Annotated in this window: 46 protein-coding genes, 1 tRNA gene and 1 pseudogene; 24 read left to right on the top strand and 24 right to left on the bottom strand. The window is 68.4% G+C overall.

Going from position 1 to position 53,119, the window contains the following annotated elements; all coding sequences use genetic code 11:
• Nucleotides 1-928, bottom strand: a 928-nt coding sequence (locus OXR08_RS10025; RefSeq protein ID WP_267349531.1) for a molybdopterin molybdotransferase MoeA, incomplete at its 3' end; no start/stop codon positions are given.
• 110 nt (nucleotides 929-1,038) lie between these two features.
• Here OXR08_RS10025 and OXR08_RS10020 point away from each other — a divergent pair.
• The gene (locus OXR08_RS10020) at nucleotides 1,039-1,299 is read left to right on the top strand and encodes a DUF6356 family protein (RefSeq protein WP_267349525.1); all 261 of its coding nucleotides are present in this window, start codon (nucleotides 1,039-1,041) and stop codon (nucleotides 1,297-1,299) included.
• On the opposite strand, the gene moaC is transcribed toward OXR08_RS10020, so the two are convergent.
• From moaC to OXR08_RS10000, 4 genes are read right to left on the bottom strand one after another with little or no spacing between them, the layout of a single operon-like run.
• Nucleotides 1,287-1,781, bottom strand: a complete 495-nt coding sequence (gene moaC / locus OXR08_RS10015) for a cyclic pyranopterin monophosphate synthase MoaC (RefSeq protein ID WP_267349524.1) — start codon at nucleotides 1,779-1,781, stop codon at nucleotides 1,287-1,289. The two genes, OXR08_RS10020 and moaC, sit on opposite strands and share 13 nt — an antisense overlap.
• The gene (gene trpC, locus OXR08_RS10010) at nucleotides 1,781-2,560 is read right to left on the bottom strand and encodes an indole-3-glycerol phosphate synthase TrpC (RefSeq protein WP_112382459.1); all 780 of its coding nucleotides are present in this window, start codon (nucleotides 2,558-2,560) and stop codon (nucleotides 1,781-1,783) included. The genes moaC and trpC overlap by 1 nt, the downstream gene beginning before the upstream one ends.
• Complete coding sequence (gene trpD, locus OXR08_RS10005) at nucleotides 2,557-3,552, bottom strand: anthranilate phosphoribosyltransferase (protein ID WP_267349523.1); 996 nt, start codon at nucleotides 3,550-3,552, stop codon at nucleotides 2,557-2,559. Before trpD ends, trpC begins: the two co-directional genes overlap by 4 nt.
• Nucleotides 3,549-4,145 carry an aminodeoxychorismate/anthranilate synthase component II gene (locus OXR08_RS10000; protein ID WP_112382662.1) on the bottom strand — a complete coding sequence of 199 codons (597 nt, stop codon included), beginning with the start codon at nucleotides 4,143-4,145 and terminating at the stop codon, nucleotides 3,549-3,551. Before OXR08_RS10000 ends, trpD begins: the two co-directional genes overlap by 4 nt.
• A gap of 156 nt (nucleotides 4,146-4,301) precedes the next feature.
• Between OXR08_RS10000 and OXR08_RS09995 the strand changes: the two genes are divergently transcribed.
• Nucleotides 4,302-4,742, top strand: coding sequence for a hypothetical protein (locus tag OXR08_RS09995; protein ID WP_112382457.1), 441 nt, complete (start codon nucleotides 4,302-4,304; stop codon nucleotides 4,740-4,742).
• 7 nt (nucleotides 4,743-4,749) lie between these two features.
• On the opposite strand, the gene trpE is transcribed toward OXR08_RS09995, so the two are convergent.
• Together trpE and OXR08_RS09985 are read right to left on the bottom strand one after the other, a co-directional pair.
• The gene (trpE, locus tag OXR08_RS09990; RefSeq protein WP_267349530.1) at nucleotides 4,750-6,243 is read right to left on the bottom strand and encodes an anthranilate synthase component I; all 1,494 of its coding nucleotides are present in this window, start codon (nucleotides 6,241-6,243) and stop codon (nucleotides 4,750-4,752) included.
• Nucleotides 6,236-8,188 carry a peptidylprolyl isomerase gene (locus OXR08_RS09985; protein ID WP_267349522.1) on the bottom strand — a complete coding sequence of 651 codons (1,953 nt, stop codon included), beginning with the start codon at nucleotides 8,186-8,188 and terminating at the stop codon, nucleotides 6,236-6,238. Before OXR08_RS09985 ends, trpE begins: the two co-directional genes overlap by 8 nt.
• A 129-nt stretch (nucleotides 8,189-8,317) precedes the next feature.
• Here OXR08_RS09985 and tpiA point away from each other — a divergent pair, with 129 nt between their 5' ends.
• Entirely contained in the window at nucleotides 8,318-9,064 is a 747-nt protein-coding gene (tpiA, locus tag OXR08_RS09980; protein WP_149681642.1) for a triose-phosphate isomerase, read from the top strand.
• Between the two features lie 115 nt (nucleotides 9,065-9,179).
• On the opposite strand, the gene OXR08_RS09975 is transcribed toward tpiA, so the two are convergent.
• The 3 genes from OXR08_RS09975 to rimO form a co-directional block, all read right to left on the bottom strand.
• On the bottom strand, nucleotides 9,180-10,556 hold the full coding sequence (locus OXR08_RS09975) for a leucyl aminopeptidase family protein (protein WP_267349521.1): 1,377 nt from the start codon (nucleotides 10,554-10,556) through the stop codon (nucleotides 9,180-9,182).
• Nucleotides 10,553-11,950 carry a serine hydrolase domain-containing protein gene (locus OXR08_RS09970; RefSeq protein ID WP_267349520.1) on the bottom strand — a complete coding sequence of 466 codons (1,398 nt, stop codon included), beginning with the start codon at nucleotides 11,948-11,950 and terminating at the stop codon, nucleotides 10,553-10,555. Before OXR08_RS09970 ends, OXR08_RS09975 begins: the two co-directional genes overlap by 4 nt.
• A 65-nt stretch (nucleotides 11,951-12,015) precedes the next feature.
• Nucleotides 12,016-13,356, bottom strand: a complete 1,341-nt coding sequence (gene rimO / locus OXR08_RS09965) for a 30S ribosomal protein S12 methylthiotransferase RimO (RefSeq protein WP_267349519.1) — start codon at nucleotides 13,354-13,356, stop codon at nucleotides 12,016-12,018.
• A gap of 119 nt (nucleotides 13,357-13,475) precedes the next feature.
• On the opposite strand from rimO, the gene OXR08_RS09960 reads away from it, so the two are divergent.
• On the top strand, nucleotides 13,476-14,567 hold the full coding sequence (locus tag OXR08_RS09960; RefSeq protein ID WP_267349518.1) for an anhydro-N-acetylmuramic acid kinase: 1,092 nt from the start codon (nucleotides 13,476-13,478) through the stop codon (nucleotides 14,565-14,567).
• Between the two features lie 18 nt (nucleotides 14,568-14,585).
• On the opposite strand, the gene OXR08_RS09955 is transcribed toward OXR08_RS09960, so the two are convergent.
• The 3 genes from OXR08_RS09955 to OXR08_RS09945 all read right to left on the bottom strand — a co-directional run bounded on the left by OXR08_RS09955 (nucleotide 14,586) and on the right by OXR08_RS09945 (nucleotide 16,215).
• Nucleotides 14,586-14,879, bottom strand: coding sequence for a hypothetical protein (locus OXR08_RS09955; RefSeq protein ID WP_267349517.1), 294 nt, complete (start codon nucleotides 14,877-14,879; stop codon nucleotides 14,586-14,588).
• A gap of 64 nt (nucleotides 14,880-14,943) precedes the next feature.
• Nucleotides 14,944-15,483, bottom strand: a complete 540-nt coding sequence (locus OXR08_RS09950) for a CHAP domain-containing protein (RefSeq protein ID WP_112382449.1) — start codon at nucleotides 15,481-15,483, stop codon at nucleotides 14,944-14,946.
• Between the two features lie 96 nt (nucleotides 15,484-15,579).
• Nucleotides 15,580-16,215 carry a hypothetical protein gene (locus tag OXR08_RS09945; protein WP_267349516.1) on the bottom strand — a complete coding sequence of 212 codons (636 nt, stop codon included), beginning with the start codon at nucleotides 16,213-16,215 and terminating at the stop codon, nucleotides 15,580-15,582.
• Nucleotides 16,216-16,481: 266 nt separating this feature from the next.
• Between OXR08_RS09945 and OXR08_RS09940 the strand changes: the two genes are divergently transcribed.
• Both OXR08_RS09940 and OXR08_RS09935 read left to right on the top strand, forming a co-directional pair.
• Nucleotides 16,482-18,689 (top strand): DPP IV N-terminal domain-containing protein, encoded by a 2,208-nt coding sequence (locus OXR08_RS09940; RefSeq protein ID WP_267349529.1) that lies wholly within the window; start codon nucleotides 16,482-16,484, stop codon nucleotides 18,687-18,689.
• An 85-nt stretch (nucleotides 18,690-18,774) separates the two neighbouring features.
• The gene (locus OXR08_RS09935; protein WP_112382446.1) at nucleotides 18,775-19,803 is read left to right on the top strand and encodes an aspartate-semialdehyde dehydrogenase; all 1,029 of its coding nucleotides are present in this window, start codon (nucleotides 18,775-18,777) and stop codon (nucleotides 19,801-19,803) included.
• A gap of 43 nt (nucleotides 19,804-19,846) precedes the next feature.
• Here the strand turns inward: OXR08_RS09935 and OXR08_RS09930 are convergent, their stop codons facing one another.
• On the bottom strand, nucleotides 19,847-20,476 hold the full coding sequence (locus OXR08_RS09930) for a YitT family protein (RefSeq protein ID WP_267349515.1): 630 nt from the start codon (nucleotides 20,474-20,476) through the stop codon (nucleotides 19,847-19,849).
• A 135-nt stretch (nucleotides 20,477-20,611) separates the two neighbouring features.
• Here OXR08_RS09930 and OXR08_RS09925 point away from each other — a divergent pair, with 135 nt between their 5' ends.
• The 3 genes from OXR08_RS09925 (at nucleotide 20,612) to OXR08_RS09915 (ending at nucleotide 23,872) form a co-directional block, all read left to right on the top strand.
• On the top strand, nucleotides 20,612-21,061 hold the full coding sequence (locus tag OXR08_RS09925) for a GFA family protein (protein WP_267349528.1): 450 nt from the start codon (nucleotides 20,612-20,614) through the stop codon (nucleotides 21,059-21,061).
• Nucleotides 21,042-21,797, top strand: coding sequence for an alpha/beta fold hydrolase (locus OXR08_RS09920; RefSeq protein ID WP_149681633.1), 756 nt, complete (start codon nucleotides 21,042-21,044; stop codon nucleotides 21,795-21,797). The genes OXR08_RS09925 and OXR08_RS09920 overlap by 20 nt, the downstream gene beginning before the upstream one ends.
• 233 nt (nucleotides 21,798-22,030) lie before the next feature.
• Nucleotides 22,031-23,872, top strand: coding sequence for a M2 family metallopeptidase (locus OXR08_RS09915; protein WP_267349514.1), 1,842 nt, complete (start codon nucleotides 22,031-22,033; stop codon nucleotides 23,870-23,872).
• Nucleotides 23,873-23,920: 48 nt separating this feature from the next.
• On the opposite strand, the gene OXR08_RS09910 is transcribed toward OXR08_RS09915, so the two are convergent.
• The 4 genes from OXR08_RS09910 to OXR08_RS09895 all read right to left on the bottom strand — a co-directional run bounded on the left by OXR08_RS09910 (nucleotide 23,921) and on the right by OXR08_RS09895 (nucleotide 26,793).
• On the bottom strand, nucleotides 23,921-24,358 hold the full coding sequence (locus OXR08_RS09910) for a hypothetical protein (RefSeq protein WP_267349513.1): 438 nt from the start codon (nucleotides 24,356-24,358) through the stop codon (nucleotides 23,921-23,923).
• 57 nt (nucleotides 24,359-24,415) lie between these two features.
• Nucleotides 24,416-25,852 carry an AMP nucleosidase gene (locus tag OXR08_RS09905; protein WP_112382440.1) on the bottom strand — a complete coding sequence of 479 codons (1,437 nt, stop codon included), beginning with the start codon at nucleotides 25,850-25,852 and terminating at the stop codon, nucleotides 24,416-24,418.
• A 113-nt stretch (nucleotides 25,853-25,965) separates the two neighbouring features.
• On the bottom strand, nucleotides 25,966-26,214 hold the full coding sequence (locus tag OXR08_RS09900) for a hypothetical protein (protein ID WP_267349512.1): 249 nt from the start codon (nucleotides 26,212-26,214) through the stop codon (nucleotides 25,966-25,968).
• Nucleotides 26,215-26,313: 99 nt separating this feature from the next.
• Nucleotides 26,314-26,793, bottom strand: a complete 480-nt coding sequence (locus OXR08_RS09895) for a peroxiredoxin (protein WP_267349527.1) — start codon at nucleotides 26,791-26,793, stop codon at nucleotides 26,314-26,316.
• Nucleotides 26,794-26,908: 115 nt separating this feature from the next.
• Between OXR08_RS09895 and OXR08_RS09890 the strand changes: the two genes are divergently transcribed.
• The 10 genes from OXR08_RS09890 to trxA all read left to right on the top strand — a co-directional run bounded on the left by OXR08_RS09890 (nucleotide 26,909) and on the right by trxA (nucleotide 43,799).
• Nucleotides 26,909-27,469, top strand: coding sequence for a YqgE/AlgH family protein (locus OXR08_RS09890; RefSeq protein WP_267349511.1), 561 nt, complete (start codon nucleotides 26,909-26,911; stop codon nucleotides 27,467-27,469).
• A gap of 98 nt (nucleotides 27,470-27,567) precedes the next feature.
• Nucleotides 27,568-28,989, top strand: a complete 1,422-nt coding sequence (ahcY, locus tag OXR08_RS09885) for an adenosylhomocysteinase (RefSeq protein ID WP_112382659.1) — start codon at nucleotides 27,568-27,570, stop codon at nucleotides 28,987-28,989.
• A gap of 266 nt (nucleotides 28,990-29,255) precedes the next feature.
• The gene (locus tag OXR08_RS09880) at nucleotides 29,256-32,366 is read left to right on the top strand and encodes a TonB-dependent receptor (RefSeq protein ID WP_267349510.1); all 3,111 of its coding nucleotides are present in this window, start codon (nucleotides 29,256-29,258) and stop codon (nucleotides 32,364-32,366) included.
• Nucleotides 32,367-32,522: 156 nt separating this feature from the next.
• Nucleotides 32,523-34,877: a PAS domain-containing sensor histidine kinase gene (locus OXR08_RS09875; protein WP_267349509.1), complete on the top strand. Its 2,355-nt coding sequence runs from the start codon at nucleotides 32,523-32,525 to the stop codon at nucleotides 34,875-34,877.
• A 31-nt stretch (nucleotides 34,878-34,908) separates the two neighbouring features.
• Complete coding sequence (gene tsaE, locus OXR08_RS09870) at nucleotides 34,909-35,352, top strand: tRNA (adenosine(37)-N6)-threonylcarbamoyltransferase complex ATPase subunit type 1 TsaE (RefSeq protein ID WP_112382657.1); 444 nt, start codon at nucleotides 34,909-34,911, stop codon at nucleotides 35,350-35,352.
• Entirely contained in the window at nucleotides 35,349-36,317 is a 969-nt protein-coding gene (locus OXR08_RS09865; protein ID WP_267349526.1) for a phosphotransferase, read from the top strand. Before tsaE ends, OXR08_RS09865 begins: the two co-directional genes overlap by 4 nt.
• The gene (locus OXR08_RS09860; RefSeq protein ID WP_267349508.1) at nucleotides 36,314-37,069 is read left to right on the top strand and encodes a nucleotidyltransferase family protein; all 756 of its coding nucleotides are present in this window, start codon (nucleotides 36,314-36,316) and stop codon (nucleotides 37,067-37,069) included. Before OXR08_RS09865 ends, OXR08_RS09860 begins: the two co-directional genes overlap by 4 nt.
• Complete coding sequence (locus OXR08_RS09855) at nucleotides 37,062-40,004, top strand: PD-(D/E)XK nuclease family protein (protein ID WP_267349507.1); 2,943 nt, start codon at nucleotides 37,062-37,064, stop codon at nucleotides 40,002-40,004. Before OXR08_RS09860 ends, OXR08_RS09855 begins: the two co-directional genes overlap by 8 nt.
• Nucleotides 40,005-40,008: 4 nt before the next feature.
• Nucleotides 40,009-43,422, top strand: a complete 3,414-nt coding sequence (addA, locus tag OXR08_RS09850) for a double-strand break repair helicase AddA (protein ID WP_267349506.1) — start codon at nucleotides 40,009-40,011, stop codon at nucleotides 43,420-43,422.
• A 56-nt stretch (nucleotides 43,423-43,478) separates the two neighbouring features.
• Nucleotides 43,479-43,799, top strand: coding sequence for a thioredoxin (gene trxA / locus OXR08_RS09845; protein ID WP_112382432.1), 321 nt, complete (start codon nucleotides 43,479-43,481; stop codon nucleotides 43,797-43,799).
• A 40-nt stretch (nucleotides 43,800-43,839) separates the two neighbouring features.
• On the opposite strand, the gene argJ is transcribed toward trxA, so the two are convergent.
• Nucleotides 43,840-45,060: a bifunctional glutamate N-acetyltransferase/amino-acid acetyltransferase ArgJ gene (gene argJ, locus OXR08_RS09840; protein ID WP_267349505.1), complete on the bottom strand. Its 1,221-nt coding sequence runs from the start codon at nucleotides 45,058-45,060 to the stop codon at nucleotides 43,840-43,842.
• A 157-nt stretch (nucleotides 45,061-45,217) separates the two neighbouring features.
• Here argJ and OXR08_RS09835 point away from each other — a divergent pair, with 157 nt between their 5' ends.
• The 3 genes from OXR08_RS09835 to secA all read left to right on the top strand — a co-directional run bounded on the left by OXR08_RS09835 (nucleotide 45,218) and on the right by secA (nucleotide 48,796).
• Nucleotides 45,218-45,358: a hypothetical protein gene (locus OXR08_RS09835; RefSeq protein WP_267349504.1), complete on the top strand. Its 141-nt coding sequence runs from the start codon at nucleotides 45,218-45,220 to the stop codon at nucleotides 45,356-45,358.
• A 332-nt stretch (nucleotides 45,359-45,690) separates the two neighbouring features.
• A complete protein-coding gene (locus OXR08_RS09830) occupies nucleotides 45,691-45,948 on the top strand; it encodes a hypothetical protein (protein WP_267349503.1) in 258 nt (85 codons plus the stop codon).
• 103 nt (nucleotides 45,949-46,051) lie between these two features.
• A complete protein-coding gene (gene secA, locus OXR08_RS09825) occupies nucleotides 46,052-48,796 on the top strand; it encodes a preprotein translocase subunit SecA (RefSeq protein ID WP_267349502.1) in 2,745 nt (914 codons plus the stop codon).
• Between the two features lie 69 nt (nucleotides 48,797-48,865).
• On the opposite strand, the gene OXR08_RS09820 is transcribed toward secA, so the two are convergent.
• Together OXR08_RS09820 and OXR08_RS09815 are read right to left on the bottom strand one after the other, a co-directional pair.
• Nucleotides 48,866-49,453: a hypothetical protein gene (locus OXR08_RS09820; protein WP_112382428.1), complete on the bottom strand. Its 588-nt coding sequence runs from the start codon at nucleotides 49,451-49,453 to the stop codon at nucleotides 48,866-48,868.
• Between the two features lie 110 nt (nucleotides 49,454-49,563).
• Nucleotides 49,564-49,983, bottom strand: coding sequence for a secondary thiamine-phosphate synthase enzyme YjbQ (locus tag OXR08_RS09815; protein ID WP_267349501.1), 420 nt, complete (start codon nucleotides 49,981-49,983; stop codon nucleotides 49,564-49,566).
• Between the two features lie 91 nt (nucleotides 49,984-50,074).
• On the opposite strand from OXR08_RS09815, the gene OXR08_RS09810 reads away from it, so the two are divergent.
• Complete coding sequence (locus tag OXR08_RS09810) at nucleotides 50,075-50,452, top strand: glycine zipper 2TM domain-containing protein (RefSeq protein WP_112382655.1); 378 nt, start codon at nucleotides 50,075-50,077, stop codon at nucleotides 50,450-50,452.
• A gap of 267 nt (nucleotides 50,453-50,719) precedes the next feature.
• Here the strand turns inward: OXR08_RS09810 and OXR08_RS09805 are convergent.
• The 3 genes from OXR08_RS09805 to moaA all read right to left on the bottom strand — a co-directional run bounded on the left by OXR08_RS09805 (nucleotide 50,720) and on the right by moaA (nucleotide 52,635).
• Nucleotides 50,720-50,794 (bottom strand) — tRNA-Asn (locus tag OXR08_RS09805).
• A 72-nt stretch (nucleotides 50,795-50,866) separates the two neighbouring features.
• On the bottom strand, nucleotides 50,867-51,646 hold the full coding sequence (locus OXR08_RS09800) for an NAD kinase (RefSeq protein ID WP_112382426.1): 780 nt from the start codon (nucleotides 51,644-51,646) through the stop codon (nucleotides 50,867-50,869).
• Nucleotides 51,643-52,635, bottom strand: coding sequence for a GTP 3',8-cyclase MoaA (moaA, locus tag OXR08_RS09795; RefSeq protein ID WP_267349500.1), 993 nt, complete (start codon nucleotides 52,633-52,635; stop codon nucleotides 51,643-51,645). The genes OXR08_RS09800 and moaA overlap by 4 nt, the downstream gene beginning before the upstream one ends.
• A 101-nt stretch (nucleotides 52,636-52,736) precedes the next feature.
• Here moaA and OXR08_RS09790 point away from each other — a divergent pair.
• A pseudogene (locus OXR08_RS09790) lies at nucleotides 52,737-53,119 on the top strand (hypothetical protein); the annotation flags it as partial.

Raw genomic sequence — 53,119 nt, 5'->3', positions numbered from 1 at the left:
CGAACAGCATGGCGGTGACAAAGGCGGAGACGGGGTTGCCGGGCAGGCCGAGCACGAGCGCGTCGCCAAGCCGGCCGGCCATCATCGGCTTGCCGGGGCGCAGCGCGATGCGCCAGAAGTCGATGGTGCCACCGGCCGCGGCGAGCGCGGGGCGGACGAGGTCGTGATCGCCGACCGAGGCGCCGCCGGTGGTGACGAGCAGGTCGGCGCGCACGCCGGCAAAGGCGCGGGTCAGCGCGTCCAGGTCGTCGGGCAGGATGCCGAGGTCGATGATCTCCACCGGCAGGTCGCCCAGCATCGCGGCGAGCATGACGCCGTTCGATTCGGGGAGCGCAAGGCCGCTGGCGTCGCTGCCCGGCGCGACCAGCTCGTCCCCGGTGGCGGCGATCGCGACGCGCACGCGGCGGCGGACGGGGAGGGCGGCGACCCCGCCCGTCGCGGCGACGGCGATGCGGGCGGGGGTGAGACGCTCGCCCGCGGCGACCAGACGCTGGCCGGTGTGGAAGTCGAGCCCGCGGGGACGGACGTTGCGTCCGGCGTGCGCCGGGCCTTCGCCGGTGAGGGTCAGGCCGGTGCCGTCGCGCCCGGCCTCTTCCTGGATCAGCACGGTATCGGTGCCGGGGGGCAGGGCGGCGCCGGTGAAGATACGGGTCGCCTGGCGTGCGCCGACCGAAGCGTCGAAGGGGCGACCGGCGGCGCTTTCGCCGATCACCTGCCACGGGCCGGGCATGTCGGCGAAGCGGATCGCATAGCCGTCCATCGCCGACAGGTCGGCGGCGGGTTGCGTGCGGGCGGCGACGATGTCGGCCGCGGCCCAGCGACCCGCCGCATCGCGCAGCGGCAGCGTTTCGGTGGACACGGGCACGGCAAGCGCGAGCAGGCGTGCCTGTGCCTGCGTGACGGGGACGAGCGGGGTGGCGGCGGAAATGGCGATATCCTTCGCAAAGCGGCCTGGGGAGAACGGCGTCGGGGCGGCAAGGGTCCGTGGTTGATCCCTGATGGACGGATGCGATATCCTATCCGCCCAAGGAGAAGCCGATGCGAGCCCTTTCCATTCTCGATACCGTTTTCACCGGGCACCCGCGTGCGGTGGGTGAAAGCTATCTCGACCATGCGCGCACCGCGAGCCGGTTCGGGCTGGCGATGCTGGGCGGCGGGCTGGCCTGCATGGTGCATGCCGCGGTGCCGGCGCTGTTCACCACCACCGGCAGCGACACGATCCGGCGGCTGCATGCGCGGATGAGCGGTCGGGCCGGACAGGCGGCGGCCGCGCGCGACGGGTTCTGCTACGAAATCTGAGCAGCTGCGACCACAGGGGCGACCCAGTCGCCCGACTTGCCCCCCTGCTTGGCGAGGAGGCGGATGTCGGACAGGACCATCGCCTTGTCGAGCGCCTTGGCCATGTCGTAGAGCGTCAGCAGCGTGACGGACACCGCGGTCAGCGCCTCCATCTCCACCCCCGTCTGCCCCGCCGTGGCGGCGGTCGCGGTGGCGGTGACGCCGCTTTCGTCCAGCGCCAGATCGATCTCGATCTTCGTCAGCGGCAGCGGGTGGCAGAGCGGGATCAGGTCGCTGGTCCGCTTGGCCGCCATAATGCCGGCGACGCGGGCGACCGCCAGAACGTCGCCCTTCTTCGTGCGACCCTCGGCAATGGCGGCGGCCGCTTCCCGTGACATGGTGATGCGGCCCGACGCGACCGCCTGGCGCTGCGTCACCGCCTTGTCGCCGACATCGACCATGCGGGCCGCGCCGTCGGCGTCGATATGCGTCAGCCCCGGCATCAGCCGACCAGCGCGCGGGTCGCGGCCTCGACATCGGCCTGCCGCATCAGCGCTTCGCCGATCAGGAAGCAGTGGATGCCGTGCTGCGCCATCGCATCGAGGTCGGCACGGCTGGTGAGGCCGCTTTCGGCCACGAAGGTGCAGCCCTGCGGCGCGTGGCCGACCAGATCATAGGTGTTCTGGAAGTTCACCTCGAACGTCTTCAGGTTGCGGTTGTTGACGCCGATCAGGCGCGAGCGGAGGCGCGCGGCGCGCTCCATCTCGGACAGGTCGTGCACCTCGACCAGCGCGTCCATCCCGCATTCGAGGGCCGCCGCCTCGATCTCCTGCATCTGCGCGTCGTCCAGCGCGGCGACGATGATGAGGATGGCATCGGCCCCCAGCGCGCGTGCCTCGTGCACCTGCCACGGGTCGATCATGAAATCCTTGCGGAGCACGGGGATCGACACGGCGTTTCGGCCCGCCTCCAGATAGGCGTCCGATCCCTGGAACCAGCGTTCGTCGGTCAGGATCGACAAACAGGCGGCCCCGCCGGCTTCATAGGCGCGGGCATGGGCGACGGGATCGAAATCCTCGCGGATCAGGCCCTTGGACGGACTTGCCTTCTTCACCTCGGCGATAAGCGCGTGGCCGGTCCTTGCATCGAGCGCGGCGCGAAAGCCGCGCGGGGCGCTTTGCCCGGCGATCCGCTGGTCGAGATCGGCGTGCGAGATCGTCGCCTTGCGCGCGGCGACATCGGCGCGCTTGGTTTCCAGGATGCGGTCGAGCATCGTCGTCATCGGTAGGCAATCCATTGATCGAGCAGACGGGCGGCGGCGCCATCGTCCAGCACGCGGGCAGCGGCGACCGCGCCATCGACGAGCGTCGCGCTATGCCCCGCGACAAGGAGCGCGGCGGCGGCGTTGAGCAGCACCGCGTCGCGGTAGGCGCCTTCCTCACCGGCGAGCAGGCGCTGGAGGGCGGCGGCGTTGTGGGCGGCGTCGCCGCCGCGGATCGCGGAGACGGGATGGCGGGGCAGGCCGGCATCCTCGGGCGTGATCGTGGCGGGTGCGTTGAGCGTCCCGACCGAGACGGCGATGCTGGGGCCGGCGCCGGAGAGTTCGTCCAGCCCCTCCTCGCCCGAGACGACCAGTGCGGCCTGGGTGCCGAGCTGGTTCAGCGCCTCCGCATAGAGCGGGGCATAGTCGGGGCGGGCGATGCCGATGAGCTGGCGGGTGACGTGCGCGGGATTGGCGAGCGGGCCCATCAGGTTGAAGATGGTGCGGCGGCCGATCGTGCGGCGGATCGGCGTGATCCGCTTCATCGCGGGGTGATGATTGGCCGCGAATAGGAAGGCGATGCCCAGATCGGCAAGGCTGGCCTCCGCCACCGCGCCGGCGCGGTCCATGTCGAGGCCGAGCGCCTCCAGCGTGTCGGCGGCGCCCGCCTTGGACGAGGCGGCGCGGTTGCCATGCTTGGCGACGGGCACGCCGAGCGCGGCGACGACCAGCGCCACCGCGGTCGAGACGTTGAGCGTATGATGGCCATCGCCGCCGGTGCCGCAGACATCGACGGTGCCGGGTGGCGCCTGGATCGGGACGACCCGCTCGCGCAGGGCGCGCGCGGCCTCGGCGATCTCGATCGCGGTCTCGCCGCGTTCGGTAAGGCCGGTGAGGAAGGCGATGATCGCCGCCTCGGTGGCGCGACCGTCGAGGATGTCGGCAAAGGCGACGCGAGCCGATTCGCGCGACAGCGGCGAGGCGGTATCGGGGAGCAGGGAAACCGTGGTCATGCCGCGAGATGCGCGGGCATGCGGTAGGCGATCCCCGCTTCGCGGAGGAAGTTGGCGAGCATGGCGTGGCCATGTTCGGTGGCGATGCTTTCGGGATGGAACTGCACGCTGTGGATCGGCAGATGCGCGTGGCGGAAGCCCATCACCGCGCCGTCCTGCGCGCGCGCATTGACGATCAGGCTGTCGGGCACGTCGTTGACGATCAGCGAATGGTAGCGCGTCGCGGTGAAGGGCGAGGGGAGCCCTGCGAACATGCCCGAGCCGTCATGCAGCACGGGCGAGGTCTTGCCGTGCATCAGCCCGCCGCGCTCCACCTTGCCGCCGAAATGCTGGCCGATCGCCTGATGCCCCAGGCACACGCCGAGCAGCGGCCGGCCGGCATCGGCACAGGCGGCGACGAGGTCGAGGCTGACGCCCGCCTCCGTCGGTGTGCAGGGGCCGGGCGAGATCAGAAAGGCGCTGGCGCCCGATGACAGCGCCTGGCCCGCCGAGATGGCATCGTTGCGCACCACCTCCACCTCGGTCCCCAGTTCCTGGAGATAGTGGACGAGGTTCCAGGTGAAGCTGTCGTAATTGTCGACGACGAGGATCATGGAGGCCGCCATAGACGCGTGTCACGATGTTGCAAAGTGTCAGGGGTGCCGACACATCGCGGCGATGTTGCGGCTTTAGCGCCGGCGGATCGGCGCGGTTCAGCATGGAGCCATGCGCCGCGCCCGACGTTGTTCCCGACAAAGGAGAATTCGCCCATGTTTCGCCCCCTGTTGATCGCCGCGCTGGTCGCGTCGCCTCTGCCGGCTTTCGCACAGACCCAGGCCGCCGCGGCCGATCAGCAGGCCGAGACCGGCCAGCCGCCCAAGCGCGTGCGCAGCGTGACCCTGACCGGCGACCAGAAATGCCCGCAAAGCACGGCCGACGAGGTGGTGGTGTGCGGGCGCGACGACGAGCCGTTCCGTATCCCCAAGGGCTTGCGCGACGATCAGCCGATCGCGGCGCAGAACCAGAGCTGGGTGAACCGTGCCGCGGTGGCGGATCGGGTCGGGCGGACGGCGGCGGGCCTGCCCGACACCTGCTCGCCGGTGGGCTCCGGCGGTCAGACGGGTTGCGCGCTGACCTGGAACCGCGACTTCGCCGCACAGCGCCGGGCCGATGCGGCAGCGGAGCGGGCGGTGCCGGGCGGCGAGGAGTAAGCCGCCCCTACTGCCCGAAGCCGCTTTCCGCCGCGCGGGCGACCGCCTCGCGGGCGGCGGCGAGGATGGCACCGGCCTTGGCCTCGCACTCGCGCTGTTCATAGGCGGGGTCGGAGTCGGCGACGATGCCGGCGCCCGCCTGGACGTGGATCATGCCGTCCTTCACCACCGCGGTGCGCAATACGATGCAGCTGTCCATCGATCCGTCGGGCGAGAAATAGCCAACGCCGCCGGCATAGGCGCCGCGGCGCTCGGGTTCGAGCTCGGCGATGATCTGGCAGGCGCGGACCTTTGGCGCACCGCTGACCGTGCCGGCGGGGAAGCCGGCGAACAGCGCATCGAGCGCATCCTTTTCCGGCGCCAGCGTGCCGACCACGTTCGACACGATGTGCATCACATGGCTGTAGAGTTCGACCGTGTAGCTGTCCGTCACCCGCACGCTGCCCGGTGCGGAGGCGCGGCCGGTATCGTTGCGGCCGAGATCGAGCAGCATCAGATGTTCGGCCCGTTCCTTGGGATCGGCGAGCAGGCTGGTGCGGTTCGCCTCGTCCTCCGCGGCGGTCCTGCCGCGCGGACGGGTGCCGGCGATGGGGCGGATGGTGACGTCGCCGTCGCGGACGCGGACGAGGATCTCGGGGCTGGATCCGATCAGGGAAAACCCGGGGAGATCAAGGTGGTAGAGGAAGGGGGAGGGGTTGATGCGGCGCAGGCTGCGGTAGAGTTCGAAGGGGGGGAGCGCAAACGGCGTCTCGAACCGCTGGGCCAGCACGACCTGAAAGATGTCGCCGGCGACGATATAGTCCTTCGCGCGGGCGACCATTTCCCCGTAGCGGCCGGGGGCGAGCGCGGGGGTGTAGGCGGGCTCGTCGAGATCGACCCGGACGGGCGCCGGCAGCGGCGTGGCGGCAAGCCGCGCGGCGACCGCATCGAGGCGGCTCTCCGCATCGGCGACGATGGCGGCGGCGTCGCGGGTGGCGTCGGGCCAGGCCGGGGCGACGAGGAACAGCGCGTCGGCGAGACGGTCGAAGACGAGGATGACGGTGGGGCGGACGAAGATCATGTCCGGCAGGCCGAGCGGGTCGCTCGCCGGCTGGGGCAGATCCTCCACCAGCCCCACGGTTTCATAGCCGAAATAGCCGACAAGACAGGCCAGCGCGCGGGGCAGCCCCTCCGGCACGTCGGCGCGGCATTCGGCGACCAGCGTGCGCAGCGCCGCCAGCGTATCCTGCGCACAATCCGCGAACGCGTCGCGGTCGGTCGCCCAGTGGCGGTTGATCGCGGCGGCCTTCCCATGCGCGCGGAAGACGAGATCGGGGGCAAGGCCGATCAGGCTGTGGCGGCCGCGGGTCGCGCCGCCCTCCACCGATTCGAGCAGGAAGTCGCCGCGGCCGGGCTCGATCAGCTTCAGGGCGGCGGCGACCGGCGTCTCGGTATCCGCGACCTGCCGGCGCCAGATCAGCGCCGGCCGGCCGGAGGCGAGCGCGGAGACGGGATCAGTTATTGGAGCTGCTCCCGTTCACCAGCTCGTTGCGCACCGCCGCGACGTTGCCGGTATCGATCTTCACGCCGACATTCCTGCTGACCGCGCGGACGAACTGTTCAACATATTCGCGGCCCTGAAGACGACCGATGTCGGCGCGGGCGGCGCGGACGGCGTCGGGGGTGTTCGAAGCGTCGCCACGGTCGATACGGTCCAGCTTGATGACGTACCAGCCGTCGCCGCCGGGCGATTGCAGCGTCTTGGTGGTGCCCTGCTTCATGCTGAACAACAGCGCGAGTGGCGCGGCGGCCGGCGTCTGCTGCGCCGCGGCCAGCTGCGCCCGCGCGGCGGCGATCGGGCGGATGGCGGGAAGCGACAGGCCGGTCTGGCCGAGTGCAGCGCCAAGCGCCGCGCCCTTGTTGACGCGGGCCAGCACGTCGTTCGCCACCTTGCGGGCCGCGGCGCGGGCGCGATCGGCCTTGAGGTCGGCGATGACGGCGTTCTGCACCTGCATCAGCGGGCGGGGGGCGGAGGGCACGACCTGACCGACAGCGACGACGGCAAAGCCGCCATCCTGGCCGAGCGGCACCACCTGCGGCGCATCGCCATCCTCGGCGGTGAAGGCGGCGGTGATCATGGTGCGCTGTTCGGCCGAGGGCTGGAAGGCGGGGGCGTCGGGCGCCTGCCCCTGCGCGGTGACGGCGGGGAGCGCCTGTGCCTGCAGCTTCTGGTCGCCGACGACCTCGTCAAAGGTGGCGTTGTCGGCCAGTGCATCCTCGACCTTGTTGCGCAGGTCGGCGAGCGCGGCGGCGGACTTCTGCTTGGTCAGCGTGTCGACGATGTCGGCGCGAACCTGTTGCAGCGTGCGCGCCGGCACCTGGGTGACGGCATCGACGCGCGCGACGACGAAGCCGAGCGTACCGCGCAAGGGACCGACGACCGCGCCCTGGGGCGCGGCAAAGACCGCATCGGCGACCGCGGCGGAGGTGGTCGCGGCATAGGCGGCCTTGTCGACGCCTTCCTGCGTGGAGGGCTCCAGCCCGGCGGCCTGTGCGGCGGCGGCGAGCGCGGTGCCGCCCTTCACCTTGGCGGCAAGCGCATTCGCACCGGCCTGGTCGGCGACGATCACCTGGGTGACGGTGCGCTTCTCGCTGGCGGCGTAGCTGGACTGGTTGGACCGGAAATAGGCGGCAATCTCGGCATCGGTCGGGGTGACGCGCGCGGCGACCGCCTGCGGCGAAACCACGGCGTAGCGCACCGTGCGACGCTCCGGCAGGGTGTAGCGCGACAGGTTGCGGCCGTAGAAGCTCTGGATCTCCGCGGGCGTGGGCGCAGGCCCGGTGCCGACCGCGGTCAGCGGGATGAAGCCGATCTGGCCGGCGCGCTTTTCGAGCAGCAGCGAGGCATAAGGGAGCGCCAGTTGCTGCGGCATCTGCGTCGCGCCCTGGGTGGGGGCGATAAGCTGCTGGCCGATCAGTTCGCGGGCGATGTCGGTGCGCACCTGCTGGTCGGTCATCTTCCGGTCGGCCAGGATGCGCTGGTAGAGCGTGGGATCGAACTGGCCATTGGGCCCGCGCAGCGCCGGGATCGAGGCGATCTGGCCGTCGACCGCGCGGCGCGAGACGACCATGCCCTGGTCATGGCCGAATTCCTCCAGCGCCATGCCGTTGACGATCCGCTGCAGCGTGCCGTCGAGCCCGCCCTGCGCGATGAAGGTCGCGACATCGAGCGTGGGCTGTTCGCGGCGATACGCCTCCACCTCGGCGGCGACCGCCTGGCGCAGCTCGGCATTGCCGACCTTGGCATCGCCGACCTTGGCGACCTGCGCGCCACCGATGCCGCCTCCCATGCTGGTGACGTTCGACACGTCACCCGCCGCAAAGGCGATCGCGATCACCCCCAGGACGATGAAGGTGACGATGACACCGGCCTTGGAATTGATGATCCGGCGGAAGAAACTGAGCATGGACGACCGATCGGCAGGAGAAAATCGGGTGATGCTTTAAGAGGCGGGCGCGCAAGCATCAAGCTTGTGCCGCAACGCAGACGCGCTATCGGTGTTGAACATGTATAACGATGAAGTGGGAATCCGGGGATGACGCGGCGCAAACTGGTGGCGGGCAACTGGAAGATGAACGGATCGCTGGCCGCGCTCGGCGAGCTGGACGCGATCGCGGCGGCCGCGGACGCGGCGCCGGGGGTCGATGTCGCGGTGGCGGTGCCGGCCACGCTGATCGGGCCGGCGGCGGCGCGGGTGCCGGGTCTGGCGATCGGGGCCGAGGACGTGCACGAGCGCGATGCGGGCGCACATACCGGCTGCATCTCGGCAGCGATGGTGGCGGAGGTGGGCGCCAGCTTCACCATCGTCGGCCATTCCGAGCGGCGGGCCGATCAGGGTGAGACGAGCCAGGATGCGTGGGCCAAGGCGGCGGCGGCGCACCGGCAGGGCCTGAGCGTCATCCTGTGCTGCGGCGAGACGGAGGCCGAGCGCAACGCGGGCCGCGCCGAACGCGTGGTGCAGGCGCAGATCGAGAAGTCGGTGCCCGACAATGCGGACGGCAGCTGGTTCACGCTTGCCTATGAACCGCGCTGGGCAATCGGGACGGGCCGCACGCCGACGCTGGAGGAGATCGGATCGATCCACGCGATCGCACGCGCCAAGCTGCGCATGCTGATCGGCGATGCGGCGGACGGCGTGCGCATCCTGTACGGCGGATCGGTGACGGGGGAGAATGCCGCGACGATCCTGGCGGTGGACGATGTGGACGGCGCGCTGGTTGGGGGTGCGAGTTTGACCGCGGCGAAGTTCGTGCCGATCATCGAGGCGGCGGCGGGGGTTTGATTTTTTGGGGGGCGCTGCCTGGCGGTAGGTCGCCCTCTCCCCAGCGGGGAGAGGGAGGGGACCCGCGGCTTTCGCCGTGGGGAGGGTGAGGGGGTGCCGCGAGCGAGTCGCTAAGTTACCCGTACCGCTTCTTCAGCATCGCATACGCCGCGCGCAGGGCATAGGCGTCGGCGCCCTTGGGGCGGCCGGGTTTGGCCGTGGGGCGCCAGGCGAAGACGTCGAGATGGGCCCAGGCGGTGCCTTGCGGAACGAAGCGGCGGAGGAAGAGGGCGGCGGTGATCGCGCCGGCAAAGCCGCCTTCGGGGGCGTTGACCATGTCGGCCACGTCCGATTTCAGCATGTCGTCATACCCGTCCCACAGGGGCAGGCGCCAGACGGGATCGTCCTCGGCCGTGCCGGCGGCAAGCAAGGCGCCGGCGAGCGCCTCGTCATCGGTGAAGAGCGGCGGCAGGTCCGGGCCGAGCGCCACGCGGGCGGCGCCGGTCAGCGTCGCGAAATCGAGGATCAGGTCGGGGGCATGTTCGCCGGCGCGGGTCAGCGCGTCGCCCAGGATCAGCCTGCCTTCGGCATCGGTGTTCGTGTTCTCGACGGTCAGGCCCTTGCGGGTGCGCAGCACGTCGCCGGGGCGGAAGGATGCGGCGGACACCGCATTCTCGACCGCGGGGACGAGCAGGTGGAGGCGGACGGGCAGGCGCGCGGCCATGACGAGGCCGGCGAGCGCGATGGCGTGGGCGCCGCCGCCCATGTCCTTCTTCATCAGGCGCATCGCGGCGGACGGCTTGATATCGAGGCCGCCGGTGTCGAAGCAAACGCCCTTGCCGACGATGGCGAGGCCGGGATGCGCGGGGTCGCCCCAGGCAAGTTCGATCAGGCGGGGTGCACGCTCCGGCGTGGCGGCGATGCCGACCGTGTGGATCATCGGATAGTCGCGGGCCAGCGCCTCCCCTTGCGTCACCGCGATCTCCGCGCCGAAGCGGCGGGCGAGTTCGGCGATTTCATGTTCCAGCTCGGCGGGGCCGAGATCGCCGGCCGCGGTGTTGACCAGATCGCGGACCTGCGCGGTGGCCGCCGCGATGCGCACGGTTTCCTCGATATGCGCGGCGTCGCGGGTCAGGAGGACGCGCTGCCCGGTCGGCTCGCCGGCCTTGTAGCGGGTGAAGCGATACTGGCCGAGCAGCCAGCCGAGCGCGGCGGGACCGGCGTCGATCCCTTCCGGTCGGTAGACGCCCTCCGGCAATATCTCCGCAAGTCGGGCGAGTGCCCAGGGTGAGTGCGGATCGGCGATGGCGGCGACGACCTGCCAGTCGCTTTCCCCGGTGACGATCAGGTGCGTGCCGGCCTTGCCCGTGAAGCGCGCGGCGGCGGCCTGGGTACGGACCGCCTGGGGCTGGTCGTGCAACCATGCCCCAAAGTCATCCGGCGCGATCGCGGTGATGGTGCGCGCAGATTGGCCGCGATCGGGTTGCAGCAGAAGCGTGAAGTCGGTCGTCATTGAACGGGTGCCACCAGGAATTGCTCGAACCGCTGCGCGCCATCCGGTTCGGCATAGGTGCTGACCGAAAGCGTGCGGTTCGGGTAGGTTACGCGGAAGGTGCGATTGACGAAGCCGCCGCGCAGGCGGGTGCGGCCGGTCTGGACAAAGGCGGTGGGCTCGCCGAGCGCGGCCAGGCTGGTGCGGTAATCGGCCTGGGCGCGCGGGGTGAAGTAGAAATTGGCGTCCTCGGTCAGCAGCGTGCGGTCAAGCGTGCCGCTTCGCAACTGGTCGTACAGGCGGCGGGCGCGGGGGAGGGCGGCCTGATCCTCGGCGGAGGCGGTGGGCGGGGGCAGGACGATCGCCTGCAATCCGCCGGCGATGCGGCTGGTGGCGTCGGAGAACCAGCTGTTGGTCAGAACGACGATCGCCGCCTTGTCATCGGGGAAGACGATGTTTTCGGACAGGAAACCGACCGCCTCGCCGGAATGCTCGACAAAGCGGCGGCCGTTCTGCGTGCCGGTGCTGACCCCCAGGCCATAGCCGTTGGTCGACCCGTCGGCGAGGCGGACGGGCGTTTCCTGCGCGGTCCAGTCCTCGGCCGGGAGCAGCGTGCGGTTCAGGCGGGCGATGTCCCATCTGGCGAGATCCTGCGCCGACATCGACAACTGGCCCGCCGCATAGAGCCAGCCCGATGCGGCCGGCGTCTCGGCATGGACGGGGCCGAGTGCGAAGCGGCCATAGCCTTGCGGGAAACCGGGCCCCACCGCCTCGTCCTGATCCAGCGCGCGGATGCCGAGCGGCGCGAAGATGCGGGTCTGCAGAACATGCATCAGCGGCTGACCCGACACCTTTTCCGCGATCATGCCGGCGACGACATAGCCGGTGTTGGAATATTGCCACTGTTGGCCGGGCTGGAAGTCGAGCGGCGCCTTGGCCCAGCGGTCGACGATGCCCTGCGGCGTGACGGGCGTCGCCATCGCCTTGAAGCTGAAATCCTGTGGCCAATAGTCGCGAAGACCCGAGGTGTGCGACAGCAACTGGCGCAGCGTGATGCGGTCGCCGCCGGTGATGCCGGGCAGGTACCGGGCGACGGTGTCGTCCAGGCTGAGCTTGCCGTCATCCTCCAGCAGGAGGAGCGCGGCGGCGGTGAACTGCTTGGAGATGGAGGCGATCTGGTAGGGTGCGGCCGCGTCGGCGGGCTTTGCCGCCTCCGACTGCTTGCCATAGGCCTTGGCAAGGACGATGCGGCCGCCCCGCACCACCGCGATCGAGGCGGAGGGGACGCCGGTATCGGCCAGCGTCTTGGCGACGAGCGCGTCGATCCTGGTCGCTTCGTCCGGGGACAGGGCCTGTGCGGCAAGCGGGGCGGGAATGGCGAGCGCGAGCGCTGCCAGCATGCGGAAACCGGTCATGCCCGGCATCGAAGCAAATGCCGGGGCCGCGCGCAACGGCGGCGCGCGGAAAAGCGGCGCCGCGCCTATGTCCGCGGCGCCACCGGTACGCCGTACAGGTCGTGGTCGTCGGCATCCTCGATCACCACCGGCACGATATCGCCGACCGACAGGTGGCCGGCGTCGCGCAGGAAGACCTCGCCATCGATCTCGGGCGCGTCGGCCTGGCTGCGGCCATTGGCGCCGCCCTCCTCGTCCACCGCGTCGATGATGACGGGCAGGGTGCGACCGACCTTGGCGGCGAGCTTGGCAGCCGAGATCGCCGCGGTCTTCTCCATGATGCGGGCGTAGCGCTCTTCCTTCACGGCCTCCGGCACGGGGTCGGGCAGGTCGTTCGCCGCGGCCCCCTCGACGGGTTCGAAGCGGAAGGCGCCGACCCGGTCGAGCTGCGCCTCGTCCAGCCAGTCGAGCAGATACTGGAAATCCTCCTCCGTCTCGCCGGGGAAGCCCACGACGAAGGTGGAGCGGATCGCGATGTCCGGGCAGATCTCGCGCCACCGGTGGATGCGGCTGAGCACCTTGGCGTCGTTGCCGGGCCGCTTCATGCGGCGCAGAACCGAGGGGGCGGCATGCTGGAACGGGATGTCGAGATAGGGGAGCACCAGCCCCTCGGCCATCAGCGGGATGACCTGATCGACATGCGGATAGGGATAAACATAATGCAGGCGCACCCAGGGCGCGATCCGGCCCAGTTCGCGGGCGAGGTCGGTCATGTGCGGCACGACCTCCTGCCCCTTCCACAGGCGCGGCTCGCGGCGAATGTCGATGCCGTAGGCCGAGGTGTCCTGGCTGATCACCAGCAACTCGCGCGTGCCGGCCTCCACCAGCTTCTCCGCCTCGCGCAGGATCGCGTCGGGGCGGCGGCTGACCAGATCGCCGCGCAAGCTGGGGATGATGCAGAAGCTGCACCGGTGGTTGCAGCCCTCCGAAATCTTCAGATAGCTGTAGTGCCGCGGCGTCAGCTTCAGCCCGGCATCGGGGATCAGGTCCAGATAGGGCGACAGGTTGGCAGGCGCGGCGGCGTGCACCGCCTCCACCACCTGCTCATATTGATGCGCGCCGGTGACGGCCAGCACGTCGGGGAAGCGGGTGCGGATCGCCTCCGCTTCCTTGCCCATGCAGCCGGTCACGATGACGCGGCCGTTTTCCTTGATCGCCTCGCCGATCGCCTCCAGCGATTCCTCCTTGGCGGAATCGAGAAAGCCGCACGTGTTGACCAGCACGACGTCGGCGCCGGCATAGTCGGGCGACATCTGATAGCCGTCGGAGCGGAGCTGCGTCAGGATGCGTTCGCTGTCGACCAGGTTCTTGGGACAGCCGAGCGACACCATGCCGACACGCGGCGGGGAGGGGAGTTTGGTTGCCATGGGATCGCGCGCACATAAGCGATCCCGGCGGACTTTTCCAGATGCAGCGATCTTGATCGAGGTTTATCGACTTTGCCGGCGCCCCCGGTCATGACGGGCGGGAAAGGGAATGCTTGGCCATGCTCGCGATCGGTTTGATGTCCGGGACCTCGCTCGACGGGGTCGATGCCGCGCTGATCGAAACCGATGGCGAGGGCCAGGTGCGGCCGGTCGCATTCCGGGGCGAGGCTTATTCCGACGCGGCGCGCGCGCAACTGGCGGAGGCCACGGTGCTGGCGCTGTCCTTCGACAAGCCGCGGCCGAGCCCGCCGGTGGTGGCGGCCGGCGACCTGATCGTGCGCACCCATGTGCTGGCGGTGCAGAAGCTGCTGCGCGATGCCGGGGTGGCGGCCGACGACGTGGGCGTGATCGGCTTTCACGGGCAGACAGTGGCCCACCGGCCCGATCGCGGCTGGACGTGGCAGATCGGCGACGGCGCCGCGCTGGCGAATGCGACGGGCATCACCACGGTGTGGGACTTTCGTTCGGCCGATGTCGCGGCGGGCGGGCAGGGCGCGCCGCTGCTGCCGGTCTATCACGCGGCACTCACCGCCGGGCTGACCCTGCCGGTGGCGGTGCTGAACCTGGGCGGGGTGGCGAACATCACCTGGGTGGGACCGGACGGCGGGCTGGTCGCGTTCGACACCGGCCCTGCCAACGGCCTGATCGACAGCTGGATGGAGGCGGAAACCGGCGCCCGCTTCGACGCGGACGGCGCGCTGGCGGCGAGCGGGCGGGTGGAGGCGACCGTGCTGGACACGCTGCTCGACAATCCATGGTTCGATGCAGCGCCGCCCAAGTCGCTGGACCGCAACGACTTTACTATTCAGGCGGTCCGCGGGCTGTCGGCGGCGGACGGGGCCGCGACGCTGACCGCCTTTACCGCGGCGACGGTGGCGCGGGCACTGGAACATCTGCCCAGCCGGCCGACGCGGCTGCTGGTGGCGGGCGGCGGGCGGCACAATCCGACGATGCTGCGGATGATCGCCGAGGCGACGGGGATCGTGCCCGAGCCGAGCGACGCGCTGGGATGGAACGGCGACGCGATGGAGGCGGAGGGCTTCGCCTATATGGCGGTGCGCACGCTCAAGGGCCTGCCGATCAGCTTTCCGGGCACGACCGGCGCGGCGCTGCCGATGCCCGGCGGGGTGGTGAGCGAGCCGGAGCGGTAAACCGACGGCCCGGCGGTGTCATTGGCTGGGGTAGGGGGCAACTTCGCCATCGACCGGAGGACGCGGCGCATCGGGGTTGTTGCCGACGCCGTCGCGCAGCACGACCGGCTTGGGGCAGCCGTCCACCATGCGCCATACGGTGCGGATCTCCACCGCATCGGGCAACTCGCTCAAGTTGCTCTGCCGCGGCGTAACTGCACCGGCGGTCTTTTCGGCGTGCGGGGTGCACCCTTTCGGGGGCGAAGCGGGCGGTTCCTGCGCAAATGCGGCAGGTGCGACAAGCATGAAGGCGAGCAAGGCGGAAGCACGCATCGATCAACTCTCCCATGACGACGACGGGAGCCTATCATGGCGGTGATCGACGCGGAAGCCGGGGTCAGCGCGCCACGTAGGCGTCGATCAGTGCGCCGACGTCATCGGGGTGCTTGCCGGTGAGTTCGGACGCGGTCTCGCCCTTGCCGTAGATGAAGCCGTAAACGGGATAGGTGGTGCCGCCCAGCCCTTCGGAATCGCGATACCAGACCTTTACGTCCGACCAGTCGTTGCCGCGCGATACGTCGAACAGGGTGACATCCTGTTCGGCATGGCCACGCTCGCCATTCTGGCGGGACCAGTTGGCGTGGGTCAGCATCACCACCCGGTCCTCGACGATGCGGCTGACCACCGCGACATGGCCCAGCGGCAGGCGCGATGTCTTCTCGAAAACGATGACCGCGCCGACCTTGGGCGCATGGCCGCGCTTGTAGACGCCGTCCGCCTGCTTCCACCAGGTCCAGGCGTCGCCATAGATGCGGATGCCGGAGGCTTCGCGCGCAAAGGGAACGCACTGCCCGACATAGTCGAGCAGCGAACGCCCTGCCGCAGGTGCCGCGAACAGGATCGATACGATCAGGCCGAATCCGGGAAGTCCCTTCATAGGCAGCACGATAGCGCCATCCCCATCAACCGGATGTTGCCCATTCTGGTTACCGGTCCGGTTACCAGAACGTCCCGGCGCGATCCGGCCCATGGATCAGCCGCGCCGGGCGCTGGCGCGTGCCTCCAGCAGGCCCCACAGGCCGCGATGCTGCGCGAACAACTGGCTGGCGCCGAAGCTGCGTGCGCGCAGGGCAAGCGCCGCTGCCGGAACGGGCGGGTTGGCGGGGGGCAGGATCGGCACCACCACCTCGACCCCGAAACGCGCGGCGGCGGCATCGAGAACGTGGCGCAGCGCCCGCCAGTCGGCAAGCAGGGCGGCGACCGCGCCGGTGGCGGAGCCGATCCGGTCGGAATTGGCCAGCGCCTCCAGCGTGTGGCGCTGTTGGGCCAGTGCGGCGGCGGTTTCCGACTGGCCGGGGGTGGAGGGAAGCGGACCGGCCGCGGCGGCGAGCTGCGCCAGATAGGCGCGCTCCACCGCGAAGCCGGCGGCGGCATCGACCAGCCAGGGCAGGGTATCGACCTCCGCCGCGCGCGCAAGCGCGCATTCGATCATGCCCGGATGATTGCCATGGATGGCGGTGACGGCGTGTATCGCATCGGCCAGGTCGCGCAGCGGCGTATGCGGGGCGAGCAGCCGGTGCCAGTGCGCATGCGCGGCGATGCCATCGACGGCCGCCAACGCGTCGAAATCGCCGGGGCTGCCGTGCCCCGGTGCCGAGGAAAGTGCCATGCCGCGGCCCTTCAGGAAGCCGGCGCAGCGCCGGGGTGCAAAGCAAGACCCGTAGATCAGGAACGTTAACAGACTGTTAGCGATATGGTTTTGCGGGGCCGGCCGAGTGGTGGCGGATGTTACGGCTTTACGCAGGCGGCGACGCCCGCGATAACCCGCCCCCATTGGCCGACGGGTGTCGGCAGCTACGATCCGTTCGGAGAGATCACGGGATGCGCGCATGGGTGCTGGGACTGGCTTTGGCTTCGGTGGGAACGGCGGCGATGATGAGTGAGCAGGTCCAGGCTGCGGATCGCAGCGCGATCGTGCCGGCCAAGCAGGGCGAACTGACGCTGGGCCGCGTGTTCGGCAGCCCGGACCTGTCCGGGTCGCAGCCAAGGGGCCTGCGCCTGTCGCCCGACGGCACGCTGCTGACCTTTCTGCGCCCGCGCGCCGACGAGCGCGAGCGGCTGGACCTGTGGGCGCGCGACACGCGCACCGGCGCGGAGCGGATGCTGGTCGATTCCAAGGCGGTCGGCACCGGTGCCGAACTGTCCGAGGCGGAAAAGATGCAGCGCGAGCGGGCCCGCATCGGCGGGTCGAAGGGCATCGTCACCTATGACTGGGCGCCCGACGGCAAGACCATCCTGGTGCCGCTGGACGGTGACCTGTACCTCGCCACGCTGGACGGGCAGGTCCGCCGGCTGACCAACACGGCCGGCGGCGAGCTGAACCCGGTGGTCAGCCCCAGGGGCGGCTTCGTCAGCTTCGTGCGCGACCAGAATCTCTGGGCGGTGCCGCTGGGCGGCGGCGAGGCGCGCCCGCTGACCACCGAAGGCCGGGGCACGGTGCATTTCGGCGAGGCGGAATTCGTCGCGCAAGAGGAAATGCATCGCTTTACCGGCTATTGGTGGAGCCCGGACGAGCGGTTCGTGGCGGTCGAGCGGTTCGACGAGGCGCCCGTCCAGGTGGCGGTGCGGGCGGCGATCGGCGCGACGGGGACCAAGGTGTACGAGCAGCGCTATCCTGGTGCCGGCACGCCCAACGCGCTGGTCGACCTCTACGTGATGCGCCCCGACGGGTCGGGCAAGGTGAAGGTCGACCTGGGCAGCGACCCGGACATCTATCTGGCGCGCGTCGACTGGCTGCCCGATGGCTCGGCGCTGCTGGTCCAGCGCCAGAGCCGCGACCAGAAGACGCTCGACATGCTGCGCGTCGATCCCGCCACCGGCAAATCCACCGTGCTGTTCACCGAGAAATCGGGGGAGCGGAGCTGGCTGAACCTGTCCGACGCCTATCACGTAATGAAGGACGGCAGCCTGATCTGGCGGTCGGAACGCACCGGGTTCGGGCATCTGTACCGCTACAAGGGGGGCAAGTGGACCGCGCTCACCAAGGGCGACTGGGTGGTCACGAACCTGGTCGGTGTCGATGAGGGCCGGGGGCGGCTCTACTTCACCGGCACGAAGGACGATGTGCTGGAACAGCATCTCTACGCGCTCGACCTGAACAAGCCGGGCAGCGCCACCCGGCTGACCGAGCGCGGCTATACCAACGCGGCGTCGATGGACGACGGTGCCAGCCGCTTCATCATCTCGCGCTCAGGGCCCCGCCAGCCGACCCAAGTCTATCTGGCGGATACGACCGGCAAGCGGCTGGAATGGATCAACGAGAATGCGGTGGCGGGCGCGCACCCCTATGCGCCCTATCTGGCAAGCCATCAGGACACGAAGTTCGGCACGCTGAAGGCGAAGGACGGGTCGGTGCTCCATTGGGAGATGATCACGCCGCCGCTGGAGCCGGGGAAGAAATACCCGGTCTTCTTCCAGCATTATGGCGGCCCCGGCACCGGCCAGCAGGTGACGCGCGGATGGCAAGGGGCGCTGCCGCAGTTCCTGGTCGACCAGGGCTATATCTTCTTCCAGATCGACAATCGCGGCTCGTACAATCGCGGCAAGGCGTTCGAGGACCAGATCTACCACGCCATGGGCACGGTGGAGGTCGAGGACCAGTTGACCGGGGCCGAGTATCTGAAGACGCTGCCCTTCGTCGATGCGAACAAGATCGCCACCTATGGCTGGTCCTATGGCGGCTATATGTCGATCAAGATGCTGGAAAAGACGCCGGGCGTCTATGCCGCGGCGGTGTCGGGCGCGCCGGTGACCGACTGGCAGCTCTACGACACGCATTATACCGAGCGCTATCTGGGCGATCCGCGCACCGATCCGCAAAGCTATGCCATCTCGCAGGCGGTGAGCGAGGCGGCGAAGATCAAGGACCCGCTGCTGCTGATCCACGGCATGGCCGACGACAATGTCTTTCTCGACAATGCCACGGTGTTCGCCACCGAGATGCAGAAGACGGACACGCCGTTCGAGATGATGTTCTACCCCGGCCAGACGCACCGTGTCGGCGGGCCGGGCGTGTCGGAGCATCTGTGGACCACGATCCTGAATTTCCTCGACCGCGAGGTCAAACAGAAACCGGCGAAATAAAATTGCGGGCAGGACAAGGATGTTTGGGGTTTCGTGTCGCGGGCTTAGAGGCTACCGGCTCGCGACATTGGTCTAGGAGTATGTGATGGGTTACCGGGTGGTGGTCGCAGGGGCCACGGGCAATGTCGGGCGCGAGATGATCAACATCCTCGCCGAGCGCGAGTTTCCGATCGACGAGATCGCGGTACTCGCCTCGTCGCGCAGTCAGGGCGATCAGATCGAATATGGCGAGACGGGCAAGCAGCTGACCGTCAAGAATATCGAGCATTTCGATCCCGCCGGCTGGGACATCGCGCTGTTCGCGATCGGGTCGGAGGCGACCAAGGTCTATGCGCCCAAGTTCGCGGCGGCGGGCTGTGTGGTGATCGACAATTCGTCGCTCTACCGGATGGACCCGGACGTGCCGCTGATCGTGCCCGAGGTGAACCCGGATGCGATCGACGGGTACAAGGCACGCAACATCATCGCCAACCCGAATTGCTCGACCGCGCAGATGGTGGTCGCGCTGAAGCCGCTTCACGACAAGGCGACGGTCAAGCGCGTCGTCGTCGCGACCTACCAGTCGGTGTCGGGCGCGGGCAAGCAGGGCATGGACGAGCTGTTCGAGCAGAGCCGCAACATCTTCGTCGGCGACCCCGCCACCCCGGTGAAGTTCACCAAGCAGATCGCGTTCAACGTGATCCCGCACATCGACAGCTTCCTGGAGGACGGCACCACCAAGGAAGAATGGAAGATGGTGGCCGAGACCAAGAAGATCCTCGACCCCAAGGTGAAGGTGACCGCGACCTGCGTGCGCGTGCCCGTGTTCGTCGGCCATTCCGAGGCGCTGAACATCGAGTTCGAGAACGAGATCTCGGCCGAGGAGGCACAGAGCATCCTGCGCGAGGCGCCCGGCGTGATGCTGGTCGATAAGCGCGAGGATGGCGGCTACGTCACGCCGGTGGAATGCGTCGGCGATTATGCGACCTTCATCAGCCGGGTGCGCGAGGATTCGACCGTCGACAACGGCCTGTCGCTGTGGTGCGTGTCGGACAACCTGCGCAAAGGCGCGGCGCTGAATGCGGTGCAGATCGCCGAACTGCTCGGCCGACGGCATCTGAAGAAGGCGGATTGATCGCTTATTTCCCTCTCCCCGTGGGGGAGAGGGAAAAGTGACGTCAATGCCCGATATACCGCCCCGGCCGGTGCCAGGCGATCAGGATCAGGCTGATCGAGGCCGCGCTGAGCGCGGACCAGGCGAGTTGCGCACCCGTCACCACCGGCACCGCCAGCCCCAGGATCAGCACGTCGAGCGCGATCTGGGTGTGACCGGCGTTCCAGCCGCGGCGGCGTTGCAGCCATAGGGTGACGACGCCGGTGCCCCCGACGCCGGCCTGATGCCGGGCGAGCGCCAGAATGCCCATGCCGATCACCGTGCCGCCGACCACGCTGGCAAAGGCGGGGTGGACGTCGATGACGTGCACCGAGACGCGCGTCGCCGCGGAAAAGGCGGCGATGCCGACATTGACCAGCACCGTCTTCACCGCAAAACGCGCACCCATCACCTTGTGCGCGAAGATGAAGAACGGGATGTTGATGAGCGTGAACAGCACGCCGGCCGGCAGCGGCAACAGATAGGACAGCAGCAGCGCAACGCCGGCGATGCCGCCCGTCACCAGACCGGCGGCATGCAGGAACAACAGGCCGACGATGATGAGGATGCACCCGATCGCAAGGGCATAGGCGTCTTCGAGCAGGCTGTGGGGGCGGCCGATCGGGCTGGGGGGAAGGTCAGTATCGGCTTGCATCAAGGGTCCGGCTTTGTGGTGGAGGGACCCTCTCCGTGGTGCTGCGGGCTCTTTGCGGCCGCTGGCGGATCGGGCATGCTAACCGATGCGGGCGCCCCCGTCGATGGCTGCGCCCCCGGTAGGAGACAGGAACGCATGCGCGAGGCGATGACCGGCGGCTGCCAATGCGGGCGCATCCGCTACGCAGCGACGATCGAGGATGGCGACGAGGCCTATCTGTGCCATTGCAAGATGTGCAGGCGGGCGACGGGCGCTGCCGCCACCGCCTTCGTCAATCTCGCGCGCGACCGGCTGCGCTGGCTGGTCGAGCCCGACTGGTATCGATCCTCGCCGATCGCGCTGCGCCCTTTTTGCGCGACGTGCGGCACGCCGCTCGGCTTCGCCTTTGCCGATGGGGAGGGGAATATCGACCTGACCGTGGGGTCCTTCGACGATCCGACCCGGTTCAAGCCGGTGCGCAACTATGCTAGCGAAAGCATCCTCCCCGCCTGGCAGGACACCTCTCACCTGCCGGGCATGCGCTCCGACGAGAATGCGGGCGTGACCCAGCGATGGATGGATAGCCTTGGCCGACTTCCCGATTGAAACGCACTATTTCGACAGCTTCGACGGCACGCGCCTGGCGTGGCATGAAATGGGGGCGGGGCGTCCGATCGTCCTGATCCATGGATATTTCTCCGACGCGAACACCAACTGGATCCGCTACGGCCATGCCGCGGCGATCGCGGCCAAGGGCTACCGCGTCATCATGCCGGACCTGCGCGCGCACGGGCAGAGTGCCCGGCCGCATGACGATGCCGCCTATTTCCCCGACGTGCTGACCCGCGACGGCCATGCGCTGATCGAGCATCTCGACCTCGGCGACTATGACCTGGGCGGCTATTCGCTGGGCGCGCGAACGACCTCGCGCATGGTGGCGACCGGTGCGGAGCCGGGGCGGATCATCTTTGCGGGCATGGGGCTCGACGGCCTGACCGACACCAACCGCCGGGTGGATCATTTCACCCACATCCTGACCAATCTGGGCCAGCACAAGCGCGGCAGCCCCGAATGGCTGGCCGAGGCATTCCTGAAGACCACCGGCGGCGATCCGGTGGCGCTGCTCGGCATCCTCAGGACCTTTGCCGATACCCCGCTGGAGACGATCCGCGGCTTCGCGCAGCCGACGCTGGTGGTGGCGGGCGTCGATGATTTCGACAATGGCTCGGCGAAGGACCTCGCGGACACGCTGCCCAACGCGACGTACACGGAGATACCCGGCGGCCACATGAGCTGCGTCGCCAAGCCGGAACTGGGGCAGGCGATCGCAGCGTTTCTGTAACTCAAATCCCTCTCCCCTCCGGGGAGAGGGTGGGGCCCGCCGCGAAGCGGTGGGAGGGTGAGGGGCCGCCAAGCAGCGCCGCACTGCTGGTCTACCCCTCACCCTTCCCACTGCCTGACGGCAGCGGGCCCCTTTCCTCTCCCCGAAGGGGAGAGGGCTCAAAGGACGATACACTTGACGCCGCCCCGCCCGCCGCGCCACGATCGTTACAGAAAATACCAATGGGAACCCCGATGATCCGCACCGTAATCTCGACGGCCGCGCTTGCCTGCGCGCTTGCGTCTCCTGCCGTCGCCCAGAACGCCCCCGCCATGCCTGCCCCCGCGACACCTGCTGCCGCCACACCTGCTACCGCCGACGCCTTCGTTGCCGAGGCGGAGAAGACCAGCGCCGATCGGTCGGTCGATGCGCAGCGCGTCGCCTGGGTGAACGCCACCTACATCACCGACGATACCGATGCGCTGGCTGCCAAGTCGGGTGCGGAGATGACCGACCTGGCGGTCCAGTATGGCCTGGGCGCGGCGCGCTACCAGGCGCTGCCCGGCCTGTCCTACGACACCAAGCGCAAGCTGGACCTGATGCGCGGCGGCATCACGCTGCCGGCGCCGACCACGGCCGGGCAATCCGCCGAACTGGCGACGCTGACCACGCGGATGTCGTCCTCCTACGGCAAGGGCAAGGGCCTGCTCGACGGCAAGCCGATCAACGGCTCGGATATCGAGGAGGCGATGGGCACGTCGCGCGATCCCGCCAAGTTGCAGGAAATGTGGGTCAGCTGGCACGACAATGTCGGCGCGCCGATGCGGGCCGACTATGCCAGGATGAGCGCGATCTCGAACGAGGGCGCCAAGGAACTGGGCTATGCCGATGTCGGCGCGCTGTGGCGCTCCGGCTACGACATGCCGCCCGAACGGTTCGCCAAGCTGACCGACCAGATCTGGGCCGAGGTGGAGCCGCTGTACAAGGCGCTGCACACCTATGTCCGCTGGAAGCTGAACGAGAAATATGGCGATGCGGTGCAGCCCAAAACCGGCGCGATCCGTGCCGACCTGCTTGGCAACATGTGGGCGCAGGAATGGGGCAACATCTATGACATCGTCGCGCCCGCCGGCGCCGGCGATGTCGGCTACGACATCGGCGACCTGCTGAAGGCGAAGAATTACGATCCCACGCGCATGGTGAAGCAGGGCGAGGCTTTCTACTCCTCGCTCGGCTTCAAGCCGCTGCCCGAGACCTTCTGGCAGCGTTCGCAGATCGTGAAGCCCGCGGACCGCGAGGTGATCTGTCACGCCTCGGCCTGGGACGTCGACAATGTGGACGATATCCGCATCAAGATGTGCACCAAGGTGAATGCGGATGACTTCATCACCATCCACCACGAACTGGGCCACAACTACTACCAGCGCGCCTATAACCAGCAGCCCTTCTTCTACAAGAACGGCGCCAATGACGGCTTTCACGAGGCGATCGGCGACACCGTCGCGCTGTCGATCACGCCGGACTATCTGGTGAAGATCGGCCTGCTGGATGCCGCCCGCGTGCCGAGCGCGGACAAGGATATCGGCCTGCTCCTGCGTCAGGCGATGGACAAGGTCGCGTTCCTGCCCTTCGGCCTGCTGATCGACAAATGGCGCTGGGGCGTGTTTTCGGGTGCGATCAAGCCGGATCAGTATCAGGCGGGGTGGGATGCGCTGCGCCTGCAATATCAGGGCGTGAAGCCACCCGTCGCGCGTGACGAGACCAAGTTCGATCCGGGCGCCAAATACCACATCCCGGCGGCGGTGCCCTATACCCGCTACTTCCTGGCGCGTGTGCTGCAATTCCAGTTCTACGAGGCGGCGTGCAAGCAGTCGGGCTGGAAGGGGCCGCTGCACCGTTGCTCCTTCTATGGCAACAAGGCGGTGGGCGAGAAGCTGAACGCGATGCTGGCGATGGGCCAGTCCAAGCCGTGGCCCGACGCGCTGGAGGTGTTCACCGGCAGCCGGCAGATGTCGGGCAAGGCGCTGGTCCAGTATTTTGCGCCGCTGAAGGCGTGGCTGGACAAGCAGAACAAGGGCAAGCCGCAGGGCTGGTAAGGCGCTGCCCCCTCCCGCCGCGGCGCGGGAAGGGGGGCGCTGCCCCGCTTATTCGGGGATGGTGCCTTCGTCGGCGATCCCGGCTTCGAACGAGTCCGACGAGTCGGTGCCGTCCGCCTGATGCGCGTGCTTCGCCGGGGTGCTGCCGCGCAGCGACAGCAGCGCCGCCGCGGCGGCACCGGCCGTCGCGATCCCGCCGACGATGGTGGCGATCCCCCATTTCCCGCCGACCTTGTCGATGCCGGTGCGCTTGGTCTGGGCAGGCTTCTTGGCCGGCGCGGCCGCGGGGCGCGGCGTGCTGCGCTTGGACGAGCGCGGCTTGGGCGGGACCTTGGTCTTTTTCTCCGCCTTGTCGGGCTTGTCGAGCTTGTCCGCCTTGGCGCTGCGCGAACGCTTGGGCGCGGTCGCGCTCGACTTGGAGGGCGAGCGGCGACGCGGTGGCGATTTGGGAGCCGAGGGTTTCGGCGTATCGGGGGTGTCGGCCATGGCAAGCTCCGAACGATTTGATTCGGTGCCGTAACGCCCGACGCCCCAGCCGGTTGCTTAACGGAAGGGCGGCTCGTTGAACGCGCGCAGCTTGCGGCTGTGCAGCTTGGCCCCCTCCAGCCGCAACTGCTCGCACGCCTCGATGCCGATGCGCATATGCTCGTTGATCGCGCGCTCGTAGAAGCGGTTGGCTTGGCCGGGCAGCTTCAACTCGCCGTGCAGCGGCTTGTCGGAGACGCACAGCAGCGTGCCGTAGGGGACGCGGAAGCGATAGCCTTGCGCCGCGATCGTCGCCGATTCCATGTCGATGCCGACCGCCCGCGACAGCGAGAAACGCAGCGCCGACTTGGAGTAACGCAGCTCCCAGTTGCGGTCGTCGGTGGTGACGATCGTCCCGGTCCTCAGCCGCCGCTTCAACTCGTCCCCCGACTGCCCCGACACAATCTCCGCCGCCTTCGCCATCGCCACCTGCACCTCCGCGATCGCGGGCACGGGGATTTCCGGGGGGAGGACGTCGTCGAGGACGTGATCGTCGCGCAGATAGGCGTGGGCGAGGACATAGTCGCCGATGCGCTGGCTGGGGCGCAGTCCGCCGCAGTGGCCGATCATCAGCCACGCCTCGGGCCGCATCACCGCCAGATGGTCGCAGATCGTCTTGGCGTTCGATGGCCCTACGCCGATATTGACCAGGGTGATGCCGGTGCCGTCCTCTGCCATCAGGTGATAGGCGGGCATCTGGTGACGGCGCCACGCGCTGTCGGTCACCAGCTTGTCGACATCCTCTGGGCTCTCGATGACGATGCCGCCCGCGCCCGACAGCGCGGTGAAGCGGCTGCCCTCGCCGAGTTGCGATGCGCCCCAGCGGACGAACTCATCGACATAGCGGTGATAGTTGGTGAACAGCACGAAGCGCTGCGTGTGCTCGGCCGGCGTGCCCATATAGTGCCGCAACCGCGCGAGGCTGAAATCGGTGCGCAGCGCGTCGAACAGCGCGAGCGGGCGGGTGCCGTCGATGCTCAGCCACAAACCGTCGGCGATCTCGTCGCCGATAAAGGCCAGTTCGGTGGCCGGAAAGTAGCGGGCAAGCTCGGCCGCCGATACCTGGTCGAGGCTGAGCGCGTGGCCGGGATCGAGCACGTAAGGAAAGGGAATTTCCTGCCGGCCGGGCACCGCCTCCACCGTTACGTCATAATCCTCGATCAGCAGCGTCAGCTGCTCAACAAGGTAATCGGCGAACAGGCCGGGCTTGGTGACGCTGATCCGGTAGTCGCCCGGCGAGACAAGGCGGCCGAACGAGCGCATCGGCGTCGGGCGGACATCGTCGCCGCGAAACGACAGGCGGATTTCCGGATAGGCGAAGCAGCCCTCGGCACGGGCCGCGGCATCGGGAACCGTGCCGCCGTCCAGATAGGCGGTCAACGCCGCCTTCAGCCGGTCGACGGAGGCGGTGTAGAGGCGGTCCAGTTCGGCGACAACGGTTTCAGCTTGGGTCATGCCCGCCGAGCTAGGACCAATGCGGCCATGAGGCAAGGCGGGGCAGGCCGAACGCCCGGACGAGAAGGGGAGGGCACAGCAGGCCCTCCCCGGATCGGTACGGTATCAGCGCCTTACTGGGCGGACTTGTACGTCTTCTCGTCTTCGCCGTCGCGCAGCTTGGTCGCGCCGATCGCGGCACCCGCCACGGCGGCGGCGACACCCGCGGCGATCCCGGCCGCGGCATAGGGGTGGTCCTTGGCCGCCTGCACGGTGGCGCTGGATGCCGAGGATACCTTCTCACCGGCCGTCTTGGCGGCGTCCTGCGCCTTTTCGGTCAGCGACTTCTTCTGCTCGGCGTCGGTCTCAGTCCTGGTGGTCATGGTTCTGACTCCCTCGATACGGTCCGACAACGAAAACGCTCCGGCGGGGCAGACCGTTCCGCGTGCGGTCCGACCCGCTCGCCCGGGGTGCCGTATGGATCAGAGGACCGACAGCAGATGCTCGGCCGAGCTCACCTTGAACTCGCCGGGCTGCTCGACGAACAGATGCTCGACCACGCCGTCGTTCACCAGCATGGCGTAGCGCCGGCTGCGCGTGCCCATGCCGAACTTCGATCCATCCATGGTCAGGCCGAGCGCACGGGCGAAATCGCCATTGCCGTCGGCCAGCATCGTCACCCCGTCCGCGCCGCTCGCCTTGCTCCAGGCGCGCAGCACGAAGGCGTCGTTCACCGCGGTGCAGGCGATCTCGTCCACGCCGCTCGCCTTCAGCGCCTCTGCTTGCGCGACGAAGCCGGGCAGATGCTGCGCCGAACAGGTGGGGGTAAACGCACCTGGCACCGCGAACAGCGCCACGCGGCGCCCGGCGAAATAGCTGGCGGCATCCACCTGGTCGGGCCCGTCGCTCGTCACCTTGACGAGCGTGGCGGAGGGCAGGCGTTCGCCGATGGTGATCGTCATCATGGTCTCCCGGCCGCGACGCGGAGGTGCGTGCGGCCCATGTGCGGTCATGCGTTCGATCCGACCTTGATTTCAAGCGTGGCGAGCGCGCGACAGGCTGCCTATGTTGGCCGTCGTGAACGATGCGACCTTTCTGTCCGGCCAGTTCCTTCTGGCCATGCCCGGCATGGGCGACCCCCGGTTCGAGCGCGCGGTGATCGCGATGTGCGGCCATGACGAACATGGTGCGCTGGGCATCGGCCTGGGCGCGACGATCGAGGGGCTGACCCTCCACGACCTGCTTGATCAGTTCCAGATCGCGCATGGCGCCGCACCCGATGCTCCCGTCCATTTCGGAGGGCCGGTGGAGCCGCGCCGCGGCTTTGTCGTCCATTCGCTGGAATGGCGCGGCCAGGACACGATCAACGTGGCCGATCGCTGGGCGCTGTCGGGCACCGTCGACGTGCTGCGCGCGATCGCGGAGGGTACGGGGCCGGAACGCTGGGTGGTGGCGCTGGGCTATGCCGGCTGGGAGGGCGGGCAACTGGATGGCGAGCTGGCCCGGCCGGGCTGGTTCAACGTCGCGGGCGACACCACGCTGTTGTTCGATACCCCGGCCGAGGAGCGGTGGACGCATGCCTTTGCCGCCGCCGGCGTCGATCCGCGCCTGCTGGTGATCGGCGGTGGAACCGCCTGACGGAAGTGCGGATCGACATATAAAGATATCTTTATGTTTGATCCATGGGGGCATAGCGCGTAGAGGCGGGGGCATTCACACACCCAGGAGATTTGCTCGTGGCCACTGCGCTCGCTGCCGAGACCACCGATTACGTCATCAAGGATATCGGCCTTGCCGATTTCGGCCGCGCCGAGATCAAGATCGCTGAAACCGAAATGCCCGGCCTGATGGCGCTGCGCGACGAGTTCGGTGCGTCGCAGCCGCTGAAGGGCGCGCGCATCACCGGGTCGCTGCACATGACGATCCAGACCGCGGTGCTGATTGAAACGCTGGTGGCGCTGGGCGCGGACGTGCGCTGGGCGACCTGCAACATCTATTCGACGCAGGACCATGCCGCCGCCGCCATCGCGGCCGCCGGCATCCCCGTGTTCGCCGTGAAGGGCGAGACGCTGGCCGAATATTGGGACTATGTCGGCGACATCTTCAACTGGGGCGCCGATACTGACGGCACCACCGCCAACATCATCCTGGACGATGGCGGCGACGCGACCATGTTCGCGCTGTGGGGCGCCAAGCTGGAGGCCGGTGCGACCTTCGGCGAGCCGGAGAATGAAGAGGAAGTCGAGTTCCAGCGTTCGGTCAAGGCGTTCATCGCCAAATATCCGGGCTATCTGACCGAGACGGTGAAGAACCTGAAGGGCGTGTCGGAAGAGACGACCACGGGCGTCCACCGCCTGTACGAGATCGCCAAGAAGGGCGAGCTGCCCTTCCCGGCGATCAACGTCAACGACTCGGTGACCAAGTCGAAGTTCGACAATCTGTACGGCTGCAAGGAATCGCTGGTCGACGCGATCCGCCGCGCCACCGACGTGATGCTGGCCGGCAAGGTCGCCGCGGTCGCCGGCTTCGGCGACGTAGGCAAGGGTTCGGCCCAGTCGCTCCGCAACGGCGGCGCGCGCGTGCTCGTCACCGAAATCGATCCGATCTGCGCCCTGCAGGCGGCGATGGAAGGCTTCGAGGTCGTCACGATGGACGAGGCGGTGAAGCGCGCCGACATCTTCGTGACCGCGACCGGCAATGCCGACGTGATCACCGCCGATCACATGAAGGCGATGAAGCCGATGTCGATCGTCTGCAACATCGGCCATTTCGACTCGGAGATCCAGATCGCCGCCCTGTCCAACTACAAGTGGACCGAGGTGAAGCCGGGCACCGACCTGGTAGAATTCTCGGACGGCAAGCAGATCATCGTGCTGGCCAAGGGCCGCCTGGTGAACCTGGGCTGCGCAACCGGCCATCCGTCGTTCGTGATGTCGGCCTCGTTCACCAACCAGACGCTCGCCCAGATCGAGCTCTGGACCAAGTCCGAGAACTACAAGAACGAAGTGTACGTCCTGCCCAAGCACCTCGACGAAAAGGTCGCGGCGCTGCACCTGGAGAAGCTGGGTGTGCAGCTGTCCAAGCTGACCGAGAAGCAGGCCAGCTATATCGGCGTGCCGGTCGAGGGCCCGTTCAAGCCGGACCATTACCGCTACTGATCGATTCCGCCTCGGCGGAACGGAAGCCGCGCTCGCCACATCGGCGGGCGCGGCTTTTTCGTGTCGACGCATGATCATGTCCGACTCGTCGACCGCGGCGCTGCAAAAATTGCGGCGTGATGTTGCATCGAGGCAACAGCTGGAGAAATTTACAGTCAACTAGTGCAGGATTATTGCCCTTTGTTTCTGGCAGGTGTCTGACGCCCGACCTCGGTAATGCCGAGTAGTCAAAGGGTTATGACATGAACTGCGTATCCGTTCGGAGGTTGGGCCTGGCGCTCACCGCTTCCACCATCGCACTCGTCCTTGGGGGCACAGCCGGCGCCGCGGCGGCGCAGACCGCAACGTCGGTCGGTGAGCAGTCGCCATCGGCGGACCAGAACCAGATCGGCGCGCCGCAGACCGAAGTCGCGCCGCCGGCGCTGGAGGACACCGGCAGCGAGATCGTCGTGACGGGCTCGCGCATTTCGCGTCCGACGCTGAACTCGCCGATCCCGGTGACCAGCCTGTCGGTCGCGGACCTGACGCGTACCGGTGCGGTTTCGGTCGGCGACGTGCTGAACGACCTGCCGTCGCTGCGCTCCACCTACAGCCAGGCGAACTCCACGCAGTTCATCGGCACCTCGGGCCTCAACCTGCTCGACCTTCGCGGCCTGGGCGTCACCCGCACGCTGGTGCTGGTCAACGGCCGCCGTCACGTCACCTCGTCCGAGGGTGACTTCCTGGTCGACACCAACACCATTCCGACCGACCTGCTCGACCGCGTCGACGTGGTCACCGGCGGCAGCTCGGCCGTCTATGGCTCCGACGCGATGGCCGGCGTCGTCAACTTCGTGCTGAAGCGTGATTTCGACGGCGTCTCGCTCAACGCCCAGGGCGGCACCAGCGACAAGGGCGATCGCGGCACCTATCGCCTGTCCGGCACCTTCGGCAAGAATTTCGCGGAAGGGCGCGGCAACATCGCGCTGGCGCTGGAATATAACAAGCAGGACCTGCTGACCTATACCGACCGCCCCGACCTGACCGGTGCGTTCAGCGGTCGTCGCCAGTTCCAGCTGGTCGACAGCCCGGCGGCGGACAACACCACGCCGAACCGCACTTTCCTGACGGATGTCCGCAGCTTCGGCTACGACAATGGCGGCAACTTCATCGCCTATAACGGCAGCAACATCCTGTCCTGCGGGTCTGGCGTGACCGCGGGCTGCCTGCCCACCGGCGTGCCGCGCGTCTTCGGCTTCAACACCGACGGATCGCTGCGCGAATATAATTACGGCACCGATTTCCGCCCGATCGGCTCGGGCAACAATAACGGCGGCGACGGCGCCGTGCTGAACGATCGCGGCACGCTGAACCCGGCGCTGACCCGCTATGTCGCCAATCTGATCGGTCACTACGACGTGTCGGATGCGTTCAAGCCGTTCTTCGAGGCGAAGTTCGTCCGCGTCGAAAGCTTCAACCAGGGCACGCCGACCTTTGCGCAAGGCGGCGAGCAGGGCACGGTCGCCGATGTCGATGCCGCGGGCAATCCGATCCGCCGCCCCGCCAGCAACGCCTTTACCCGCCAGTCGATCGGCATCCCGATCTCGCTGGACAATCCCTATCTGCAACCGGCCGCCGCCGCGACGATCCGCTCGCTGCTGCCCGCAGGCGCGGACTTCTTCCGCCTGAACCGCAACAACAACGACTTCGGCACGCGCGACGAGTTCGATCGCCGCGACACCTACCGCATCGTGGTCGGCGCCGAGGGCACGTTCAACGGCGACTGGAAGTACGACTTCGCGGTCAATTACGGCGAGTTCCGCAGCCGCTCGACCTTCTACAACAACCGCCTCAACCAGAATTTCTACAATTCGGTCGATGCGGTCCGCAATGCAGCGGGGCAGATCGTCTGCCGGATCAACCAGACGAGCGTCACCGATCCGAACTGCGTGCCGATCAACGTGCTGGGCAACGGTTCGCCGACGCAGGCAGCGCTGAACTACATCAACACCACGTCCGAGCGGCGCGGCAAGGCGACGCAGTTCGACATCAACGCCAACGTGGTCGGCGACAGCTCGCAACTGTTCGAGCTGCCCGGCGGCCCGGTGCGCTTTGCGCTCGGCGGCGAATATCGTCGCGAGACGGCCAGCTATGCCTATGACGAGCTGGTCAGCAGCGGCGCGACCTTCCTGAACGCTATTCCCGCCTTCAATCCCCCCTCGTTCGAGGTGAAGGAAGCATATGGCGAGCTGGAGCTGCCGCTGCTGCGCAATCTGCCCTTTGCCGAGGAGCTGACCGCGACCGGCGCGGTGCGCGTGGCGGACTACAAGGGAGCGACGGGCACGGTATGGGCCTATAATCTGGGCGGCCTCTATGCGCCGATCCGCGACATCAAGTTCCGCGTGAACTATTCGAAGGCGGTGCGTGCGCCGACGCTGGGCGACCTTTATTCCTCCGCGACGCAGAATTTCGCGCAGGTCGACGACCCTTGCGATGCCAACTTCATCGGCCAGGGTCGTGCCAATCGCGCGGCGAACTGTGCGGCGGCGGGCCTGCCGGCCGGCTTCATCAACAGCGGCGCGCGCGCGGGCAGCACCGAAATCCTGTCGGGCGGCAACCCGAACCTGGGTGCGGAAACCTCGCGGAGCTGGACCTATGGCGTGATCGTGCAGCCGTCCTTCCTGCCGGGTCTGGCGATCACCGCAGACTATTACGACATCAAGATCGGCAACGTCATCGCCTCGGTGGAGGCGCAGACGATCCTGGATGCGTGCTATGACGCGGCCTCGCTGGACAACCAGTTCTGCGGCCTGATCAACCCGCGCCAGGCCAATGGCGAATTCGCGCAGCCGGCCTTGTTGCAGAGCACGGTCAACTTCGCTCAGCTGCGCGCCAAGGGGCTGGACCTCGATGTTGCGTACAACCACCGCTTCGGTGCCGACGATCGCCTGGCGCTGCGTGCGGTGGGTACCTGGGTGCGCAACCGGACGGATTATCCCTACCTCGACAATCCGCAGCAACCCGAGCGGATCAAAGGCGAATTGGGCGATCCGATCTGGAACGTGAACGTCTCGGCCGACTATACCCACAACAACTGGACGCTCGGCTACCAGGTCCGCTACATCGGACGCCAGTCGATCACCAACTGGGAGGCCCAGCACGCCACCAACGGCGTCCCGCCCCTCGACCCCTACTATGCCGATGTCGTCTACTATCCGCGCGTCTTCTACCACGCCATCCGCGCCTCCGTGGACGTCAACGACCGCTTCCGCTTCTATGGCGGCGTCGACAACCTCACCGACAAGAAGCCCCCCTACGGGCTGCTCGGCAACGGTAACGACGCCATCTTCGACAATATCGGTCGCTTCATGTACGTCGGCGTGTCGGTGAAGATGTAACTCCGCACCTACCTATATGGGCATGCAAAGGAGCCGGTCGGACCATGTGTCCGGCCGGCTCTTCTTTTCGGGCGGCACTCGCATCGGCTTTCGCTGGCGGCGTTTATCGGTTTACATGCCGGCCGCCATGACTCGCCCCCGTCCTTCACGCCGCGCATGATCGTTCTCGACACGGTCCAGGCGTTGGCATTGGGGGCGGTCATCTGCCTCCTGCTGCTGGGATCGGCGGCGATGCTTTATTTCGGCACCGCCGCCCGGACGACCGCACGGCGGCGGGCGGGCGAGATGGCGCATGCCGCGGCGCTGCTCCGTTCCGCGCCCGCGCTGCCCATGCTGGTGCGTGCCGATGGCCGGGTGGAGATGAGCGCACGGCTCGCCGACTGGCTGGGTTTTTCGGAGGTGCCGCGTTTCCTGGCCGAGCTGGTCGGCGAGGGGGTCGGACTCTCGGCGCAGGACGGCGCGCTGCTCACCGCCGATGTCGGCGCGGCGCAGCGTGGGGGACGCAGCTTCACCCGCGCGCTGCGTCCGCAGGGCTCGGGCCGGTCGCTGGTGCTGAAGGGTGCGCGTGCACCGCTGGAACTGGGCGCGAACGGCAGCGTCGTTGTCTGGGCGTTTGACGGTACCGAGAGCGAGGCGGAGATCGCGCGGCTGGGCGGAGAGGCGGCGCGGCTGGGGGGCGCGTTCGAGGCGCTGACCGGGCTGATCGAGGCGGCGCCGCTGCCGATGTGGTACCGCGAGGCGGATCTGCGCCTGACCATGGTCAACAGCGCCTATGTCGATGCGGTCGAAGGGCGCGATGCCGCCGATGTCGTGTCGCGCGGCCTGGAACTGGTGGAGGGATCGGGGCGGGGCGGCCCGCTCGCCGGGGCGGCGGCCGCGCGCGACAAGGGGCGACCGCACGAACAGATCCTGCCCGCCACGATCGACGGCGCCCGCCGCTCGCTGCGCATCTACGACGTGCCGCTACCCACCGGCGGGATCGCGGGCTTTGCGATCGATATCGAGGATCTTGAACAGTCGCGCGCCGGCGCCAAGCGCTTTGCCGAGGCGCAGCGCGCCATGCTGGATCGCCTGTCGGCCGCCGTGGCGCAGTTCGGACCCGACCGCGGCCTCGTCTTCTGCAACCAGCCGTTTCGGCGCATGTTCGCGATGCGCAGCGAATGGCTGGCCGACCGGCCCGAATTCGACCGGGTGCTGGAGCGGATGCGCGAGGCCAAGCGCCTGCCCGAAGTGCGCGACTTTCCCGGCTGGCGGGCCGAGCGCCACGAATGGTTTCGCCAGACCGAGGGCGCGATCGAGGAACATTGGCACCTGTCGGGCGGCATCCACCTGCGCGTCGTGGCGCAGGCGCTGCCCGATGGCGGCCTGTTGCTGATCTTCGAGGATCGCACCGAGCAGGTGCAGCTCGCCTCCGCCCGCGACACGTTGCTGCGCGTGCGCTCCGCCACCTTCGACAATCTGTTCGAGGCGCTGGGCGTGTTCGCCGCCGATGGGCGCTTGCAGTTGTGGAACAACCGCTTCCGCAGCCTGTGGGATGTCGAGGAAGAGTTTCTGGCGGCGCATCCGCGGGTCGACGCGCTGGCCGCCAAGATCGCGAACAAGCTGATGACGCCGAACCGCGCCGAACTCATGCCCGAACTGGTCCGCTCCGCCACGCAGGACCGGCAGCAGCGCGGTGGGCGCGTCGCCTTCGCCGATGGCCGGCATTTCGAGTTCGCGGGCGTGCCGCTGCCCGATGGCAACGCATTGTTCACCATGCTGGACATCACCGACAGTCGCCGCGCCGAACAGGCGCTGCGCGACCGGGCGGATGCGCTGGAAGCGGCGGACAAGGTGAAAACCGCCTTCGTCGCGAACATGAGCTACGAATTGCGCACGCCGCTGACCTCGATCAGCGGCTTCGCGGAAATGCTCCACGGCGGCTATGCCGGCGCGCTGCCCGATCAGGCCAAGGGCTATGTCGAGGCGATCCTGGAATCGACCGAGCGGTTGGGCCTGCTGGTCGACGACGTGCTCGACCTGACGGTGGCGGCGGATGGCGCTGCGCGGTTCGAGGATGTCGATCTGGGGCAGGTGGTGCGCTCGGCGGCGGATACGCTGCGGTCGGCCGCGAATCGGCGCCGGCTCGACTTCGCGGTGGAGGTGGCGCGCTCGGTGGGGCGGATCAGTGGTGATCGCAGGCGGCTGAAGGAAGCGGTGGAGCACCTGTTGCGGCATGCGATCGAGCATACGCCGGAGGGCGGTCGCGTGCTGCTGCACGCGGACGGCGATGCGGCGCGGGCGCGGATCATCGTGTCCGACGACGGACCCGGCATGGAAGCCGAGGCGGTCGCCCATGCCTTTGACCGGTTCGCCGAGCCTGCGATCAAGGCGACCGGCGGGCGCGCGCTGGGGCTGGGCCTGCCACTCGCCAGGCAATTCGTCGAGACGCATGGCGGCACCGTGTCGCTGGTGTCCGAACTGGGCGCGGGCACGCTGGCGACGGTGGAGCTGCCGCGCCGTCAGGGATGACTTGGGAGCGTCGTCGCTCTATCCCGGCGTGATGCTGATCCTTCCCGACGCAGCCGCCACCGAGGCGTTCGGCCGTGCGCTGGCCACCCGTGTACGCCCCGGCGACATGATCACGCTGGAAGGGCCGCTGGGCGCCGGCAAGACGAGCATCGCGCGCGGCCTGCTCGCCGCACTGGGGCTGGCGGGCGAGGCGCCGTCGCCCAGCTTCGCGATCGTTCAGCCCTATGCCCCGCCCGAGGTCGATTTCCCCGTTCTGCATGTCGATCTGTATCGGCTGGACGGCGCGGACCAGTTGGAGGAACTGGGGCTGGAGGAAGCGCGCTGGGATTCGCTGCTGGTCGTGGAATGGCCCGATCGGGCGGGGCCCGACGCATGGCCCGATGCCCTCGCTTTGTCGCTGGAGATGACGCCGGATGGCGGTCGCCGCTTGACAGCGAAGGTGCCGGAGGCATGGGAGCAGCGATGGCCGATATGACCCCGCCCGCCGATGCGCCCGCCTTTCTCGCGACCTGTGGCTGGGAGGGTGCGGCAATCGCGCCGCTCGCCGGCGACGCGTCGTTCCGCCGCTATTTCCGGGTGACCGACGGCACGCGCAGCGCGGTGCTGATGGATGCGCCGCCACCGCATGAGGACCCGCGGCCGTTCCTGTCGGTCGCACGCTGGCTGACCGCCAAGGGCTTTGCCGCGCCGGCGATCCTCGGGCTGGACGAGGCGCGCGGGCTGGTCTTGCTCGAAGATTTCGGCGATGCCCGGATGCGCGAAGCGATCGAGGCGGATCCGGATGCCACCATCCCGCTCTATGCGGCGGCGGTCGACCTGCTGGTCGCCCTGCGCGCGCATGCACCCGAAGGATTGGCGCCGTACGACGCGGCGGTCCTGCACCGCGAGGTGGATCTGTTCACCCAGTGGTATGCGCCCGCCGTCGGGCGGCAAGTCGATACCGCCGGCTACCGCGCGGCATGGGATGCGGTGTTCGCGCACGGCCTGACCGACAAGCCGGTCTCCGTGCTGCGCGACTATCATGTCGAGAACCTGATGCTGGTCGGCCCTCAGCGGTCGCTGGGGCTGCTCGACTTTCAGGACGCGCTGGCCGGGCACGCCGCCTATGACCTCGTCTCGCTGTTGCAGGATGCGCGCCGCGACGTGGAGCCGTCGATCGAGGCGGCGATGCTGGCCCGCTATCTGGCCGCGACGGGCGAGGGGGATGGCTTTCTGAACGCCTATCATGTGCTGGGCGCGCAGCGGAACGCCAAGATCCTCGGCATCTTCACCCGCCTTTGGCAGCGCGACGGCAAGGCGCGCTACACCGCCTTGTGTCCGCGCGTCTGGGCCTATCTGGAGCGTGACCTGTCGCAGCCGGTACTGGCGCCCGTCGCCGCATGGTTCGCGGACAATATCCCGCCCGAATTGCGCGGCGATCCCGGAGTGCTGGCGGCATGAGCCGGCCGCGTGCCTTGCGCCCGCTGCCCGGCGGCACCGTTCCGACGACCGCGATGGTGATGGCGGCGGGGCTGGGCAAGCGGATGCGCCCGCTGACCGCCACCCGTCCCAAACCGCTGATCGAGGTCGCGGGCAAGCCGCTGATCGATCACGTCTTCGACAGGCTGCGTGCCGCCGGCATCGGCCGCGCGGTGGTCAACGTCCATTATCTGGCGGACACGCTGGAGGCGCATCTGGCCGATCGCTATCCGGACATGGAGATCGTCATCTCCGACGAGCGTGGGCGCTTGATGGAAACCGGCGGCGGGCTGGTACAGGCGCGCGGCCTGCTTGGTGACGAACCCGTGCTGGTCGTCAACAGCGACAATCTGTGGCTCGACGGGCCGATCGATGCGATCCGGCTGCTCGCCTCGCGCTGGGACGATGCGGCAATGGACGCGCTGCTGCTGATGGTGCCGCTGGCCCGCGCGCACAACCATGGCGGGCAGGGGGATTTCCACCTTGCCGCCGATGGCCGCATCACCCGGCGGCGGCGGGCGGGCACGGTCGCCCCCTTCTGTTATACCGGTATCCAGATGCTGCACCCGCGGCTGATCGCCGACTGGCCGGAAGGGCCGTTCTCCACCAACCTGTTCTGGGACCGCGCCATGGCGGCCGGCCGCGCTTACGGTCAGGTGCACCAGGGCCTCTGGTTCGATGTCGGCACGCCCGGCGCGATCCGCCGCACGGAAATGCTGCTCGCCGATGGCTGAGCTTCGGGGGCCGCGACTCTACACCATTCCGGCGCATCGCGGTTTTGCCGATGCGCTCGTCGCCGGGCTGAAACGGCGGGCGGGGGATGATCCGCTGGCGCTGGCGCAAGGGGCGATCCTGCTGCCGAACAACCGGGCGGTGCGCGCGGTGACGGATGCGTTCGTGCGGGCGAGCGGCGCGGGTCTGATCCTGCCGCGCATGGTGGCGCTGGGTGACCCGGAGGCGGGCGAGACCGCGGGCGCCGCGCTCGACCCGGCGGATGCCGCCGTACCGCCGCCGCCCGCCATCGCGCCCTATGCCCGCCGCATGATCCTGGCCCGACTGGTCGCGGAGGAACGCGCGCGCGCCGGCCAGCCGATCAATGCGGCGGAGGCGGTGCGCCTTGCCGGCGATCTCGCCCGTACGCTGGACCAGTTGCTGGTCGAGCAGGTGCCGCCGACGGCGCTGCGCGACATCGATCTGGGCGACCTGAACGCGCATTGGCAGCGCGCACTGGCGACGTTCAACGTGGTGCTGGATCGCTGGCCCGCCGAACTGGCGCGTGCCGGGATGATCGATGCGGCCGACCGCCGCACCCGGCTGCTCGACCGGCTGACCGAACGCTGGACCGCCACGCCGCCCGCCGGCTTCGTCTGTGCGGCCGGCATCACCGACACCGCGCCCGCCGTCGCGCGCCTGCTCCGCTGCGTGTCGGGGATGCCGCGTGGATCGGTGGTGTTCGCCGGGCTCGACCTGGCGATGCCGATCGAGGAATGGGACGCGCTGGGCCCGCACCGGCCCGATCCCGTCACCGGGCGCCGTCGCCGATCGATCGAGACGCATCCGCAATTCGTTCCCAAGCTGATGCTGGACCGCATGGGCGTCGGCCGGGGCGAGGTGAAGACGTGGCGCGGCGGCACCGAATATGATGCCGGCGCCGCGCGCGGACGCGCCATCGCCAACGCGCTGGCGCCCGCCGACTTCACCGGCAAATGGACCGACCTGCCCGCCGAGGACCGGCGCCTGCGCGGCGTGTCCTCGATCGACCTCGCCACCCCGGCCGAGGAAGCGCAGGCGATTGCGCTCGCCCTGCGCGGCGTGCTGGAAACGCCGGGCAGTACCGCAGCCCTCGTCACCCCCGATCGCGCGCTGGCCCGCCGCGTCGCGGTGCATTGCCGCCGCTGGGGGATCGAGATCGACGATTCGGCCGGCCGCCCGCTCTCCATCCTGCCGCCGGGCACCTTTCTGCTCGCGCTGGTCGAGGCGGCATCGCAGCATTTCAATCCGCTGGCGCTGCTTGCGCTGCTCAAGCACCCGCTGGTCCGGCAGAGTGAGCGCATCGCCTGGCTGGACGGGGTGCGCGCGCTCGACCGGGCGCTGCGTGGACCGCGCCCGGCACCGGGGCTGGACGGCATCGCCGCGCATCTGAAGAAGGGCACCGCCGCCGAGTTCTGGGCCCAGGCCTGCCCCGCGCTGGAACCGGTGGGGCGGACCTTTGGCGACGGGCCGCAGAGCCTGCACGGGCTGGTCGCCTGTTTGCGCGAATGTGCGCAGTCGCTGTGCGGCGACGTGTTGTGGGAAGGGCCGGCCGGGCGTGCCGCCGCCGAGTTCCTGAGCGCGCTGGAGGCCGAGGCGCATGCAGGGCCGCCGCGCGTCAGCCCGCAGGATGTGCCCGCGCTGCTCCGCACCCTGCTCGACGAGGTCGCGGTGCGCCCGCAGCGGGGGAGCAACCACCCGCGGCTCGCCATCTACGGCCTGATCGAAGCACGGTTGCAGACCGCCGACCTGATGATCGCCGGCGGGTTGAACGAGGGCGTCTGGCCCGGCCGCCCCGCGCCCGATCCGTGGCTGGCGCCGCGCATCCGCGCCGAGCTGGGCCTGCAGGGGCTGGAACGGCGTATCGGCATTGCCGCGCATGACCTGGCCGAGGCGATGGGCGCGCCCGCCGCGCTGCTGACGCGCAGCCGGCGCGATGCCAGCTCGCCGACGCTCGCCTCGCGCTTCTGGTTGCGGCTTCAGGCGATGGCGGGCGAGCGGTTCGAGCGCGATCTGGCGCTGGAGGACTGGACGCGCGTGCTGGATCAGCCGGCGGACCATGTGCCCGCCGAGCGCCCCGCGCCGATGCCGCCCGCCGCGCTGCGCCCGCGTGCCATCTCGGTCACCGAGGTCGACCGGTTGAAGGCGGACCCGTTCGCCTTTTACGCGCGCCGCGTGCTGCGGCTGATGCCGCTGGAGCCGGTGGATGCGGACCCCAGTGCTGCGTGGCGGGGAACCGCGGTGCACGACATCCTGGAGGCGTGGTGGAAGCAGGACCGCTGTGCGCCCGATGCGCTGCGCGGGCGCGCCGCCGCGATGATGAAGGACCAGCGCGTTCACCCGATGATGCGCGCGCTGTGGTGGCCGCGGCTGGAGGAGGCGATCGACTGGATCGCGCGCACCGTCGCCGAACAGGCCGCCGCCGGGCGATCGGTGCTGAGCGCCGAGGGGCAGGGGCAGGTCGTCCATGCCGGCGTCACCCTGTCGGGCCGCTACGACCGGATCGACCGGCTGGCCGATGGTGGGGTGGCGATCATCGACTACAAGACCGGCAAGCCCCCCTCCACCGCGGCGGTGCGCGACGGGTACAGCCTGCAACTGGGGCTGCTCGGCCTGATCGCCGAGCGCGGCGGGTTCGAAGGCGTGCGGGGCAAGGCGGGGGCGTTCGAATATTGGTCGATGGGCCGGGGTCGCGAGGGCCTGGGCTATATCGCCACGCCGGTCGACCCGGATGGCAAGCGCGAGCGTATTCCCACCGACGATTTCGTCGGCATCGCCGCCAGCAACTTCGCCGATGCCGCCGCGGCATGGCTGACCGGCACCGCGCCGTTCACCGCCAAGCTGGTGCCCGAATATGCTCCTTATGCCGAATACGACCAACTGATGCGCCGGGACGAATGGTATGGCCGGGACCGGTAACGTGATGGCGCAGCTGCCCCGGTTGAAGGGCGCACAGGCCGACGCCAGCAATCCGGAGGCGCATGTCTGGCTGTCGGCGTCGGCGGGGACCGGCAAGACGCAGGTGCTGGCCGCGCGCGTGTTCCGCCTGTTGCTGCGCGGCGTTTCGCCCGATGCGATCCTGTGCCTGACCTTTACGAAGGCGGGCGCCGCGGAAATGGCACAGCGGATCAACGGCCGGCTCGCCGCCTGGGTGCGCATGCCCGATACCGAACTGGGCGCCGACCTGATCGCGCTGGGCGAGCGGGTGACGCCGGAACTGCGCGCCCATGCCCGCACGCTGTTCGCCCGGGTGCTGGATGCGCCAGGCGGGGGGCTGCGCATCCAGACCATCCACGGCTTCTGCCAGGGCCTGCTTGCCGCCTTCCCGGTGGAGGCGGGGCTGACCCCCGGTTTCCGCCCGCTGGAGGCGCGCGAGGAGGCGGGGCTGGCGCGCGAGGCGCTGGCGATGATGCTGGAGCGCGCCGAGACGGAGGGGCGCGAGGCGCCGATCGCGACGGTCGGCCGATTGTCGCTGCGGCTGGGCGAGGGCGGGGCGGAGGCGTTCCTGGCCGCCTGTGCCCGCGCGCCGGGGGCGCTGGAGGCCCTGCCGACCGGTATCCAGCCATGGCTGCGCCGCGCGCTGGACCTGCCCGCGGGCGATATCGACGAGGCGATCGCGGAAGGCTGCGACTGTCTGGACCGTGACGCGATCGCGCGGATTGCGGGGGCGAACCGCGCCTGGGGCACCGCGACCGGCCAGAAGGTGGTCGCGACGATCGAGGCGTGGATGGACGCGCCCCCGGCGGAACAGGCGGCGAGTCTCGCCGAGTTGATGGGCACCGTCTTCACCGCCAAGGGCGAGCCGCGCAAGGCATCCAAGAAGCTGACCGATGCCGAGCCCGATTACGAAGAGATCGCACTGGAACTGGGCAGCGAATGCCGCCGATTGCTGGGGCTGGCGGCCCGCGCGCGCTATGCCGACCTCCTCGCCGATGCGCTGACCGTCGGGCGCGATTATGCCCGCGCCTATGTCGAGGCGAAGCGGCAGGTGGGGGCGGTCGATTTCGACGATCTGATCCGTACCACCGTCGGCCTGCTGGAACAGCCGGGCATCGGCGACTGGGTGCGCTACAAGCTGGATCAGGTGACCGAGCACGTCCTGATCGACGAGGCGCAGGACACGAACCTGAACCAGTGGCGCATCGTCCGGGCGCTGTCCGACGAGTTCTTCGTCGGCCGCGGCGTTTATGCGCCGTCGGTGCGCACCCTGTTCACGGTGGGCGACTACAAGCAGGCGATCTTCGGCTTCCAGGGAACGGACCCGATCAACTTTGCTGCGGCCGAGCGGCATTTCAGCGGCAAGGCATCGCTGGTCGCCGGGGACGAGAGCCTGCCCGACGACGAGCGCGGCCTGCCGTTCAACCAATTGTCGCTGACCCACAGCTTCCGCACCACGCGCCCCGTGCTGGAATTCGTTGATGCCGCGATCGATGCGGTCGGCGATGCCGGGCTGGGCGTCATGGCCGCGATCGAGGAACATGCCAGCGAGGTGCCCGGTCCTGGCCGCGTCACGCTGTGGCCGCCGGTCAATGCGGGCGGCAGCGAGGAGGACGAGGAAGGCTGGATCGACGATGCGGTGCGCAAGGTCGCCACCGACGTCGCGCGTGCCGTCCGCCGCTGGCTGGACGCCGGCGTGATGCTGGAAAGCAAGGGGCGCCCGCTGGAGCCGCAGGACGTGATGATCCTGGTCAAGCGGCGCGGCGACCTCGCCTCGCTGATCGTCGCGCGGCTTTATGCGGAAGGGGTGCCGGTCGCCGGCGTCGATCGCCTCCGTTTGAACGCGCCGCTGGCGGTGCAGGACCTGCTCGCCGCGATCCGCTTCGTGCTGCAACCCGATGACGACCTGTCGCTGGCGTCGCTGCTCGTCTCGCCGCTGGTCGGCTGGACGCAGGACCAGTTGATGGCGGCCGCACCGCGCGATCATGGCAGCCTGTGGGCGCATCTCGTGCGCACCCAGACCCCGAATGCGCTGGGGCCCCTTCGCGGTATGCTGGCCCGCGCCGACATCGCCACGCCCTATCAGTTCCTCGAAGAATTGCTGTCCGGGCCGCTGGACGGGCGGCGCAAGCTGATCCGGCGGCTGGGCACCGAGGCACGTGATCCGATCGAGGAACTGCTGAACGCCGCGCTGACCTTCGAGAGTACGACCACGCCGTCGCTGCAACGCTTCCTCGACTGGTTCGACCGGGGCGATGTCGAGATCGTGCGCGACCCTTCCGCCCCGCTCGACGCGGTGCGGGTGATGACGGCGCATGGGTCCAAGGGGTTGCAGGCGCCGCTGGTCATCCTTGCCGATGCCGCGATCGACCCGACCGCTTCTCCACGATCGATCCTGCGCTGGGCGCCCGAGCCCGGCGAACAGCCCATTCCCGTATTTTCGCCGCGCGGGGACGAGCGGGGCGGCCCGCTGGACGTGGTGGCCGACGAACTGGCGGCACGTGAACTGGCCGAGCATTGGCGGCTTTTCTACGTCGCGGCGACGCGGGCGGAGGAACAGCTTGTTATCGCCGGTGCGCTCGGCAAGCGCGCCGCGGGCGAGCCGCCGCGCGACAGCTGGTACGCCGCCTGTGCGCGCGCGCTGACCGCGCTGGGTGTGCCGGAAGGGGAGGGCGAGCGCGTCTTCACCGGCCGCGAACCGCAGCCGCCGGTGCCGCCGCGCGCACGGAGCGGGGTGGCGGCGCCGATGGCGCGCGTCGCACTGCCCGATTGGGCGCATGCGCCGGCACCCGTCGAGTCGCGCCCGCCGCGCCCGCTGGCACCGTCCGCGCTGGGCGAGGACCGCGTCGCCGATCCGCCACCGACGCCCGCGATGCGCGCCGCGGCGGAGCGTGGGCGGCTGATCCACTGCCTGCTGGAGCGCCTGCCGGCGGTTGCCCCGGTACAGCGCGCGGGCGCCGCCGACCGCTGGCTCGCCACGGCCGGTCATGTCGAGGATGCCGCGCAGCGGGCGGCGCTGTCCGCCACGGTGCGCGCGATCCTGGATGATCCGGCACACGCGGCGCTGTTCGGCCCCAATTCGCTGGCCGAGGCGCCGATCGCTGCGACCCTGCCCAGCGGGCATGTCATATCGGGGCAGGTCGACCGGTTGCTGGTGGAGGCGGACCGTGTGTCGCTGGTCGATTATAAGACCGGCCGCCGCGCCCCGGCGACGCTGGAGGAGGTGCCGGATTACCATCTGCAACAGATGGGCGCCTATGCCGCGGCGCTGCGCGTCATCTTTCCGGGACGCGCGATCGAGGTTGCCTTGCTCTACACCGCCGGGCCGCGAATGATCGTGATCCCGCCCGCCGTGCTGGAGGCGAACAAGCCGCGCTTTGTGGCGGCGGAGCAAAGCTAGCGGTTGAGCGGTTGAGGGCCTGACCCTAGATCGGCCACATCCAAGGAGATTACGACATGGCAACCAAGCAGATCACCGACGCCAGCTTCGACGCGGACGTGCTGAATTCCGACAAGCCGGTGCTGGTGGATTTCTGGGCGGAATGGTGCGGCCCGTGCAAGATGATCGGCCCGTCGCTGGAGGAACTGTCCGAAGAGCTGGGCGAGCAGGTGACGATCGCCAAGCTGAACATCGACGACAATCCCGATGCCCCCGGCCGCTACGGCGTGCGCGGCATTCCGACGATGATCCTGTTCAAGGCCGGCACCCCCGCCGCGACCAAGGTCGGCGCCGAGCCCAAGGGCCGGATCAAGGCCTGGCTGGAAGGCGCGCTCTGATCGTTCACGCCCTCTCCCCCGGCGGGAGAGGGCCTTTTCGTCAGCTTCGATAGTCGGCGTTGATGCTGATGTAACCATGGGTCAGGTCGCACGTCCAGACCGTGGCCTCGCCCTCGCCGATCCCCAGATCGACGCCGATCTCGACCTCCTGACCCTTCAGATGCGCCGTCACGGGCGCTTCGTCATAGCCCTCGACTGCCAGCCCCTCGCGCGCGACCAGCGTGTTGCCGAAGCGGATCGACAGTCGGTCGCGCTCCGCCGGCTCGCCCGCCTTGCCGACCGCCATCACGACCCGTCCCCAATTCGCATCCTCGCCCGCCACCGCGGTCTTCACCAGCGGAGAGTTGGCGATCGACATCGCGATACGGTGCGCGGACCGGTCGCTATCGGCGCCCGTCACCTGAACCTCGATCAGCTTGGTCGCGCCCTCGCCGTCGCGCACCACCAGCACCGCCAGCTGGTGGCACAGATCGGCCAGCGCGGCGCGGAACGCGTCCGCCCCGTCGCTGTCGTCGTCGACCAGGGGCGCATTGCCCGCCGCGCCGGTGGCAAAGGCCAGCACCGTGTCGCTGGTCGAGGTATCGCCGTCCACCGTGATGCAGGAAAAGCTTCGCGCGTTGGCGCCCGTCATCGCGCGTTGCAGGAACGCCGGATCGACCGCGGCGTCGGTGAAGATGAAGCCCAGCATGGTCGCCATGTCGGGCGCGATCATCCCCGAACCCTTGATGATCCCGGCCAGCGTCACGGTGCGCCCGTCCACTACTGCCGTCGTCACCGCGCCCTTGGCGAAGGTGTCAGTGGTCATGATCGTCGCGGCGGCATCCTCCCACCCGCACGGCTCGGTGGCGAAAGCGGCGTCGAGCCCGGCCTCGGCCTTGTCGATCGGCAGCGGCACGCCGATCACCCCGGTCGATGCGACGAACACGTCCGACGGCACGCACCCGATCGCCGACGCCGTACGCGCCGCGATCGCCTCCACCGCCGCGCGCCCGCGATGCCCGGTGAACGCGTTGGAGTTCCCCGCATTCACCACCAGCGCGCGCGCCTGCCCCAGCACCAGCGCCTGCCGGCACCATTCCACCTCCGGCGACGGGCACCGGCTGTTGGTCAGCACCCCCGCGACGCTCGTCCCATCCGCCAGCGTCACGAACGTCAGGTCGCACCGGTCCCACGCCTTGTACCGTGCCCGCGCGACGCGCAGGCCGACGCCCGCAATGGCGGGCATGGCGGGGAAGGGGCGGGCGAGGGGGGACGCGTTCATGGTGCCTACATACGCCGTGCCGCGCAGCGGGCAAGACGGGGGGATACTTGACGTGTCTTGCAGGATGAAGTGCATTGGAGCGGGGGACACGTAGATGAGGTCGAGCGAGTTACCTGGCGCGGCCGGTTCGCGACTTACCGGCTCGGGACGTGGACTGATGATCGGCGTGCTGGCGCTGATCGCGGTGTTGGCGCTGCTGTTGCTGGCGATCGGCATCGTCACGGCCGGCACCGCATTCCGATATCTGCGCGCGCCGGTTCCTACCCGCCTGCCGCGCGACCTGCCTGTGCCTGCGTAGCCGCCCCGACCGTTGAATGATGTCGCGACTTGGTTCGGGCCGGACGATTATCCTGCGCAGGCGATCCGCAGGAACGAGGAGGGGCGCGTGCGCGTCGCGCTGCTCATCGATGCAGACGGCCGGCCATCTGCGTGCGAGGTGATGGAGAGCAGCCATCACCGGCTTCTCGACCGCGCGACGTGCCGCGCCGCGGTGCGCCATGCGCGCTACGCACCCGCTCGGGACAGGAGCGGCGCTGCTATTCCTGCGAGGGTCGATCTAAGTGCCGTACGGTGGCGTTTGCCGTCAGAGTAGGTGGACGGCGTTCCTCCACTGTCTTAAGACCGTGGCCGATGAACCTGCTTCTGCTCCTGTCGGCCCTGCTGTCTGCGCTTACCGGCGCGGTCGGGGTGACGCGCGGGACGGGTGTGCAGCAGGTCGTCGCCGGGCAGGCTGCTGTGGCGCAGGTGCAGGCTGCACGCGCGCCGGCAGTGAGCAGTCGACCCGCGCAATTTCTGCCCCGCCTGTTCGATATTCGGCACCTGGCGATCTTCGTTGCGCCCATGCCGCGCGCGATCGTCCCACTCTATGCAGGCCGCCGGCGCGAATAACGGCTTGGCGCCGGCCGCGGCCGGACCCATCTCTCCATCACGACCCACGCGTGGCGCGCCCTATGCGGCTGCGCCCGCATCCTTCAGATAACAGGAAATGCCCATGTTCGGCGGCCTCGCCAAATCCTTCTTCGGTTCGTCCAACGACCGATATGTCAAGTCGCTCAACCCGATCCTGGCCAAGATTGCCAGCTTTGAACCCGCGCTGCAGGCGATGTCGGACGCCGAACTCGCCGGCCAGACGGTGAAGTTTCGCGAGCAACTGGCGAACGGGGCCACGCTCGACAGCCTGCTGCCTGAGGCGTTCGCGACGGTGCGCGAGGCGGCCAAGCGCGTGCTCGGCCAACGGCATTACGATGTGCAGATGATCGGTGGCATCGTGCTTCACCGCGGCGAGATCGCCGAAATGCGCACCGGTGAGGGCAAGACGCTGGTCGCGACCCTCGCCACCTACCTCAATGCCCTGCCCGGCAAGGGCGTGCATGTCGTCACCGTCAACGACTATCTGGCGAATCGCGACGGGCGCTGGATGGCGCGCGTCTATGGTTTCCTGGGGCTCACCACCGGCGTGATCATCCCGAACCTGACCGACGAGCAGCGGCGCGACGCCTATGCCGCGGACATCACCTACGGCACGAACAACGAGTTCGGGTTCGACTATCTGCGCGACAACATGAAGTATGAGCGCACGGGCATGGTGCAGCGTGCGTTCAACTTCGCGATCGTGGACGAGGTCGACTCCATTCTGATCGACGAGGCGCGCACCCCGCTGATCATCTCGGGCCCGACCGACGACAAGTCCGAACTCTACATCAGCGTCGACGCGATCGTGAAGCAGCTGGAGCCGGCCGACTATGAGAAGGACGAGAAGCAGCGCTCGATCATCCTGACGGAGGAGGGCACCGAGCGGGCCGAGCGGTTGCTGGAGAATGCCGGGCTGCTGCAGGGCGCGAACCTGTACGATTTCGAGAACACGCAGGTGGTCCACCACCTGAACCAGGCGCTGCGTGCGAACATGATGTTCAAGCGCGACACCGACTATATCGTCAAGGACGGCAAGGTCGTCATCATCGACGAGTTTACCGGCCGTATGATGGACGGACGCCGCTGGTCGGAAGGGCTGCACCAGGCGGTGGAGGCCAAGGAGGGCGTCAATATCGAGCCCGAGAACCAGACCATGGCCTCGATCACCTTCCAGAATTATTTCCGCATGTATCCCAAGATCGGCGGCATGACCGGCACCGCGGCCACCGAGGCGGCCGAATTCTACGACATCTACAAGCTGAACGTCGTCACCATCCCGACCAACCTGCCGATCAGCCGCGTCGACGAGGAAGACGAGTTCTACAAGAACACGCAGGACAAGTTCCGGGCGATCGCGCGCAAGATCGGGGAGCATGCGGCCAAGGGGCAGCCGGTGCTGGTCGGCACCGTGTCGATCGAGAAGTCGGAACTGCTGTCGGAATTCCTGATGCAGGAGGGGGTGCAGCACAAGGTGCTGAACGCGCGCTATCACGAGATGGAGGCGCATATCGTGGCGCAGGCCGGCCGGCTGGGCGCGGTGACGATCGCGACCAACATGGCGGGCCGCGGCACCGACATCCAGCTCGGCGGCAACCTGGAATTCCGCATGTCGGACGAGCATGCCGACTTCATCGAGGGCACGCCCGAATATGAGGCGATCGCCGAGCGCGTCCGCGCCGAGATCGCCGCCGAGAAGAAGGCGGTGCTGGCGGCCGGCGGCCTGTTCGTGCTGGGCACCGAACGCCACGAAAGCCGCCGCATCGACAACCAGTTGCGCGGCCGTTCCGGTCGTCAGGGCGACCCCGGCCTGTCGCGCTTCTATCTCAGCCTGGACGACGATCTGCTCCGCATCTTCGGACCCGATACGCTGTTCGCCAAGATGATGCGCTCCAACATCGAGGATGGCGAGGCTATCGGCAGCAAATGGCTGACCAAGGCGATCGAAACCGCGCAGAAGAAGGTGGAGGCGCGCAACTACGACGTGCGCAAGCAGGTCGTCGAATATGACGACGTGATGAACGATCAGCGGAAGGTCATCTACGAACAGCGCGCCGACATCATGGATGCCGAGACGGTGGGCGAGATGGTCGCCGACATGCGCACCGAAACGGTGAACACGATCGTCGGCGGTGCCTGCCCGCCCAATTCCTATCCCGAGCAATGGGATGTGGCCGGGATGAAGACGCAGTTGAAGGAACTGCTCAACATCGAGCCGCCGATCGACGACTGGCTGACTGAAGAGGCGATCGATCCGGAGATCGTGCTGGAGCGGGTGACGGCAGAGGCCGATGCGATGGTGGAGGCAAAGTCCAAGGAACTGGAGCCCGACACCTGGGTGCAGGTCGAAAAGTCGATCCTGCTCCAGAACTTGGACCACCACTGGAAGGAGCATCTGGCGACGTTGGATGCCTTGCGCCAGGTGGTGCATTTGCGCGCCTATGCGCAGAAGACGCCGATCAACGAGTATAAGCAGGAGGCATTCTCGCTGTTCCAGCGCATGCTGGACGTGATCCGCGAGGACGTGACGCGCACCATCGCGCACGCGCAGTTCCAGTTCCAGGCGCCGCCGGAACTGCCCGAACTGCCCGACTTCATCACGTCGCATTTCGACCCGTTCACCGGCGAGGACGATACGCGCGATATCGACGCCGGCACGCTGGGCCTGATCCAGACGCAGTTGCCGCCGCTCCAGTCCCCGCAGCCCGAGCCGCAAACGTTCGGCGACGACCCGGCGGAATGGGAAGGCCGCGTCAACCGCAACGCGCCGTGCCCGTGTGGATCGGGGCGCAAATACAAGCACTGCCACGGTGCGGTGACCGCCTGATACGAAAAGGGCCGGCGAGGGAAACCCCGCCGGCCCTTTTTCACGACCGCTTGCCGGATCGTGCGACGATCAGCGCTTCGGCTTGGGCAACACCACCGTCGGGCCGATCGAATTGACCACCGCACGGGCATCAAACGCACGCAGATTGTCGCGCGGGATCGGACCCTTGCGCATCACCACCTCGGCCGTCGCCTCGTACCGGTCGACGGTGCGGATATCGACGCCGCCGCCCCATGGGCCACCCCAGAAGGGATCCCACGACCGCCAGCCGAACCCGGCGCCGTGGAAGCGCCACATCGGGCCCCACAGGCCGCCGCCGAACCCGCCGAAACCACCGCCAAAGGCGGTCGGGTTCGAATAGGTTCGCGACCGCAACTGCGTATCGCGGTCGGCCATCACGAAATAATCATAACCGTTGGCAAGCGTCAGTTCCGCCGCGCGGAACAGCAGATACCGCTCGACCGTGTCGCGCGCGGTAACGGTGTTACCGGCAAAGCTCACCAGGAAGCGGTTGGGCTCGATCTGGCGATCCGAGTAACCCGTGGCATAGAAGCCCGAACCCGTGGCAGGGCGATACGTAGTTTCCGTCGCGCAGCCCGCGACGAGCAGAGTACCCGCCGTCAGGGCGGCTATCAGTGCCTTGCGACCAATTTGCATGGACTCTTTCCTTCTCCGTCCACCGCATCGACGGCGAACCTGTTCGCTCGTACCCGTTCAACCCAGAACGTTCGATGAACGGGTTTGCTCCCGCGACGAATTGTTGGGGATCATGCCCCGATCAGATGCAATGCAATCGATCGCCGGTGGGGCCGACGGCGGTGTTCGAACAGGTAGAGCGACTGCCATGTGCCGATTGCCAGCCGGTGGTCGAGGACCGGTATCGCCAGATTGACGCCGGTGAGGGCCGTGCGCAGATGTGCGGGCATATCGTCCGCCCCCTCATCGTCATGCGTATAGGCCCGCGCATCCTCGGGCGCGATGCGGGCGAAATAGGCGAGCAGATCGACCTGCACCTCGGGCGATGCGTTTTCCTGGATCAGCAGCGAGGCGGAGGTGTGCCGACAGAACAAGGTGAGCAACCCCTCCGCCATATCCTGCTGGTCTACCCAGCTGGTGACGCGGCGGGTGATATCGAACAGGCCCTGCCCGGGCGTGTCGATGGAAAGAAGCGTGGTGGCCTGGCGCATGGCGTCTCAATGCTTCGGCGGCGCAAACGGCCTCAAATGGACCTACATGCCCGCACATGCGTTAGCCCGGCACTTCTCGAGGAGACGCATGATGAAGTCGAACCTGCTTGCAGCCCTGGCGGTGGCCACGCTTGCCGTGCCGGTGACCGTCGCCCCCGTCGAGGCGCAGCGCCGCGACCGTGACTATCGCTGGCACGGCGACGACCGCAACTGGGAGCCGTCGCGCGACTATCGGCGCGGCAATTATCGCGAGCGGCGCCTCAGCCGGAACGACCAGATCTATCGCGGGCAGGACGGCCGCACCTATTGCCGCCGTAACGATGGCACGACCGGTCTGGTGATTGGCGCGGTCGGCGGCGGCGTGCTGGGCAACCTGGTAGGCGGCGGCACGCTCGGCACGCTGCTGGGTGCCGGCGGTGGCGCGCTGCTCGGCCGTCAGGTCGATCGCGGCAAGGTTCGCTGCCGCTGACCGATACGCAGCGATGCATGGAGGCGCCGGTGGGGAAACCCTCCGGCGTTCTTTTTTGGGGTGAGGGTGGCCGCCAAGGGACGAGCACGGGGGAAATGCGCGACCACCCTCGTCCGTCATGACGGAGCGGTCGTCGTCCAGCCTTGATCGCCGCGACACGCCCGCTGAACTGCAGTTGTCATAATGGTTGTCATAACGCTTGTAATAATGCCGCCGGGTGCGAGCCGTTGGCTCAAGCACAAAATGGCGGAAAACCTACAGCGCCGGTGGCTCCCTGAGTAGGATTCGAACCTACGGCCGCTCGATTAACAGTCGAGAGCTCTACCGCTGAGCTATCAGGGAATGTCCGGCGCTGTGGGGGGCTCTATAAACGGCTCGAAAAAGCTTGCAAGCCTCTTTTTTGGCAGATGCGCGTCAGGAGGCGAATTGCTCCATGGTGATGCGGTCGTCGAGCGCATGTTCGGGGTCGAACAGCAGCGTCAGTTCGCGCGAACGGTCCATGCAGATGTCGACGCGGGCGACATCGCGCACTTCGCGCTGGTCGGCCACCGCAGAGACGGGGCGCTTGGAGGAATCGAGGATGCGGATCGAGAAGCGGGCCCGGTCGGTCAGGATCGCGCCGCGCCAGCGCCGCGGGCGAAACGGGCTGATCGGGGTGAGCGCCAGCATGCCCGATCCGAGCGGCAGGATCGGCCCCTGCGCCGACAGGTTGTAGGCGGTGGACCCGGCGGGCGTGGCCACGAGGATCCCGTCGCAGGCGAGTTCGGGCATGACGATGCGGTCGTTGACGCTGATTTCCAGATTGGCGGTCTGGCGGGTTTCACGCAGCAGGGAGACTTCGTTGATCGCAGGCAGCGTGTGCACACGGCCATCGACGGCGGTCACCGTCGCCTGCAGCGGCGTGACCTTGAACGGGCGTACCCGCATCAGCCGCTCCTCCAGGCCGTAGCTGCGCCATTCGTTCATCAGGAAGCCGACCGTGCCCAGATTCATCCCGAACACGGGCACCGGCGGCTTGCGGCGCTCCAGCATGCCGTGCAGCGTCTGGAGCATGAACCCGTCGCCGCCGAGCGCGATGACGACATCGGCGTCATCGGCATCGACCCAGTCGGCCATGTCGCGAAGCTCGGCCGCCGCTTGCTGCGCAGGCGGTGTCGGCGAGGCGACCAGCGCCCGCCGTTCATACTCGCTCATCCGCCGGTGACGCTCATGTGTCGCGACACGGCGGGGGCGGCACCGCTTTCGATGCGGAAATCATGGCGCGCCGGCTTGATCGCCAGCCCGGCATCGATCGCGGCGTCGAGTGCGGGCAGCCCGCCGGCCCGCAATGCGGCCTTCAGGTCCACCTGATCCTCATGGCCCAGGCACATGAACAGCTTGCCCTCCGTGGTCAGCCGGACCCGGTTGCAGCCATCGCAGAAATTCGCGGTCAGGGGCGAGATCAGGCCGAGGCGCGTCTGCGTGCCCTCGACCCGCCAATAGCGGGCCGGGCCACCGGTGCGATGCGCCGCGCGGGCCAGCGGGAAGCGGGCGGACAGATCGTCGAACACGGCGGTCAGCGGTAGGAAGCGGTCGACCCGGTCCTCGTCGATGGCGCCGAGCGGCATGGTTTCGATCAGAGACAGGTCCAGCCCCTCGTCGATGCACCATTGCAGCATCGGGGCGATCTCGTCCTCGTTCAGCCCTTTCAGCGCGACCATGTTGATCTTGACGGCAAGACCGGCATCGCGCGCGGCGAGGATGCCGCGGAGGACGCCGTCCACATCGCCATGACGGGTGATGAAGCGGAAGCGGTCGGGATCGCGGCTGTCGAGGCTGACATTGACGCGTGCCATGCCGGCTTCGACCATTTCGGGCGCATATTGTGCCAGACGTGTCCCATTTGTGGTCATGGTCAGCTCGTCCAGCCCGGTGCCGACATGGCGGCCGAGGCGCCGGACGAGGTCGCCGACATCGCGACGGACGAGCGGTTCGCCACCCGACAGGCGGATCTTGGTCACGCCGCGCGCGATGAAGCGCTCCGCGATGACGGCGATCTCTTCCAGGCTCAAAAGCTTGGCGCGCGGCAGGAACGTCATGTTTTCCGCCATGCAATAGCGGCATCGCAGGTCGCAGCGATCGGTCACCGAGATCCGCAGATAGCGGATCACGCGACCATGCTGGTCGGCCAGGGGCTGACCCACAAATACTTCCGGAGCCATGCTCACTTGGCTAGGACCTTGGCACCTGAGCGGCAAGTCCGTTTCGCATTGGCGGGAAAAGAGACGGCGGCTAGGCTGGTTGGATGAAGCAGGGGACGATCCATTCGCGCGAGGATGTAGTGGCAACGGGCATCGTCCTGATTTCGTTCCGGCCCGGCCCCGTGCCCGACAGCGCCCTGATCGACGCGGTGGCACAGACGGGGCGGCAGCCGGTGGTCGTCCAGCCCGAGGATGCGAGCGCGAATCGCTTTGCGGCGGGTGCGGCGCGCATCGCGCTGATCGATGCGCGCGATGCCCCCGACATCATGCTGGCGGCGGCGGAACGGCTCGCGCCCGGCGTGGAGGCGGTCGGCGGCGCCTTGCTGGTGCTGAGCGCGCCGGCACTGGCGATGCGGGCAAGCGACGCCGGAGCGACGCATCACTGTTCAGACATCGCGGTGCTGTCCGCTGGTCTGGCGCTGGCGGC

The organism is Sphingomonas sp. GM_Shp_2 (assembly GCF_026540875.1).
Lineage (GTDB): Bacteria > Pseudomonadota > Alphaproteobacteria > Sphingomonadales > Sphingomonadaceae > Sphingomonas > Sphingomonas carotinifaciens.
This window is presented reverse-complemented; position numbering and strand designations above follow the sequence as displayed.

Bases quoted from the DNA above. Each gene is read 5' to 3' on its own strand.
- OXR08_RS10020 (WP_267349525.1), top strand. From the start codon at position 1,039: ATGCGAGCCCTTTCCATTCTCGATACCGTTTTCACCGGGCACCCGCGT.
- moaC (WP_267349524.1), bottom strand. From the start codon at position 1,781: ATGCCGGGGCTGACGCATATCGACGCCGACGGCGCGGCCCGCATGGTC.
- trpC (WP_112382459.1), bottom strand. From the start codon at position 2,560: ATGACGACGATGCTCGACCGCATCCTGGAAACCAAGCGCGCCGATGTC.
- trpD (WP_267349523.1), bottom strand. From the start codon at position 3,552: ATGACCACGGTTTCCCTGCTCCCCGATACCGCCTCGCCGCTGTCGCGC.
- OXR08_RS10000 (WP_112382662.1), bottom strand. From the start codon at position 4,145: ATGATCCTCGTCGTCGACAATTACGACAGCTTCACCTGGAACCTCGTC.
- OXR08_RS09995 (WP_112382457.1), top strand. From the start codon at position 4,302: ATGTTTCGCCCCCTGTTGATCGCCGCGCTGGTCGCGTCGCCTCTGCCG.
- OXR08_RS09985 (WP_267349522.1), bottom strand. From the start codon at position 8,188: ATGCTCAGTTTCTTCCGCCGGATCATCAATTCCAAGGCCGGTGTCATC.
- tpiA (WP_149681642.1), top strand. From the start codon at position 8,318: ATGACGCGGCGCAAACTGGTGGCGGGCAACTGGAAGATGAACGGATCG.
- OXR08_RS09975 (WP_267349521.1), bottom strand. From the start codon at position 10,556: ATGACGACCGACTTCACGCTTCTGCTGCAACCCGATCGCGGCCAATCT.
- OXR08_RS09970 (WP_267349520.1), bottom strand. From the start codon at position 11,950: ATGACCGGTTTCCGCATGCTGGCAGCGCTCGCGCTCGCCATTCCCGCC.
- rimO (WP_267349519.1), bottom strand. From the start codon at position 13,356: ATGGCAACCAAACTCCCCTCCCCGCCGCGTGTCGGCATGGTGTCGCTC.
- OXR08_RS09960 (WP_267349518.1), top strand. From the start codon at position 13,476: ATGCTCGCGATCGGTTTGATGTCCGGGACCTCGCTCGACGGGGTCGAT.
- OXR08_RS09955 (WP_267349517.1), bottom strand. From the start codon at position 14,879: ATGCGTGCTTCCGCCTTGCTCGCCTTCATGCTTGTCGCACCTGCCGCA.
- OXR08_RS09950 (WP_112382449.1), bottom strand. From the start codon at position 15,483: ATGAAGGGACTTCCCGGATTCGGCCTGATCGTATCGATCCTGTTCGCG.
- OXR08_RS09945 (WP_267349516.1), bottom strand. From the start codon at position 16,215: ATGGCACTTTCCTCGGCACCGGGGCACGGCAGCCCCGGCGATTTCGAC.
- OXR08_RS09940 (WP_267349529.1), top strand. From the start codon at position 16,482: ATGAGTGAGCAGGTCCAGGCTGCGGATCGCAGCGCGATCGTGCCGGCC.
- OXR08_RS09935 (WP_112382446.1), top strand. From the start codon at position 18,775: ATGGGTTACCGGGTGGTGGTCGCAGGGGCCACGGGCAATGTCGGGCGC.
- OXR08_RS09930 (WP_267349515.1), bottom strand. From the start codon at position 20,476: ATGCAAGCCGATACTGACCTTCCCCCCAGCCCGATCGGCCGCCCCCAC.
- OXR08_RS09925 (WP_267349528.1), top strand. From the start codon at position 20,612: ATGCGCGAGGCGATGACCGGCGGCTGCCAATGCGGGCGCATCCGCTAC.
- OXR08_RS09915 (WP_267349514.1), top strand. From the start codon at position 22,031: ATGATCCGCACCGTAATCTCGACGGCCGCGCTTGCCTGCGCGCTTGCG.
- OXR08_RS09910 (WP_267349513.1), bottom strand. From the start codon at position 24,358: ATGGCCGACACCCCCGATACGCCGAAACCCTCGGCTCCCAAATCGCCA.
- OXR08_RS09905 (WP_112382440.1), bottom strand. From the start codon at position 25,852: ATGACCCAAGCTGAAACCGTTGTCGCCGAACTGGACCGCCTCTACACC.
- OXR08_RS09900 (WP_267349512.1), bottom strand. From the start codon at position 26,214: ATGACCACCAGGACTGAGACCGACGCCGAGCAGAAGAAGTCGCTGACC.
- OXR08_RS09895 (WP_267349527.1), bottom strand. From the start codon at position 26,793: ATGACGATCACCATCGGCGAACGCCTGCCCTCCGCCACGCTCGTCAAG.
- OXR08_RS09875 (WP_267349509.1), top strand. From the start codon at position 32,523: ATGATCGTTCTCGACACGGTCCAGGCGTTGGCATTGGGGGCGGTCATC.
- tsaE (WP_112382657.1), top strand. From the start codon at position 34,909: ATGCTGATCCTTCCCGACGCAGCCGCCACCGAGGCGTTCGGCCGTGCG.
- OXR08_RS09865 (WP_267349526.1), top strand. From the start codon at position 35,349: ATGACCCCGCCCGCCGATGCGCCCGCCTTTCTCGCGACCTGTGGCTGG.
- OXR08_RS09860 (WP_267349508.1), top strand. From the start codon at position 36,314: ATGAGCCGGCCGCGTGCCTTGCGCCCGCTGCCCGGCGGCACCGTTCCG.
- OXR08_RS09855 (WP_267349507.1), top strand. From the start codon at position 37,062: ATGGCTGAGCTTCGGGGGCCGCGACTCTACACCATTCCGGCGCATCGC.
- addA (WP_267349506.1), top strand. From the start codon at position 40,009: ATGGCGCAGCTGCCCCGGTTGAAGGGCGCACAGGCCGACGCCAGCAAT.
- trxA (WP_112382432.1), top strand. From the start codon at position 43,479: ATGGCAACCAAGCAGATCACCGACGCCAGCTTCGACGCGGACGTGCTG.
- argJ (WP_267349505.1), bottom strand. From the start codon at position 45,060: ATGAACGCGTCCCCCCTCGCCCGCCCCTTCCCCGCCATGCCCGCCATT.
- OXR08_RS09835 (WP_267349504.1), top strand. From the start codon at position 45,218: ATGATCGGCGTGCTGGCGCTGATCGCGGTGTTGGCGCTGCTGTTGCTG.
- OXR08_RS09830 (WP_267349503.1), top strand. From the start codon at position 45,691: ATGAACCTGCTTCTGCTCCTGTCGGCCCTGCTGTCTGCGCTTACCGGC.
- secA (WP_267349502.1), top strand. From the start codon at position 46,052: ATGTTCGGCGGCCTCGCCAAATCCTTCTTCGGTTCGTCCAACGACCGA.
- OXR08_RS09820 (WP_112382428.1), bottom strand. From the start codon at position 49,453: ATGCAAATTGGTCGCAAGGCACTGATAGCCGCCCTGACGGCGGGTACT.
- OXR08_RS09815 (WP_267349501.1), bottom strand. From the start codon at position 49,983: ATGCGCCAGGCCACCACGCTTCTTTCCATCGACACGCCCGGGCAGGGC.
- OXR08_RS09810 (WP_112382655.1), top strand. From the start codon at position 50,075: ATGAAGTCGAACCTGCTTGCAGCCCTGGCGGTGGCCACGCTTGCCGTG.
- OXR08_RS09800 (WP_112382426.1), bottom strand. From the start codon at position 51,646: ATGAGCGAGTATGAACGGCGGGCGCTGGTCGCCTCGCCGACACCGCCT.